The sequence below is a fragment of the Lapillicoccus sp. genome (genome assembly GCF_025353065.1).
In the GTDB taxonomy this organism is placed as follows: domain Bacteria; phylum Actinomycetota; class Actinomycetes; order Actinomycetales; family Dermatophilaceae; genus Lapillicoccus.
On sequence record NZ_JANXRJ010000052.1, the window covers coordinates 1 to 57,671 of the forward strand.

Here is a 57,671-nt window from a genome sequence, read left to right on the forward strand (position 1 = left end):
CCCCCGACGCTGTCATGTGCTCGTCGCGCTGTAGGGCTTCCCGGGCCAGCAGGCCCACTCGTCGAAGTCCTCGACGCGGCCGTCGTCGGCGAAGCGCAGCACCCAGAGGTCGGTGTAGTCCTGCCGGGTCGGGGCGAGGTAGTTGACCAGGACCCGGACCACCGCGGTCTCCGCCTCGAGCGCGACGACTCGCGCCTCCATGCTGAAGGTCTGCCCGTCGTCCTCGAGCCAGAACGCCTTGACCCCGTCGTGGCCGACGTCGACCGGCTCGTAGGGCGAGCGGTGGTATCGCACGCCGGGGGAGAAGAGACGCTCCACGGCATACACGTTGCCCTCACGCCAGGCGCGCTCGTAGTCGGCGACCCAGGCGAGCACCCCGTCGTGGTCCATGGGGTGGCAGCCTAGCCGCGCCGCGGGTGCTGCGAGTCGCGGTGCATGCGGTTGGAGGCGGGTCAGGCCTTGGGCGCCACGGTGACGCCACGCCAGAAGGCGACGCGGTCGCGGATCATCTCGGCCTCGGCCTTCGGCTCGGGGTAGTACCAGACCGCGTCGGGGTTGGTCTGCCCGTCGACCGTCACGGAGTAGTAGGACGCGGTGCCCTTCCACGGGCACACCGAGTGGGTGTCGGTGTCGGCGAGCTCGGCGGTGACCGAGGATCGCGGGAAGTAGTGGTTGTTCTCGACCACCACGGTGTCGTCGGACTCGGCGATGACGTGACCGTTCCAGGTTGCCTGCATCAGAGTGCTCATGCGCTGGACAACGCCGGGGGAGGGCGCCGGTGTTCCCTCCCACTGTTCTCCCAGGGTCGGTTAGTACGGTTGAAACAACATGACGACCACAGCCACACGCCCCGACACCCGACCGGACCACTACAAGTGGATCGCGTTGTCCAACACCACCCTCGGCGTCCTCATCGCGACGATCAACTCCTCGATCCTCCTCATCGCGCTGCCGGACATCTTCCGTGGGCTCGACATCAACCCCCTCCAGCCCGGCAACTCCAGCTACCTGCTCTGGCTGATGATGGGCTACATGGTCGTGACGGCCGTGCTCGTCGTGAGCTTCGGGCGCCTCGGCGACATGTACGGCCGGGTGAAGATGTACAACGCCGGCTTCGCGATCTTCACGATCTTCTCCGTCGCCCTCGCCGCGACCTGGATGTCGGGCACGAACGGCGTCCTCTGGCTCATCGTGATGCGCGTGCTGCAGGGGGTCGGTGGCGCCCTGCTCATGGCCAACTCGAGCGCGATCATCACCGACGCCTTCCCCGTCGAGCAGCGGGGGTTCGCCCTCGGGCTCAACATGGTGGCCGGCATCGCCGGGTCGTTCCTCGGTCTCGTCATCGGCGGCATCCTCGGCCCGATCGACTGGCGCCTGGTCTTCCTCGTCTCCGTCCCGGTCAGCCTCTTCGGCACCGTCTGGGCCTACCTCAAGCTGCGGGACACCGGCATCCGGCACCACGGCACCATCGACTGGTGGGGCAACGTCACCTTCGGGGTCGGCCTCGTGGCGGTGCTCGTGGGCATCACCTACGGCATCCAGCCCTACGGCACGCACATCATGGGGTGGACGAGCCCGTTCGTCCTCGCCTGCCTCATCGGGGGCAGCATCGTCCTCGCCGTCTTCTGCGTGATCGAGACGCGCATCGCGGACCCGATGTTCCGCCTCGACCTCTTCCGCATCCGGGCCTTCACCGCCGGTAATCTCGCCAGCCTCCTGTCGGGACTCGCCCGGGGCGGGCTGATGTTCATCCTCATCATCTGGCTGCAGGGCATCTGGCTCCCGCGCCACGGGTACGCCTTCGAGGCGACCCCGCTGTGGGCCGGGATCTTCATGCTCCCGATGACCGTGGGTTTCCTCGTCGCCGGACCGCTCTCCGGCTACTTCTCCGACCACTTCGGCGCCCGGCCGTTCGCGACCGGCGGAATGATCATCTCGGCCCTCAGCTTCGTCTGGCTGATGCTCCTGCCGGTCAACTTCGACTACTGGCAGTTCGCCCTCGCCCTGCTCGTCAACGGCGTCGGGATGGGTCTGTTCGCCTCACCGAACCGCACGGGCATCATGAACTCCCTGCCGGCCAACCGTCGCGGCGTGGGTGGCGGGATGAGCACCACCTTCCAGAACTCGGCCATGGTGCTCTCCATCGGGATCTTCTTCTCGCTCATGGTCACCGGGCTCGCCGGCTCGCTGCCCCAGGCGATGGCCAGCGGCCTCACCGCCCACGGCGTGTCGGCGGCCCAGGCACAGGTCGTCGCGGGACTGCCCCCGGTCTCGGTGCTGTTCGCGTCGCTCCTCGGCTACAACCCGATCCAGTCGCTGCTGGGGTCCAGCACGCTGTCGCAGCTGTCGCCGACGGACTCGGCATACCTGACTGGCCGGGGGTTCTTCCCGTCGCTGATCTCCGAGCCGTTCCACAACGGACTCGTCGTGGCCTTCGCCTTCGCGATCGTCGCGTGCCTCGTCGCCGCCGTCGCGTCCTGGATGATCGGCAAGAAGTACGTGCACGTCGACGTGGTGTCCGGAGGCGATGCGGCCGGCGAGTCGAGGGACGACCTGGTCCGGCCGGACGCCGTGACCGAGGAGTCGCGCACGGAGGCCGTGGAGGCGGCGGTCCGATGAGTCCCTCGTCGCTGACGGCGCCGACCCGCGAGACCTCGGTCGCCGAGCTCGCCGGGGGGCTGCGCACCGAGGTCAGCCGGCTGGCCTACCACCTGCGCAGGCCGGCCGCGAGCTCCGGGGTGACGCCCACCCGGCTCGCCGCCCTGTCGGCCCTCGCCCGCCATCCCGACGGCTGCCGGGCCGGCGACCTCGCGACCGAGATGGGGGTCTCGCCGGCGAGCATGAGCCGGCTCATCGACATCATGACCGGTGCCGCCTGGGCCGAGCGCCGGCGCGACGACGTGGACGCCCGCGCGACGATCCTCACGATCACCCCGGGGGGCGCCGAGCTCCTCGAGGGCCTGCGGCGCGAGAGCACCAGCTGGCTGTCGGTGCACCTCGACGGGCTCGGTGAGCGGGAGCGGGCCGTGCTCGCCGAGGCGGTACCGATCCTCCGGGCGCTCGCGGACGCGGGTCTCGAGGTCCGCGTACCGGCTCCCGTCGCCTGAGCGGCGGGCCCGCGGCAGACGGTGCGCGCGTCACAGGGCGCGGGCACCCGAGGCCACGAGGAAGGCTGCGCCGGAGAGCAGTCCGGCGACGGTCCGGACGTGGTTCCAGGCCGTCCACCTCGACAGGTAGTCGGCCCAGATGGCTGCGGCCGGCGCGGACGCCGGGTCGAGGGCGGCCAGCCGGTCGTTGCGGGGCACGCTGGCCGCGACCGTCACACCGATCACCCCGATGAGGTATGCCGCGCTGCCGGCGAGCAGCCACGACGCGGCCGGCGTGCCCCACCCGACCACGGCCCGCCAGCCGGTGACCAGGCACAGGGCGCCCGAGCCGAACAGCGTCATCATGAAGATCGTTGACACCGCGGTGACGTTCACCGCCTGCATCGCGACGACGGCCTCCCGCGCCGGGAGTCGGCCGAGGGCCGGCATGACGAAGGACGAGAACGCGAGGAACGCTCCGCCGACGGCGGTGGTCCCGAGGGCGGCAGCGCTGACGAGGACGGCGGTGGTTGAGGTCATGTCCTCATCCCACCCCCGGCCGGCGGGCCTGCCCATGTCTGAGGTCCGTCGGGGCATGTGCGAACGTCTCTCTCCTCCGGACGCTGTGCCGGTATGTGGCGGCATGGACGTGCTGACCGGCCTCCTCGACGGCACCCGGGCCCGCGAGGCCTTCGTGCTGCGGTGCCGCCTCTCGCCCCCCTTTGCAATGCGGATCGAGGACGAGGCGCCGACCCGGCCCACCGTGGTCATCCACCCGGGACAACGGTGCACGTCGCCCGACGGGAGCGATCTCGGCGACCTCGCCTCGTTGGGGATGCGCACCTGGGGGAGTCCCGGCCCGAGCCCGGTGGTCTTCGTGACCGGCGTCTACGAGCGTCGTGCGGAAGTGGGCCACCGGCTGCTCCCGACCCTGCCCCACCTGCTGGTCCTCGCGCCCGGCGCGTGGAACGCGCCCCTGGTCGACTACCTCCAGGCCGAGATCGACCGCGACGTCCTCGGGCAGGCGGCCGTCCTCGACCGGGTGGTCGACCTGCTCGTCGTCGCTGCCCTGCGTGAGTGGCTCGACCGTCCGGGATCCGGCGCCCCGGGGTGGTACCACGCGCAGGCCGACCCCCTCGTCGGGCCGGTGCTGGCCCTGATCCACGACCAGCCCGGCCACCCGTGGTCGCTGGCCGGTCTGGCTGCGGCCGTGGGCTGGTCGCGCTCGACCCTGGCCAGGCGCTTCGCGCAGCTGGTGGGCGAGAGCCGATGACCTATCTCGCGCAGTGGCGTCTGGACCTGGCGGCCGACCTCATCGGCGAGGGGGAGATGACCCTCGACGCCGTCGCGGCCCGGGTGGGCTACGGCAGCGGGTTCGCGCTGAGCGTCGCGTTCAAGCGGGTCAAGGGGATCAGCCCCGCGGAGCACCGGGCCGCCCGGACGGCCGGGGCGTCGACGATCAGCGCGTGACCACCCTCCCTCTCGGCACTGAGAGGATGACGAGGACATGACCCTCACAGCGACGACCTCCACGCTTGCCGGACGACCCGGTGCAGCACCCGACCCCGATGACGTCTTCGCGGCCTTCTCGGAGTGGGTGACGGGACAGGGCCTGTCCCTCTACCCCGCCCAGGAGGAGGCACTGATCGAGGTCGTGTCGGGCTCCAACGTCATCCTCTCGACGCCGACCGGCTCGGGCAAGAGCCTCGTCGCCACGGGCGCCCACTTCGCGGCGCTCGTGGCCGGGATCCGCAGCTACTACACGGCGCCCATCAAAGCACTGGTGTCCGAGAAGTTCTTCGCCCTCTGTGACGTGTTCGGCGCCGACCAGGTCGGCATGCTCACCGGGGACGCCGCGGTGAACCCCGGAGCGCCGATCATCTGCTGCACGGCCGAGGTGCTGGCGAACATCGCGTTGCGTGGTGGCCGGACGGCCGACGTCGGGCAGGTCGTCATGGACGAGTTCCACTTCTACTCCGAGCCCGACCGCGGCTGGGCGTGGCAGGTCCCCATCCTCGAGCTGCCGCAGGCCCAGTTCATCCTGATGTCCGCCACGCTCGGTGACACCAGCCCGTTCGAGGCGGACCTGGTGCGGCGCACGGGCCGTCCCACGGCCATGGTGACGTCGGTCGAGCGACCCGTCCCGCTGACCTACCACTGGGCGATGACACCGTTGCACGAGACGCTGGAGGAGCTCCTCGCGACCGGCCAGGCGCCCGTCTACGTCGTCCACTTCACCCAGGCCGCAGCGCTCGAGCGGGCACAGGCCCTGATGTCGGTCACGGTCGCCAGCCGCGCCGACCGCGACGCGATCGCCGCGTTCATCGGCGGGTTCCGCTTCTCGGCCGGGTTCGGCAAGACGCTCTCGCGACTCGTCCGGCACGGCATCGGGGTCCACCACGCCGGGATGCTGCCGAAGTACCGGCGGCTCGTCGAGCAGCTGGCCCAACGCGGGCACCTCAAGGTCATCTGCGGCACCGACACCCTCGGGGTCGGCATCAACGTCCCGATCCGCACCGTGCTGCTGACCGGCCTGACGAAGTTCGACGGGTCGCGTCAGCGGCTGCTCAAGGCTCGCGAGTTCCATCAGATCGCGGGGCGCGCGGGACGGGCGGGATACGACACGGCCGGCACCGTCGTGGTGCAGGCCCCCGAGCACGTCGTCGAGAACGCGCGCGCGGTGGCCAAAGCCGGCGACGACCCCAAGAAGCAACGAAAGATCCAGCGCAAAAAGGCTCCTGACGGATTCATCAGCTGGAGCGAGGACACGTTCTCCCGGCTCGTCGCGGCCGAGCCCGAGCCGCTCGTCTCGCGGATGCGGGTCACCCACTCGATGGTCCTCAACGTGCTCCAGCGGCACGAGGATCCCTTCGCGGCGATGCGTCAACTGCTGCGCGACAACCACGAGGAGCCTCGCCGACAGGTGCGGCACGTCCGGCAGGCGGTCCAGATCTATCGCTCGTTGCTGGCGGCCGGTGTCGTCGAGCGCCTCGAGGCCCCGGACGAGTACGGCCGGACGACGCGCCTCGTCGAGGACCTCCAGCTCGGCTTCGCGCTCAACCAGCCGTTGTCGGCGTTCGCCCTCGGGGCGGTCGAGACCCTCGACCCGGAGAGCCCGACCTACGCCCTCGACGTCGTCTCGCTCATCGAGGCCACCCTGGAGGATCCCCGTCAGATCCTGATGGCGCAGCAGTTCAAGGCCCGCGGAGAGGCCGTGGCGGAGCTCAAGGCGGACGGGGTGGAGTACGAGGAGAGGATGGAGATCCTCGAGGACGTCACCTGGCCGCGGCCCCTCGAGGAGCTGCTCACCGCACTGTTCCGGACCTATCGGCAGAGCCACCCGTGGGTCGATGAGTCAGCCCTGTCACCGAAGTCGGTCGTCCGTGACCTCTACGAACGGGCCATGACCTTCGGTGACCTCGTGGCCTTCTACGGCCTCACCCGCTCCGAGGGCATCGTGCTGCGCTACCTCTCCGACGCCTACAAGGCGCTCCGCCAGACCGTCCCCGACTCGGCGAAGACGCCCGAGGTGGACGACCTCATCGCCTGGCTGGGCACGGTGGTGAGCCAGACCGACTCCAGTCTTCTCGACGAGTGGGAAGCGCTGACCGACCCCGATCGCCAGGAGGCCTTGGCCGCCGGGGCCGCTGTCCTCCCGCCGGCTCCTCGCCGAATCACCAGTGACGAGAGGGGGTTCCGCATCCTCGTGCGCAACGCGATGTTTCAGCTCGTGCAGCTGCTCGCGCACGGCGACTGGTCGGCGCTGGGGGCGTGGACCGACGTCGACGGGTGGCCCGTGGCCGCCGACTGGGAGGAGGCCGGGGAGTCCTACTTCCTCGAGCACGAGGAGGTCGGCCTCGACTCCGACGCCCGAGGTCCCGCCCTGTTCGTCGTCGAGCAGGTATCGGGTGCGGGCCGGGCCTGGGCCGTCGACCAGGTCATCGACGACCCGGCGGGCGACCACGACTGGCGGATCACGGCGACCGTCGACCTCGACGCCTCGGACGAGGAGTCCGAAGCGGTGTTCACGACAGCCGCGCTGCACCGGCTCTGACGGACCGATTTCTGACGGACGGCAGGTTTCCCGGGCCCGAGCGCTGGACGGCGCTCGGGGGGCCGGGTCCTACCGGTGGCTACTTCTGGGTCTTCGGGCGCATCCGGAGCAAGGCCATTCCGGCCATGACCAGCGTGAACGACGCCACGACATAGAACAGCGCGGAGAAACCGGTCGCAGCAAGGGCTGCGGAGCCCACTGCGCCACCACTCACGGCTTTGATGGAGGAGTACACGTTCAGACCTCTTTCATTGTTGGGACTTGCAGGGTCCTGCGCGCCGGAGCGGTGTGGTGCTTCCACTCCGGGGTCGATCGACTGAGACGTTGCCCCAGCGCGCGCAGGAAGATCATCTGGAGGAACACGTCATAGACCATTTCGGGCACGATCAGCGCCGCGGTGAACCGGGCGCGCGGGCCAGCCTCCCACACGGTGACCACCCGCTCGACGGCGAAGATGACACCGATGAAGCTCCAGAACCAGGACAGGGCGAAGACCCCGACCACGATGGTGTAGGCCATCAGGACGAGATAGAGCAGCAGCATCACGGTCGAGAAGAGCAGCGCACTCTGCTGCATCCAGTAGCGGGCCGTCACCCGCGTGAGCCCGTAGGTGGCGATGTTGTCGACCGCGCCGCGATACCACCGCAGCCGCTGGTCGTGCAGGGCACCGGGCGTCGGCATCAGCTCGGTGTAGACCAGGCACTCCTTCGGCGAGACCAGGCCCCAGCCGATGGTCTTGAGGGCGATGGTGATCTCGTTGTCCTCGGTCAGGGCCGATGTGTCGTAGACGTCGCCGCGCCGCCCGGGCAGCAGGTGGCCGCGCGAGGTGGCCACGTCGCGCAGCGCCCGGACGAGGAAGACCGAGGCGGTGCCGGTGAGCACGTGGACACGGCCCTGCCGGCGGCCGATCTCGCGGGCGTAGCGGGCGTACTCGGCGGCCTGGAGTCGCTGGAGCACGCCGTGCGGCTCGTCGCCGTGGAAGATCCCGCCGACCGCCCCGAGCTGCCGACCGTGGTGGCTGCTCGTCACCGCGAAGTGGCGGAGCACGGCAGCCATGTAGTCGGTGCCCAGGCGGGTGTCGGCGTCCATCACCAGGAGCAGGTCGTCGTCGTCGAGGGCGATGTGCGGCAGCGCCTGGTTGAGTGCGCCTGCTTTGCGGTGGCGGTTGCCGCGCGTCTCGAAGACCTCCGCCCCGGCAGCGCGGGCGATGGCCACCGTCTGGTCCGTGCAGTTGTCGGCGACGACGACGATGCGGTCGAAGGCCACCGCCTGGGCGCGCAGGGACGCCACGGCGGACTCGATGGTCGCTGCCTCGTCATGGGCAGGGACCACGGCAATGACGGCCATGATGTATTCCCCCAAAAAAGTGGATTCCCCCGTACGTGGAAGGGCTGCTGCAGCCCCCGCAACGGGCCCTTCTCGTGAACAGAAGAGTAGTCCACACAGGGTGATTGCCACGGTGATTTTCGACTTTTCCCGAACATTCCCGACGGGCGGGACATGGTGAAAGCCCCTATCACGGCAGTAATTGCGCTAATGCCGTCAAAAGTAGATATGACTCACGGAGGATTAATACGGACGAACAGGATCAATCAGGTCGGTCTGACCGGCCCGCGATGCGGCTGTTCTGTTGATCTCCCCGGAAAGCTCTGAGTGACCGCTGGGAGACGGACCACGAATCGGTCAACGGCTGACCACGGTCGGCCCTTGGGATCCCCCCCTTTTCGTTGGCCCCTTGTCCTGCCCCTCCACAGTCGTCAGGCTCCGGTCCAGCGACAGATCGTCGCGCCTCACCCGGGTCTCAACACGTCACACGAGGCCGAGCCCATCAGGAGACACGTCAGGATGCGCAGAACACTCATCACCATCGCCGTTGCCGCGACCGCGACCTTCGGTCTGGCGGCCGCCGCCGTCCCGTCCGCCGACGCGACCCCCGCGCTCGCATCCTCGGCGCACCACGCCAAGCGCGTCTGCGCGGCGGCGCGCCCCGGTGAGGCCTCCTGCCTCGCCGAGGAGCTCGTGGACACGGCCACCGGAGCCCGGGTGAACCCCCTGGCATCGGCCGGCAGTGCAGCCCGTCCTGCCGCGATCTCCGGCAAGACCCCCTCCGACATCCGGTCGGCCTACGGTCTGACCAGCACCGGCTCGTCGGGCCGCACCGTCGCCATCGTCGACGCCTACGGCTACCCGAACGCCTCCCGGGACCTCGCGGTCTACCGGTCCCAGTTCGGCCTCAGCGCCTGCACCACCGCGAACGGGTGCCTCACCGTGGTGAGCCAGACCGGCTCGTCCAGCCTCCCGGCATACAACCTCGGCTGGTCGCAGGAGCAGGCGCTGGACCTCGACGCGGTCTCGGCGACCTGCCCCGACTGCAAGATCCTGCTGGTGCAGGCCAAGACGCCGTCCTTCGCCAACCTCGGTGCTGCCGTCAAGACCGCGGCCGCCCACGCCGGGGTCGTCGCGATCTCCAACAGCTACGGGGGCGGCGACAGCGCCGACTCCAGCTACGGCAGCTACTACAACCACCCCGGCGTCGCCGTGACCGCGTCGACGGGTGACAACGGCTACCAGGGCGCGTCCTTCCCTGCCTCCTCGCACTACGTCACCGCGGTCGGTGGCACGTCGCTCACGAAGACGACCAGCACCCGGGGCTGGAGCGAATCCGCTTGGAGCGGCTCGGGATCCGGTTGCACGACGCTCAACGTTGCACCTGCGGGCCAGACTTCGGGCGTGACCGGCTGCAGCGGTCGGGCGATCGCCGACGTCTCCGCGGACGCCGACCCCAACACCGGCCTCGCCGTCTACGCACCCACGTCCTCGAGCGCGTCGTCCTGGGCCCAGTACGGCGGCACGAGCCTCTCGTCGCCCATCGTCGCCGGGGTCTACGCCCTCAGCGGCCGGACCACGGGCTACGCCAACACCCTCCCGTATGCCGCGTCCGGCGGCCTCAACGACGTGACCTCCGGCAGCAACGGCTCCTGCGCCAGCTACTGCACCGCCGGGCCGGGATACGACGGCCCGACCGGCCTCGGCACGCCGAACGGCACGAGCGCCTTCTGAGCGGAGCCGGCCCGGGACTCCTCCTCACGTGAGGAGGAGTCCCGGGTGGCCGAGCGGCGGGGTGCGGGCTCCTTTCCTCACCTGCGGAGCTGTGAAGCGCCTGGCTCCCGCATCCGCTGCGGCTCTGCACAACATGCGACAGATGTGTGGGCGACCTTCACCGGAGTGTGATGTATTTGTCCTATGACCTCCGTCGCCGGACTCCTCCTCGCAGCGGGAGCCGGTCGCCGGATGGGAGGCCCCAAATCCCTGGTCCACGACGCTGACGGCACCTCGTGGCTGGCCCGCTCGGTCGCCGTTCTCGAGAACGGTGGCTGCGACGGTGTCACCGTCGTGCTCGGAGCCGAGTCCGACCGGGCCGCAAGGCTGCTCGCGGACCACGGCTTCACCGGCGAGGTCGTGGTGGCAGACGACTGGGACGAAGGCATGGGCGCCTCGCTGCGCGCCGGTCTGCGTCACCTCCGGTCCACGCCGGCCACGGTGACCCTGGTGAACCTCGTCGACCTGCCCGACGTCGGCGCCGACGTCGTGGCGCGGCTGGTGGCCCGCCTCGGGGGTCCTTCCGACGACCACACCGATGACCACGCCGACGACCACGCTGCCAACTCCGCCGGCGACCACGCTTACGGAGGCCTCCCGCCGGCCGCCGTCCTGGAGCGGGCGGCATACGAGGGGGTGCCCGGCCATCCCGTCGTGCTCGGTCGGGACCACTGGGCCGGAGTGATCAGGGAGGCGGCCGGCGACCGCGGGGCGCGTGACTATCTCCTCGAGCGCGAGGTGGTCCTCGTCGAGTGCGGCGACCTCGCCGGCGGCGCCGACGTGGACTCCCGTCCGGCGGGCGCGACACGGGAGACGGTCCCCGCCGACCCCGTCCCGCGGGAGGTCTGACCGTGGGCAATGATCGACCCATGGAACCGTCCATCACCTCGGCAGCCCAGCTCGCGAAACTGCTCAGGGCGACCGGCTATCTCGCCGACGACGCCCTTGCGACAATAGGATTCCTCGCGCTGAGACTCGGCCGGCCGCTCCTGCTGGAGGGCGAACCCGGCACCGGGAAGACCGCTCTCGCCGAGGCACTCGCCGAGGCGCTGGAGGTGCCACTCATCCGGCTGCAGTGCTACGAGGGCATCGACGCCTCGCAGGCGCTCTACGACTGGGACTTCCCCCGACAGATCCTGCACCTGCGCGCTCTCGAGACCACGGCTCGCATCGGCGTCGACGGAGAGGGCGGCAACGGGCCCGACGGACCCGACGTGGAGAAGTCGCTCTTCGACGAGCGGTTCCTGCTCTCCCGCCCGATCCTGCGGGCCCTGCGCGAGAGCCCGGCGGTCCTCCTCGTCGATGAGGTCGACCGCGCGGACGACGAGTTCGAGGCCTTCCTGCTCGAGGTCCTCTCGACCTACCAGGTGACGATCCCCGAGCTCGGCACCATCCGGGCCACCGTGCCGCCGATCGTCATCCTCACCTCCAACCGGACCCGCGAGCTGCACGACGCCCTGAAGCGCCGCTGCCTCTACCACTGGATCGACCACCCGGGCCTGGCGCGCGAGCTCGAGATCGTCCGCAGCCGGGCACCCGAGGTGGGGGAGCGGCTCAGCCGGCAGGTCGTCTCCGCGGTGCAGGCGATGCGTCGTGGCGGCGAGCTGGTCAAGCCTCCGGGCGTGGCCGAGACCCTCGACTGGGCGCGGGCCCTGATGGAGCTCGGCGCGAGCGACCTCGACGTCGAGCACGCCTCCGCCACGCTGGGGGTTGCCGTGAAGTACCGCGAGGACGCCGATCGGGTGCGCGGCAGCCTCGACCAGATCCTCGGGGGCTGACGTGCCCACCGCGCCCGACGCGCTCCTGCTCGGCTTCGCCCACGCCCTGCGCGCCTCCGGCGTCGCCGTCACGGCGGACCGCGAGGCGACCTACCTCGCCGCCGTTACCGAGGTCGGGATGGGCAACGAGCGCGCGACCTACTGGGCGGGACGGGCCACGCTGACGGGTGGGCCCGACGACGTCGACCGCTACGACAAGCTCTTCCATGCGTGGTTCACGGCCCATCAGGAGGAGCTGCGGCTGACCCGGCAGCCGCCCCCACCCACCATGGTCCAGGCCGACCTCACCGACGAGGGTGAAGGCGAGGGCGACGGCCCGGACCAGGAGACCGACGCCGTCCAGGCCATCGCCAGCGGCCTCGAGGTGCTCCGCCAGCGCGACGTCGCCAGCATGTCGGGGACCGAGAAAGCAATACTGGCAACGATGTTCGCGTCCCTGAAGCGGCCAGTGCCGCGTCGGCGAGCCACGCGGCATACGGCATGGCACCGAGGTGCTGTCGACCCCAGGCGCACCCTGCGGCGTCAGCTGGAGCACTTCGGCGAGCCCGTCGAGCTCAGCTGGCGGCACCGCGGCAGCCGCTCGCGCCGCGTGGTCCTGCTCGTCGACGTGTCGGGGTCGATGAGCGCGTACGCCGACGCCCTCCTGCGCCTCGCCCACCACTGGGTGATGGGCGGCGGGTCGGTCGAGGTCTTCACGATGGGCACCCGCCTCACCCACGTCACGCGCGCCCTGCGGCAGCGGGACCCCGAGCGGGCGCTGGTCGCGGCCGGTGACGTCGTGCCCGACTGGTCCGGCGGCACCCGGCTGGGGGAGTCCCTGAAAGCGTTCCTGGACCGGTGGGGCCAGCGGGGCATGGCGCGCGGCGCCGTCGTGGTCGTCTACAGCGACGGCTGGGAGCGCGGCGGGGTCGAGCTGCTCGAGGAGCAGATGCGCCGGCTGAGCTCGCTCGCCCATCGCGTCGTGTGGGTCAACCCGCACCGCGGCAAGGCCGGCTACCTGCCCGTCCAGCAGGGCATCGTCGCCGCCCTGCCCCACTGCAGCGACTTCGTGGCCGGCCACTCGCTCCGCACCTTCGACGACCTGGCCGAGGTGGTGACCCGTGGCTGACGACCTGCCCGAGCTGCTCCGGTGGTGGCACGAGGGCGAGACGGTGGGCGTCGCGACGGTCGTCGCGACCTGGCGCTCGGCTCCTCGGCAGCCCGGTGCGACGATGCTCGTCGGCCCGCAGGGGGAGGCCGTCGGGTCGGTCTCCGGCGGCTGCGTCGAAGGCGCCGTCTACGAGCTCGCCCAGGAGGTCGTCGAGACGGGCACCCCTGCGCTGCAACGCTATGGCGTCAGCGACGAGGATGCGTATGCCGTGGGCCTCACCTGCGGTGGCATCCTCGACGTCTACGTCGAGAAGGTGTCCCGCGACAGCCACCCCGAGCTGGGCGGGGTCGCCGAGGACATCGCCGAGGGTCGACCGGTCGCGGTGGCGACCGTCGTCGCCCACCCCGACCCGGTATGGGTCGGACGCCGCGTCGTCATCCACCCCGACCTGCCTCCGACGTCCTCCTTCGGCAGTGAACGCGCCGACGCCGCGATCGTCGACGACGCTCGCGGGCTGCTGGCCTCGGGACACAGCGAGACCCTCACCTACGGCCCCGACGGTGAACGGCGCGGCGAGGGGATGCGGGTCTTCGTGTCCGTCCACGCCCCCGCCGCGCGGATGCTCGTCTTCGGCGCCATCGACTTCGCGGCGGCCTGCGCCCGGGTGGGCAAGTTCCTCGGCTACCACGTCACGGTGTGCGACGCCCGCCCCATCTTCGCGACGGCGAGCCGGTTCCCCGAGGCCGACGAGGTCGTCGTCGAGTGGCCGCACCGCTATCTCCAGGGCGAGCTCGACGCCGACCGGATCGACGAGCGCACCGTCCTCTGCGTGCTCACGCACGACCCGAAGTTCGACGTCCCGCTGCTCGAGGTGGCCCTGCGGATGCCGGAGGTCGCCTACATCGGGGCGATGGGGTCGCGGCGCACCCACGACGACCGGATGACGCGGCTGCGGGAGATCGGGATGAGCGAGCCCGAGCTGGGACGCCTCTCCAGCCCCATCGGCCTCGACCTCGGTGCGCGCACCCCCGAGGAGACCGCGGTGAGCATCGCGGCGGAGATCATCGCGATGCGCTGGGGCGGTCGCGGTGAGCGGCTGACGGCCGTCGACGGCCCCATCCACCACCCCAATACCGGCTGGGTCAACGGTTCCTCCTCTCCCTTCGGAGAGGATCCCTTGCCCCAGCACGCGCAAGGCACGACGATCTGAACAGTCACACGATCAGCACGCACACGAAAAGATGAGGAGTCAAGGATGACCCGCATTACCGTCCAGGTGGATGACGAGAGCTATACCGACGAGGTAGAGCCCCGAACGCTGCTGGTGCACTACCTGCGAGAACAGCTGGGCAAGACCGGCACGGTCGTCGGCTGCGACACGAGCAACTGCGGAGCCTGCACCGTCCACCTCGACGGCCGCAGCGTCAAGTCCTGCAACGTCCTCGCCGTCCAGGCCGACGGACACGAGGTCACCACGATCGAGGGCCTGGCGAAGAACGGCGAGCTGCACCCGATGCAGGCCGCCTTCCACGAGTGCCACGCCCTGCAGTGTGGCTACTGCACCCCCGGAATGATCATGCAGTCGATCGACCTGCTCAACGAGAACCCCACTCCCACCGAGAAGGAGATCCGCGCCGGCCTCGAGGGCAACCTCTGCCGCTGCACGGGCTACCACAACATCGTCCGAGCGGTGCAGACCGCCTCCGGACAGGAGGTTGCATCATGACGCTCATCGAAGACCGCCCCGACATCGCCGTGAAGGAGATCGGCCGCGAGCGGCTCCGCAAGGAGGACCAGCGGCTGATCACCGGCCGCACCAAGTGGACCGACAACATCACCCTCCCCGGCATGCTCCACATGGCGATGGTCCGCAGCCCGTTCGCGCACGCCAACATCATCAACATCAACGTCGACGCGGCGAAGGCCGCTCCCCACGTCAAGGCCGTGCTGACCGGGGCCGACCTCGGCGACGGCCAGGGCGTCCTCATCAACGCCTGGGCCATCACGACCGACCAGAAGACCCCGGTGCACCTGCCGATGCCGTCCGCCCGCGTCAGCTTCGCCGGCGAGATCGTCGCCGTCGTCGTCGCGCGGACCGCCGCCGCCGCCCGTGACGCCGCCGAGCTCGTCGACGTCGACTACGAGGAGCTGCCCGCCGCCCTCGACCTGCGCGAGAACGCCGAGGACAAGGTGCTCGCGCACCCCGACCTCGGCACCAACAAGTCGGCCTTCTGGAAGTTCGACTCGGCCGAGGCCGGCACCGGCGGAAACGTCGACGAGGCCATCGCCACGGCCCGCGCCGAGGGCATCGTCATCGAGCGCGACTACCGCCAACAGCGGCTCATCCCCGCCTTCATGGAGCCGCGGTCGGTCGTCGTCGACCCGACGGGTGAGCAGATCACCATGTGGTCGGCCACGCAGGTGCCGCACATCGTCCGGTTCGCCCTCGCCGCGACCACCGGGGTCCCGGAGTCCAAGATCCGCGTCATCGCCCCCGACGTGGGTGGCGGCTTCGGCGGCAAGCTCCAGGTGACACCGGAGGAGTGGATCGCGTGGGCGGTCGGCCGCCGGCTGGGCAAGCCGGTCAAATACACCGAGACGCGGTCGGAGTCGCTGATGGCGGCCCACCACGGTCGTGACCAGTGGCAGAAGCTCACCCTGGCCGCGACCAAGGAGGGCAAGGTCACCGGTCTCAAGGTCGAGCTCCTCGCCGACCTCGGGTCCTACGTCGCCGTCGTCGGCGGTGGGGTCCCGGTGCTGGGCGCCTTCATGTTCAACGCGATCTACAAGTTCCCGGCATACCAGTTCACTTGTCAGACGGTCTTCTCCAACAAGGCATGGACCGACGCCTACCGCGGCGCCGGACGGCCCGAGGCGACCTTCGGCATCGAGCGGCTGATGGACGAGCTCGCCAACGAGCTCGGCGTCGACCCGTTCGTCGTCCGCGAGATGAACTGGATCACCCACGAGGAGTTCCCCTTCACCACGGTCGCCGGTCTGGAGTACGACTCCGGCAACTACGAGGCAGCCACCGCCAAGGCGAAGGAGTCCTTCGGCTACGACGCCCTGCGCGCGGAGCAGAAGCAGCGGCGGGACTCCGGTGACCGCGTCCAGCTCGGCATCGGCGTCTCGACGTTCACCGAGATGTGCGGCCTGGCCCCCTCTCGGGTCCTCGGGTCGCTCAACTACGGCGCCGGCGGCTGGGAGCACGCGAGCGTGCGCATGCTGGCCACCGGCAAGGTCGAGGTCGTGACCGGGGCGAGCGCCCACGGCCAGGGCCACGAGACGGCCTTCAGCCAGATCATCGCCGACCGTCTGGGCGTGCCCTTCGAGGACGTCGAGGTCCTTCACGGCGACACCCAGACCGCGCCGAAGGGGCTCGACACCTACGGCTCGCGCTCGCTCGTCGTCGGTGGTGAGGCGCTCGTCAAGGCGGCCGACAAGGTCATCGAGAAGGCGCGGCCCGTCGCGGCCCACCTCCTCGAGGCGTCGGTCGACGACATCGAGTTCTCGGCCGGCCGGTTCAGCGTCAAGGGCACCGACCAGGGCCTGGCCATCCAGGAGATCGCGGGGGCCGTCTTCGTGGCGCACAACCTCCCCGACGGGATGGAGCCGTCGCTCGACTCCGACGCCACCTACGACCCGATCAACTTCAACTACCCGCACGGCACGCACCTGTGCGCCCTCGAGATCGACACCGAGACCGGCCAGATCACGATGCGCAAGTACACCTGCGTCGACGACATCGGCAACGTCATCAACCCGCTGATCGTCTCCGGCCAGATGCACGGCGGGCTCACCCAGGGCATCGCCCAGGCGCTCTTCGAGGAGGCCGTCTACGACGACTCGGGCACGCTCGTGTCGGGGTCCTTCGTCGACTACCTCGTGCCCACCGCCGCCGACATGATCAGCTTCGACATCGGTCACACCACGACCCCGTCGCTGACCAACACGCTCGGCACCAAGGGTGTCGGGGAGGCCGGCACCATCGCCTCCACCCCGGCCGTCGTCAACGCCGTCGTGGACGCCCTGCGCCAGTTCGGCGTCGACGACGTCCAGATGCCGTGCACCCCCGAGCGGGTCTGGAAGGCCATCCAGTCCGGTGGCCAGAAGCAGCAGGTCCCCACTGAAGCCGCGGCCGTGCCGCACTTCGACGAGTCGGAAGGTGGCACCCCGTGATCCCCGTCCAGTTCGACTACCTCGCGCCGGAGTCGGTGGAGGACGCGCTCGCGGCCCTCGCCGAGGCCGGCGACGACGCCAAGATCATGGCCGGGGGCCAGAGCCTGCTGCCCGTCCTGCGGCTGCGGCTCAACAGCCCCGAGAAGGTCATCGACCTCAGCCGGATCCCCGGTCTGCGCGGGATCTCCGAGGAGGGTGACACCATCGTCATCGGGGCGATGACCACCCACTCCGACGTCGTCGAGAGCGAGCTGGTGGGGCAGCACGCGCTGCTGCTCCAGAAGACGGTGGCGGAGGTGGCGGATCCGCAGATCCGGCACCGCGGCACCCTCGGCGGAGCGCTCGTCCACGCCGACCCGGCGGGCGACATCGGGGCGGCAGCACTCGCGCTGGACGCCGAGTTCGTCATCGTCGGTCCGGGCGGTGCGACCCGCACCGTCCCCGCCTCCGAGTTCTTCGTCGACCTCTTCGAGACGGCCGTCCAGGAGGGGGAGCTGCTGACCCAGGTCCGCATCCCCAAGCACACCGGCTGGGGGGCGCGCTACGAGAAGTTCGTGCGGGTCGCCCACCAGTGGGCCATCGTCGCGGTCGCGGCCACCGTCAAGATGGAGGGCGGCACGATCACCGAGGCACGCATCGGGTTGACCAACATGGGCTCGATCCCCCTGCGGGCCACCTCGGTCGAGGCCGCGCTGCTCGGACAGCCCGCCACGGAGGAGGCCGTCAAGGCCGCCTCCGCGACGGCCGCCGACGGCACCAACCCGCCCTCGGACCTCAACGGCGACAGCGACTACCGCAAGCACCTCGCCGGGGTCCTCACCCGTCGCGCGGTCCTCGCTGCTGCCGGGAGCTGACGCCGGTGGACCTGCACCACTCCTTCGTCGTCCCCGCGGACGCCGAGACCGCGTGGGCGACGCTGATGGACCTCGAGGGCGTCGCCGGGTGCTTCCCGGGCGCCGCCGTCACCAGCGTCGAGGACGACTCCTTCACCGGCACGGTGAAGATCAAGCTCGGCCCGATCGCCCTCGTGTATGCCGGGTCCGGCACGTTCGTCGAGCGTGACGACACGGCCCACCGTGCCGTCATCGACGCGAAGGGCAAGGACAAGCGGGGCAACGGCACGGCCGGTGCCTCGGTGACGATCGCCGTCGCCGAGGTCGCGTCGGGCGGGTCGGAGGTCGATGTCACCACCGACCTCAACGTCACCGGCAAGCCGGCGCAGTTCGGTCGTGGGGTCATGCAGGACGTCTCGGACAAGCTTCTCGGGCAGTTCGTCGCGTGTCTCGAGAAGCGGTTCACGGAGGAGGAGGCGCCGGCCCCCGTTGCGGAGCCGGCAGCTGCTGCGCCTGCTGCGTCCGGGGGCTCGGTTGCCTCGACCACCACGATCCCGGACGCTACGGCGCCGGTGGTGGTTCCCGCGGCGGCGCCGCGTCCGGCACCCGTTCGCGCAGCCCCGGAGGCCGAGGCGGACGACGCCCTGGACCTCGGATCGGCTGTCCTGCCGGTGATCCTCAGGTCCTACGCCCCACAGCTCGTCGTGGGTGTCGTCGGGCTGGTCGTCGGGATCGTCATCGGACGGCGCATGCGTCACCGCTGATCCACCCGTCCCGCCGGCCCGCGCCACAGCACGTGGCGCGGGCCCGCGGCATACCCGGGGCTGGTCAGGGCGTGAGGCCCGCGCAGCTCCGGGCGTCGGTGAAGGCCTGCAGGAGGGTCGCCCCAGTCGCGGCGGCCGGAGCGCGCGGCACCCCGTCGTCGCCCACCACGAGCGGGGTCCAGGTCGCGCCGGTCACGACGGACGGGCGGGTATGCCGCGTGGCCGGGTCCGCCGCACCCTGTGCCAAGGCGGCTGCACGGTCGATGCTCACGGTGAGCACCCCACTGCGAGTGTCGATCTCGGAGCGGGTGTTGAGCCAGACGAAGTTGCCGAGCCCGTAGTCGACATAGGTGCGGCCATGTCGGCCGGCGCCCTGGACACGGTGGGCGTGTCCTCCGACGACGACATCGGCACCGGCGTCCTGGAGCGCTGCGGCGGTGCGCTGCTGCGGCCCGTCGGGGCAGGTCGTGTAGTCGGTGCCCCAGTGGAGGAAGACGGCGACGACGTCGTACTTCTGCGTCGCCGCCCGGACCGCAGCGACCAGCCGGTCGTTGCTGACGAGGTTGCCGGCGACGCCCGCTCGCGTGTCCGTGGCCGGAAAGGTGTTGACCGTGTAGTCGTTGACCTGGGTCGAGGCGATAACGGCGATTGACACGCCGCGGACGGTGAAGACGGCCGGGGCGAAGGCCTGTGCGGCGTCGCGGCCGATCCCGATGACGGGGATGGGACTCGCCTGCTGGGCCGCGAGGGTGTCCGTGAGACCGTCGGCCCCGAAGTCGACCGCATGGTTGTTGGCCATGCTCACGCCGTCGATGCCCGCCTTCTGGAGAATGACCAGCGCCTTGGGGCTGGTCCGGAAGTGGTAGATCTTCGGCTGCGGGGTGCCCCGGTCGGTGATCGCCGTCTCGAGGTTCACCATGGCGACGTCGGCGCCACCAAGGACCGGACGCAGGTCAGCGAGGCCGTCGGTGCCGTCGAGCAGGTGGGCCACCCGACCCTCGAAGTTGACGTCGCCGCCGAAGGCGAGGGTGATCGGTCTCGAGTCGGCGGTGGTGCCACTCGTCGTGGGGCTGACCGCCGCGCCGCCCGGGGACGACGGCGACCGGGAGGACGACGGGACCGAGACGGACGAGGCCGGTGGGGCACTGGAGGCGGACGAGCACGCCGCCGCGAGGAGGACCGTCGCGCCGACGACGGCGACCCCCGTGGCGCGCATCATAGGAGTCATTGTGCCGCGCGCGCGGCGAAGGGGCGGCATACGGCAGGCGGTGGGCGCGTGTCGCGGAACTCGGGGCGACCCGACTCGCGTTGGGGGGGGCATGACGACGTCGGAGCCGCCGGACTCTGGGACCCTGGGCAGATGAGCGGAGCTGCGGACATGAAGGTCAATGCCTGGGTGGACGGTCGGCTGGTCAGTGCGTCGGAGCCGTCGCTGACCGTCGTCGACCACGGGGTGACGGTGGGGGACGGCGTCTTCGAGACGACGAAGCTCGTCGACGGCCACCCCTTTGCCCTGACGCGGCACCTGGCCCGGCTCGATCTGTCGGCCGCCGGCCTCGGGCTTCCGCCGGTCGACCACGACCGGATCCGTGACGGGATCAAGGTGGTCCTCGGGGCAGCGGAGCCGATCGCCTTCGGGCGGCTGCGGATCACCCTGACCGGCGGCATCGGACCGCTGGGATCCGACCGCAGCGACGGCGACCTCACCTACATCGTCACCAGCGTGGCGCAGTCCCGGCCGGCAGCCTCGGGCAAGATCACCGTGGTGCCGTGGACGCGCAACGAGCGGGGGGCGACGGCGGGCCTCAAGACGACGTCGTATGCCGAGAACGTCGTCGCCCTCGCGGCGGCCAAGAAGGCCGGGGCCATGGAGGCGGTCTTCGCCAACACCCGGGGTGAGCTGTGCGAGTGCACCGGCTCGAACGTCTTCGTGGTCCTGCCTGAGATGGACGGGGTCGTCCTCACGCCGCCGGGGGACTCCGGCCTGCTTCGCGGAATCACCCGTGGCCTGGTCCTCGAGTGGGGCCGGGAGGCAGGCGTCGAGATCCGTGAGGAGACGCTGCCGCTCGACGTGCTGAGGACCGCCGACGAAGTCTTCCTCACCAGCTCCATCAAGGACATCTTCCCGGTGCATGCGGTCGACGACCGCGAGCTGACCCCCGGGCCGGTCACCGCCCGACTGGCGCAGATCTTCACCGCGCGCGCCGCCGAGGACCTCGACCCGTGACAGCCGCCGAGGACGCCGCCGCCGCCGCGCGCAGACGGGCCGAGCGAACCGACCACAACATCACCCTGGACGCCCAGGACGACGACTGGGCGTGGCGCCGCAGGATCCGCGCCAACCCCGCGACGGCGCGGGTCTACCGGATCACCATCGGCGTCCTCGGTCTCGTCGTGGTCGTCGGCGGGCTGATCATCGTGCCGGCCCCCGGCCCGGGCTGGCTCGTCGTCTTCGCTGGCGTGTCGCTCTGGGCGACGGAGTTCGAGTGGGCGCAGCGCCTTTTGCGTTGGGGCAAGGGCGTGCTCGCGCAGTGGACCCACTGGATGGTCCGCCAGCCGTGGTGGCTGAAGGGCCTCGTCACGCTGGGTACCGCCGCCCTCGCCATCTTCTGGGCCCTGTTCGCGATCACCGGGGTGTGGGGATTCCTGCCCGACGTGGTCGAGAACTGGCTCCGGCTGCTCCCGGGAGTCGATTAACGGTCCGGCCCACGAGGCGGCTATTCTGACGCTTCAGCGACCTGCCCCCGGCTGGCCGTCCGGACGTGTAGCTCAGTTGGTTAGAGCGTTCGCTTCACACGCGAGAGGTCATGGGTTCGAGTCCCTTCACGTCCACCGCTGACTTGACGTGGTGCCGTCGCCTCTGTCATCAAGCAGTACACGGCTGTGGCGGTCATGCGCCTGGCCGACGACGGCTCCCTCGGGCTGGGTGAGCCCATCAGCCGCTTCGTGCCGGGAGCGAGTCGATGTCCCGGAGTTCGCCGCCATCCCCGGAAGGGGGGAGTCTGGTCGACGGTCGACGACCTCGTCCGCTATACGCAGGCCCTCGAGGCGGGAGAGCTCCTCAGCGCGGGATCGCGGCAGCTGATGGTCGGTCGGCAGGCGGAGCTGACGACTCCCTCCGACCGGGACGACCCCGCACCTGCGGACGCCTACGGCTATGCCTACTTCCTCGGGACGGTCTGCCGGCATCGCGCCCGGTTCCGTCCCGGCGACGACCCGGGCTACCAGTCGTTCCTCGGCTACCTGCCCGACATCCGGGCGACCGTCGTCGTCCTCGGCAAGGCGAGGAGAACGACCTCGACGACGTCCTCCGAGAGATCACCGCCAACCTGGCGTAGACGTCCTCGTCAGCGGTGCGACAGGACGCTGCGACAGGCCAGCTGGACCGCGAGGCGTTCGTCGGGATCCTCGAGGTCGACTCCGAGAAGCTGGGCGGCCTTGGCGACCCTGGTCGAGACCGTGTTGCGGTGCACGCCGAGCACCGCTGCCGTGGCGGCGACGGACGACTCGGCGTCCAGGTAGGTCGCGAGGGTCTCGAGCAGTCCGGGCTGGCCCTGCAGCGGGGTGAGTAGCGACGAGGCCGCCGGGGCGAAGGTGTCCGTGCGGGTCCAGGCGAGCAGGAGCTGGCCGAGTCCGAGCCGGTCGACGTGGACGAGGTGGCCGCTGGCCGCGCGCGTGGCGGCGATGCGCGCGGCGTCCCCGGCCTCGCCCAGGCTGCGGGTGAGGCCTTCCGGCCCCGCGCGCAGGCTGCCGACCCCCATAACCGTCGGCAGCTGGGAGCGCAGGAGCCACTGCACGCGGCGCACCGCGGTGGCGTGCGCACGCAGCCGTCCCTGGCTCGGCGCCTGACCGAAGCTGGTCCACGCTGCCCAGCCGGCGCCTTGCTCCACGACCTGGGCGTCGACGCCGGCGTCGGCGAAGGCGCGCAGCACCTCGGGCCGCAGCGAGACCGGGTCCAAGGCGCCGGGGACGTCGATGCGGATGCCGATGTGGTGGCCGCCGAGCTCCCAGCCCTGGGCCAGCATGCGGCCCGGGGACTCAGGGGGGAGACGGCCACCGGCCTGCACGAACTCGGCGAGAAGTGTCATCCGGTGCCTTGCGTCCCGTTCGGCGGTGAGTCGGTCCGACGCCAGCCGGCCGGCCACGCTGGTGGCGAGGACGGTGAGGGCCGCGCGGACGGCGACGACCTCGTCGTTGTCGGCGCGCCGCAGGACCACGTACGCGCCGCGCGGATGATCCGTGGGCACCGCGACCGGCACGAGCCGGGCGTCGTCGGGCACCGGCTCGCGCAGCCAGCTCCCTCCCGCGCGGCCGGTGTCGAGATCGTCGGCCGGACCCGGGACCGAGCCTCGCGGATGGTGTCCGGTCACATGGCGCCCTCCGGCGTCGAGCAGCCACACCTCACGATCCAGGGCCGCGCTCACCCTTCGTACGAGCGGCTCGACCCCGGCGGGGGCGCTGGCACAGGCGTTGGCGGTGGCCGTCACCTACCGCGCCGCGGCCAGCTCGGGCAGGGCGAGGTGGATACGAAGAGCGATGGCGCACCTGAGGGGGTCGGGGGCGACGAGCACGGGCAGGGTGAGCCGCCGAGCCACCTGCGCCGACGCCCGGCCCGGAGCCAGGGCGACGGAGACGAGGACAGCCGCCGCGCCAGCTGCGGCAGCCCGGCGGAGCAGGACGTCCAGACGCCACGGCTCCGCGCCGACCCTTCCGGCGACGGCGAGCAGCAGGCCGCCGCACCGGTCGGGGACGTCGTCCCGCAGGTCGGCGAGGACCTCGACCCCGAGGAGTCGGGTCGTCAGGGCGGAGTCCGGTCCTGCCGAGACCGCGACCCCAGCCCGCTCGGGAAGGGCGAGGGCATCCCGCAGGCTCGTCACTGCTCGGTTCCCACGGCGAGGTCGAGCGCCCGCGCCGACCCGACGGTGGTCTCGGCGGTCGGTGGGAGGAGGACGGGGGGCAGGTCGATGCCGAACGCCCGCGGCGATACGGCCTCAAGCCGGCTCGGGGTCGCGCGCCACCACGCCGGACCGGGCAGGGCCACCACCTGGACGTCGTCGCCGACGCGCAGCCGGTCCACCGAGATCGGCTGGCCGGTTCGCCGGTCCAGGACGACGAGGATCTCGGGGCAGGTCACCACCGGCTCGCCGTCGCGCAGGGCGACAAGATACTCGTTCTCCGCCTCGATGCGCAGCAGCGGACCGGTCCGATCGAGGATGGCGACGCTGGCTCGGGCGAAGGACGAGGTCGGCAGCCGTTCGATCTCGAGAACGCGGCCGGCCGCGAGAGGGATCCCCCCGAGCATCGTTGCGACGAGCGCTGCCTCGGAGGGGTCGGCGACCGATCTGAGTCGACGACCGAGGTCGAGACCCCGGGCCAGGGTGCCCTCGCAGGAGCGCCCCTGCAGCGCGGCCGTCGACATCGGCCCGAAGGCAGCGGCCGCCCAGCCCCCCGCGTGACTGACGTAGGCGCGTACCGTCCTCTCGAGCCCGATCGGGCTCGACCGGTCGATGACGAGCACCTGGCCCCCGGGCTCCGACAGGGCGGCGGAACGCAGCAGCTCCGGGGCCTCGACGACGAGGCTGAGCTGGTCGAAACGAGGGAGTGCCCGGCCCATGAGGTCGGCGTCGACCAGGGGAAGGCTTAGCTCCGCGGCCGCCGCGACCGCGAGGGCGGCGTTGAGTCCCGCCGCCTCGACCGGGATGAGGGCATCGATCTCCAGGCCGGACCAGCGTCGGGCCGCGGCCACCGCCTCGCCGATCTCACCCCCGTGCGGCAGCTTCTCGGTAAACACCGAGGTCGCGCCGATCATCCCCACCGCGACGACCGTCCGCAGCCCACGTGTCGCCGCCTCGGCCAGCGAGACCAGCTCGACCCCGTCCGCCGGCAGCGCGGCCCGCAGCCGCGGCAGATACAGCGACGCCTCACCACCGCCCCCCGACCCGAGCAGGACGGCGCCGAGGACGAAGGGCTCGAGGTCGCGGGGGAGCAGCCGTGGGGTGACGACACCACATCATCCGCCCTGGGGGAGGATCTCCTCCAGCGGGGTGAACGGCGTCTCGAGCCCGAAACAGCGCGGCCCGAAGACCGCCAGCGCCTCGGGGGTGCGCATGAGGTCCGGGGTGGAGATGCCGATGACCCGGACCCGCTGCCCGTAGCGCAGCGTCTCCGACGTGATCGGCTCGCCGCTGTCGGCCTCGAGGACGCAGATCAGGTCCGGGACGACCGCGACCACGCGATCGTCGCGGCGCGCGACGAGGTTCTCGTTCTGCACGGCGATCTCGAGGACCGAGGGGCCGTGGAAGGCCGCGATGCGGATGCGGCCACGGGTGAACCCGTCGACGGTCCGACGCTCCACGTCGACGACCTTGCCCTCGAAGAGCCGTCGCACATGTCGGTAGAGGGTCCCCTCGAGGGCGGCCGCCAGTGCCTCGACCGGGTCGACGCGGCTGTCCCGCGCCTCCCGCAGGGTCCGGCCCAGGGCCAGCGCCAGCGACAGGGTCCCGGGGATGGCGGTCCGCTTCACGTCGGCCCCGCTCATGGGGTACTCCGCGATCAGGGCGGCGCCCCCCATCCGGATGCAGCAGCCCCGGGCCAGCCACTCGACCCGGGCGTTGTCGGAGCCACAGTCGATGAGGACCGACTCGTCGTGGTCGCCGGCGACGACCATCGGCGAGGCCCGGACGCCATACACGCCGAAGGTCTCCATCTGGAGCTCGGGGAAGGCGCGCCCCATACCGTCGCCGTCAATGACCGGCAGGCCGGTGGCGGCGGCGACCGCGAGCGGGATCATCGAGTTGATGCCGCCGCACTCCATCGGGATGGTGGCGTCGGCGCGTCGACCGAGGTGGCGCTCCAGTGCCCGGAGGGCACGCACCGCCTCGTCGCCCTTGGGGATCTTCTCCACCATCACGGTCGGGGCACCCATCATGGCCGTCGAGATGACGAAGTCACCGTCGTCGAGCTCGTCGGGAGAGAGGACGGTGACCGGGCGGTGCTCGGCCATGGCGGCCTCGACCATCAGCCGGCCGGTGTAGGGGTCGCCGCCCCCGCCGGTGCCGAGGAGGGCGGCACCCCGGGCGAGGTCGGGCAGCATCGCCGGCTCCAGTGTCCAGCTCATGCGTTCGTCAGCTCCCGGTCCGGGACGGCGCGCACCGGGTCGGTGTCGTAGCCGAAGTAGCGCGGACCGACGAGCTCGATCCCGGCGGGGGAGTGCCAGCGCTCGTCGCAGGGGGCGGCCACGACGCTGACTCGCTGACCGAAGCGCAGGCCCTCGGTGGTGATCGGTTCTCCCGTCTCGGCGTCGAGGACGATGATGAGGTCGGGCGTGGTCACCTCCACCCTGGAGTCGCCGTCGAGATGGCGCGTGGCGAGCAGGTGCTCGTTCTGGAAGTGCAGCACCAGGCGCTCGTCGGTGTCGGGTCCGGCGGCCAGCGGGACGAGGGTGGCCTCGCGGCGTGCGAAGCCCGTGCTCGTGCGGCGCTCGACGTCGACGACCTTGGCGGCACCGAGCACCACCCGCCCGCACAGGGTCCGGACGACTGCCTCGACCGGTGGTCGTTTCGCGGACCGGGCAGCCTCGATCGCGGCTCCGAGGCGGTGGCACAGCCCGAGCGTGCCGCCGACCGCGTTGGCGCGCATGGTGGCGCCGTCCATCACGACGTTGCTGATGATGGCCGAGCAGCCCATCTCGATCGTCATCACCCGGGAGAGCCGCTCGGACCAGCGGTTGTCGACCGTCTGGAGTATGCCGCAGTTGCCCTTCTCGTCGGCGATGGACATCGGCGTCCCAGGGATGCCCGCGAGCGTCGGCAGAACCATCTGAAGCTCCGGGAAGGCGCGGCCCATGAGGTCGGCGTCGACGAGGGGCAGCCCGAGCTGGGCGGCCGCGATGATCGGGATCATCGAGTTGATGCCGCCCGCCTCCGCGCAGGCGAGGTGGGTGACCGGTCGCCCGAGATAGGTCGAGAGCATTCGGACGGCCCCGACGAACTGATCGCTCGTCGGCAGCTTCTCCACCATGACCGTCGGCGCACCCATCATCGCGACGGGAAAGACGGTCGCGTCGTCGGGCACGTCCTCGAGCGCGACGAGGGAGACCGGTCCGTGGTCGCGCAGGGCCTGCTCGGCCATGAGCCGTCCGACGTAGGGGTCGCCACCACCGCCGGTGCCGAGGATCGCCGCCCCCCGGGCCACGAGGGTGAGGTCGCCGACGTCGAGGGCGCGGTGGCCGTCGGCCGTCATGAGCGGACCGCTTCGGCCAGGGTCGCCCGCTCGATCTGCAGGTCGCCGACCGCCTTGCAGCGGATGAGGGTCGCGTTGCCGGGCAGGTAGGGGATCGGCACCTCGTCGAAGTCGACGATGGTCACCGTCCGTGGGTCCGCCCCGGCGGCGATGGCCCGGTCCACGGCGTCCTGCTTGGCTTCGTCGACGACGGTGTCCCGCTGCCCCGGGGCGATCGCGAAGATCCGGTCGACCTCGCCGCCGACCTGCGCGATGGCCGCCCCGATCGCGTTGGCCACCGAGTGGTGCTGGGGCCGCAGGACGGGCCCGAGGCCAGGGAAGGACTCCGGGAGGAGGATCGACCCACCACCAACCGCGACGACGGGCAGGGGGTCGTCCGACATGCGCATCCGGTCGACGACGTCCGCGACATCGATGGCGATCCGGTCGAGCACCGCCCGCACGAAATGCCGGTCGAGATCGGCGACCAGAGAGCGGTCACCGATGTCGGCGCGCCCCGCCGCGACGGCGATGTCGGTCGCGGTGAGCTCGGTGCCCCCGAAGACGCGGGCCTGGCGGGTGAGGTGGTAGCCGACCGAGTCGGGACCAACGGTCGGGCCCAGGGCACCGTCGCCCGGCCGGATCCGCGACCCGCCGCCGATCCCGACGCTGAGCACGTCGGGCATCCGGAAGTTGGTGCGGACACCGGCGACGCTGACCTCGACGGTGGCCTCGCGGGGGAAGCCGCCCGTCAGGACACCGACGTCGGACGTCGTCCCGCCGACGTCGACGACGGCACAGGTCTCCTCACCCGAGAGGACCGCCGCACCCCGCATCGAGTTGGTCGGCCCGGAGGCGAAGGTGGCCACGGGGTAGCGACGGGCGTACTCGACGTCCATCAGGGTGCCGTCGTTCTGGGAGAGGAACAACGGTGCGCCGATCCCTTCGCCGGCGATGGCGGACGACAGCCCGGAGACGATGCCCTCGGCGAGGTGTCGCAGGGCCGCGTTGATGATCGTCGCGTTCTCCCGCTCGAGCAGGCCGATCCGGCCGATCTCGTGCGACAGCGAGATGGGGATGTCCGGCCCGAGCTCCTCGGCGAGCAGCTCGGCTGCCGCCAGCTCGAACTCGGCGTTGACCGGCGAGAAGACGGACGACACGGCGATCGAGGTCACCCCGCTGGCGGCCATCTGCCCGGCGATGCGGCGGATCTCCTGCGGGTCCAAGGCGCTGATCTGGCGACCGTCGAACTCGTGCCCGCCGTGAGCGAGGTAGCCCTGCCCGCGCATCGCCGTGACGAGCCGCTGCGGCCAGCCGACGAACGGCGGCAGCGCGGAGGTGGCGGGCAGGCCGAGGCGCAGCGCGGCCGTGGGGGCCAGGCGGGACGCCTCGACCAACGCGTTGATGAAGTGCGTCGTGCCGATCATCACCGCGTCGACCCCAGCCGGGTCGCACTGCGCGGCCGCCCTCAGGTCTCGGACAGCGGTCACGATGCCCTGGGTGACGTCCTCGGTCGTCGCGGTCTTGACTGCCGCGACCACCCGGTTGCCGTCGAGGAGGACGGCATCGGTGTTCGTGCCGCCGACGTCGATGCCGATCCTCATCCTTCGACCCCCGTCGTGGCCCGTCGGGCGCTCGCCTCGAGACTGGCAGCCGGCACCGGGGTTGCCGTGGGCGCAGGACGGGACTCGGTATGGCTGGTCCCGACACCCCTGACCAGGCCCATCTTGCCCGCGACGACGTAGAGGACGAACGCCACGACCAGGGAGGTGATGCTCGGCAGTCCCCAGGTGAGCACCTTGCCGATCACCGCGGAGACGACCCAGATGACCAGCGTGGCGGGCACCCACGTCGGTGAGGTCTCCGGCAGCGTCCCGGCCTCCCGGGTGCGGTCGAGCTCGCCGCGCCAGAGCTTCACGACGAAGTACTCCGCGACCATGATGCCGACGATCGGGGGGAAGGCGACGCCGAGGAGGATGAGGAACTCGGTGAACCTCTGCAGGATGCCACCGGCCGCGAGCACGCTGCCGATGACGCCGATGATGAGGGTCAGCAGGCCACGGTTCACCGGCCGGCGGAGGACGACGCCGAGGAAGTTCACCGCGCCGAGGCTGGAGGAGTAGAGATTCCAGTCGTTGATCTTGATCGTGCCCAGGATGATGATGAGGGTCCCGACCCAGCCCACCGACGACGTCACGATGGTGATGATGCTGTCGGAGCGGATGGCGTGCGCCAGCAGCACGCCGGACATCCCGATGAGGTACTCGCCGATGGTGAAGCCCACGACGGTCTGCTTGACCACATCGGCGTCGCTGCGGTTGAACCGGGTCATGTCCGGGGTGATCACCGCGCCGACGATGAAGCCGCCGGCGACGAGCGTGGTGCCGGTGAGCAGGCTCATCTGCGGGCCGGGCGGCGCCGAGGCCACGAGCGCACCGAGGTCATGGCCGAGCAGCTCGCGGATAATCGACCACCCGACCAGGAGGAGGAACGCGGGGACCGTCACGTAGGCGACCCACTTCATCGACCCGAAGCCGCCCATGACGACGAGGGTGACGGCGAGCCCGAAGACGAGCGACCAAGCCCATCCGGGCAGCACTCCGACGAGGGAGACCAGGCCCTCGGCCGACACGCCGGACTGGACACCGAACCAGCCGATCAGGCTGATGCCGATGGCAACACCCAGGACGGAGCTGCCGCCGTAGCCGAAGCCGGTCCACCGCGCGAGCAGCGAGGTCTGGAGCCCCTCCCGGGCCCCGATGATGCCGACGAGGATCGAGACCAGCTCGAGGATGACGGCGCCGAGGGTGAAGGCCCAGAAGGCGTCCCAGAAACCCATCCCGAAGCCGATGGTCGAGCCGAGCAGGAACTGGCTGAGCGCCGAGACCTGCCCGAAGCGCTGGACGGCCACCGACCACCAGGAGTACCGCTCGCTCCGCGGTACCCGGGACAGCGCATAGTCGTCCACTCCCACGTGACCACTCATTGGAGACACCTTTCGGCTTCTGGGCGTGCTTCTCCCTCCCGGACGCGACGAACCTAGGGCGCCCGAGCCGCAGGGCTCAATGGGCAGAGTGTCGGGACGGACCCATCTGAGTGTGCTGACAGCACAGTGGGAGGAAGGAAGAGCTGAGCCACGGTGTCACTGGTGCGATCTCAGGCGAGAGTCTGGGTGCGGACAGGAGCTCGGCCCGCCGGGACGCCGTGCGGACGACCTCGCACGACGGGAACGACTCCCCAGCTCTCCGTTCGCCACAATCGCGCGTACTGTCGGCGCGTGAGCGACGGCGACCGCAACGAGAGGCGCTCGCGAGATGACGGTCGGAGCCGACCAGTCACGGCCTGCCGAGGCGGCCCGCCACCTCTCGCGGTCGGACCACTCGGACTGGCCATCGCGGCACTGGCCATCGCGGCACTGGGCGTCGTGGCACTCACCGGGTGCAGCGCACCGGTCGCGCCGCCACCGGTGGCAGCCCGGCCGGCTTCGACGGCCCTCCCGAACCAGCCGAGTGCCCCGGTCACCACGGGTGCTCAGGTGGACGTCGTCCGCATCGAGAAGTGTTGGACCACAGCCACGCAGAGCCACGGCGGTCAGCTACTCGTCAAGGCCTCGAGCTCGGACCCGGCGGCACACCTGCTCGTCTACCGGTCTGACGGCTCGCTCGTCGGCGAGGCACGGAACGGCGGCGGCGGCCGCTATGGCGGGAGCGTCATGGCGTATCAACGCTCGGACCCGGGCAGGTGCATCGTCAGGAGCAGCGCCGGCGGCACCTCGAGCGCACCCAGTGGTCCCTTCCAGACCGGAAGCTGACCGACTGCTTCGAAGGAGTCGGCGACTCACCTCGGGAAGAGCGAGCCGGGCCACCGCGCGACGGCATCACGAGGCCACCTGCGGGCATCGCGTGACGTGCGGCTGCCCGTCCTGACGGTCATTGCGAGAGCACAGCATTCGACCGCGCCGATGGCAGACCGATCCCGATGGCGTTGACCGCTCGCACCTCGAATCGGTAGCTGCCGGCCGGGAGGACGACGAACTGCTTCCGGACCGACGCCGCGACCGTGACGGTGACCGGCACCCCGACGGGCGTGACGCTGTCGGTGTCCATCAGCAGGGCCGTGACCTGGTAGCCCGTGGTCGGACTTCCCCCGGTGGTCGCCGGCGGCAGCCACGTTGCGAGAGCGGACAGCTCGCCCCCGGGCAGCCCCGGTGCGGCGTTCCCGATGGCCGGTGGACCGGGCGGGGTGCGAGGGGGGACAGCCTTGATGCCGGCCGACGGTTTCGAGCTCGCACCGACTCCGGCAGCCGTGACCGCGCGCACCACGAAGGTGTAGGTCGTCCCGGGTGTCAGGCCGCCGATGGTCGCGCTCGGGACGGCTCCCTGCACGGTGTCCGTGCGCACCAGCACCCCGGACACGCGGACCAGGACGAGGTAGCTCGTGACGGGAGAGAAGCCATCGGGGCCCGGGGCCCAGGTGAGGCTCACCGATCCCGACCTGCCCACCCCGGTGACCGCGGTGGGGGCCGATGCCGGGGTCATCGGCACCACGACTGCCGACGGAGGGCTGACCGTCGTGCCGGTGGCGGAGAGCGCCTGCACCTGGAAGGTGTAGGGCGTGCCGGCGGTCAGCCCCTTGACCGTCTGGGTGGTCGTGGTTGTCGTGATACCGGCAATGGTGCTCACGACCGCCCCCCTGGTGGAGGTGACGACGGTGTATGAGGTGACCGGCGACTGCGTGCCCACCGGGGGCGCCCACGTGAGGCTGGCGGCCCGGACTCCGGGCACGGCCGAGGTGATCGTCGGGAACACCGCCACGGGCAGAGTGGCGACTGTCACCGTCTGGTCGGAGAACGCCAGCTTCTCGATGTTGAACAGGGTGTCGGTGCCGTCGGCGACGAGCTGTCCGGTCACGTTGGGACCCGTCTGGGACACGATGACCCTGTCCCCTGTGGGGATGACGCTGTAGTTGCCGCGTGGCCCGGTGAAGCCGGCCGTGTCGACCGAGGACGCGTCGTTGGTCGGGGAGGTGATCTCCCGGACCGTGACGAGGTCTCCGGGGTCGAGGAGGCCGGCGCCGACGGCCTGCTGGAGCGTCATGCCGTCGGTGCCGGGTCCGAACGTGCCGGACGTCGCGGGGTGCTCGATGAGGTCGGTGGTGCCCGTCTCGGTGGATGGGTCGGCCGGGTTCGTGCGCACGCTGATCCGCACGCTGAGGGCCCCGTCGCCGTCGATGATGTCGTTGCCGCCGCGGCCGGTGATGGTGTCGCTCCCGGCGCCACCGAGGAGGATGTCTCCCTCGCCCCAGATGGGGCCGGAGAGAGGGCAGGAGCCCGCGGCGGACTTGGCCACGACCGCGCCCAGGTCCCCGGTGAGGGGTTGGGGGACGATGGCTGCGAGGCCGGCGATGCGGTTGACCCCCGCCTGGTCGAGGACGTCGCAACCGATGAAACCGGCACCACCGACCGTGCGAGGCACGACGTCGGTGCCGCTGATGACGTCGTTGAACGGTGAGCCCGAGTCGCCTTCGACCTCCTGCCAGCGGTCGCGGTTGGCGGTGATCGGGAGGGGCAGCCCGGCCTGGGCGTTGTTGATGTTCATGTCGTCGTTGGCCGGCCCGGTGTCGAACTGGTGGATGGCCCAGTCGAAGCCGGCCGCTCCGATGTTCTTGTCGATGCTCGAGGTCTGGGCCATGATGTCGTCCCCGCCCTCGCCCTGGTAGTCGTTGTCACCCGTCTGGCCGATGAGGACGTCGTTGCCGGGCGAGGCCTCTCCGGGGTCGTTGAGGAAGGGTGCTCCGTGGTCGCCCTGGAGCAGGTCCACCCCTTGGCCCCCCTCGATCCAGTCGTCGCCCCCGTCGCCGAAGACGGTGTCGGCGCCCTGTCCGGCGATGATGAAGTCGTTGCCCGGGCCGCCGAAGGTCTCGTTGTCGTTGGCGCCGCCGTTGATGAGGTCCTGGCCGTCACCCCCGAAGAGGATGTCGTTGCCGAGACCCCCGTCGAGGTAGTCGTTGCCGGGTCCGCCCTTGAGGGTGTCGTTGCCGGCAAGGTCGGTGATGATGTCGTTGCCGTCCCCCCCGAGCACGACGTCGTTGCCTCCGCCGCCGTCGAGCACGTCGTTGCCGGCGCCTGCCCAGATGGTGTCGCTGTCGTTGCCGCCGTAGACCCGGTCGGCGCCGGAGGTTCCCTGGTAGACCGCCTGCCCGTTCACGCCGGGTGGGTCGACCGGGTTCGTCTGGCGGTACTGGATGGTCCCGTTGGGCTGACGGAGCAGGAGCAGGTTCTCGTTGCAGTCCGTCGTCGAGGTGTCGTCCGCGACCGACGAGCCGAACTGGGCGAACCCGGCCGGCGTCCCGGCGAGGTGGGCGAGGTCGAAGCGGCAGTTCGCCATCGCGAAGGAGTCCGCCTTCAGCGCACGGGTGTTGTCGGTGTTGCGCTGCACGAGCTCGGCGAAGGAGTTCCCCTCGAGCTGACCGCGCAGGTTGAGGCCGGCGGTGCGGGCGATGTAGTAGAAGCGGTCGCCGTCCTGGAGGCTCTCGAGCTGGCTCTGGAAGACATGGTTGAACGTGCTGCCAAGCAGGCCCCCGAACACATTGGTGACCTCGGCGAGTCCTCCCACCCACAGGTCGACGTCGTCGACCCCCGTGGTCGTCACGCCGCCGGCGCCGTTGGACCAGGCGCTGGTGCCCAGCATGAAGTCGGCGGCGTCCGACGGAGACGTGTCGGAGGGTCCGGGGCTGACGATCGCCCGCGCGGCGTCGCGCTTCGCGGCCACCGTCGTGGCGGCGAGGATGGACGGGTGACGGCCGTATGCCGCGACGAAGTTCACGAGGGACTCGGGGTGCTTGAGGTGCTGCCCGAAGTCGCTCCAGCTGGTGTACGGAGTCAGCTGGCCGTCGGAGGTGCGGGCGAACACCTGACGACGCACGTCGTTGAGCCGGGGGAGGCCCACGTCGCGGCCACGGGCGATGTTGAGGGTCGCCAGGTCCAGCGGGAGCCCGAGGAGGTTGTTGCGCAGCGTCTCGGTGACGAACTCGTCGAGCTCGTTGCCGATCTGGTCGGACGAGCCCATGACGATGCTGCCCGCCGCGGCCTCGGGGGTGAGCATGCCGGTCGACCCGCCGCTGAAGTAGGCCGGGGGATCGAGGAAGGCGTTGAGCAGCGGGAGGGAGGTGTCCGTCTTGGTCACCGTGCCGTCGGCGGCGACTGTCTCCACCCGCCGGGCCACCGTGTCGTCGAGCATCGAGTGCCCGAACCGGTAGACGGCAGAGGCGAACTCGGCCGAGATGGCCGGGTTGATGTCCGGTGAGTAGGCGTGGAAGGGCTTGACCAGCGGCTGCATCTTGCGCGCGAACTCCTCGAAGACGGTGTGCTGGTACTCCATCTCCGTGACGTATCGGGCCGCCTGGAAGAGGCGCTCTCCGTAGCCGTAGCCGGAGCCGCTCGAGGTGTCCTGCCAGCCGGCCAGGGCCGCCACCCCGGCCGCCGAGGTGTCGCCGCGCAGGGTGGCATCGATGTCCGCGACGAGGCGGTTGTGCTCGGAGTGGAAGACCTGGTGGACCGCTGAGAGGGCGATGTTCTCGTTGCACCGCCCGTCGCCGCAGATGAAGTGGGCGTTGAGCATCTCGTCGTCGTAGGTGCCGGGCGGCTGGTGGGCGAAGTCGGCCGACGGCGTGCTGTCGGCATCCGGGACCGGCGAAACGGGCGGCGTCGCCGGGTCGTGGTCCGTGTCCTGCGGGCTGGGGTCGGCGTTGTGGGCGATGTCGGTGAGGAAGGGGACGCCGAAGTGCAGGACGTTGGACGGGACCCCGACCGGGTGGGCGGTGTCACCCTCGACCAGCCCGCTCGTCGTGACGTACTGCGGCAGACCGCGGGCTGGGCCGGGGACGAACCTGCCGTAGGGGTCCGACGCGATCATCGGCACTGCCGTGACGTCTGCGTCGACCAGGGCCAAGCCGAGGAGCTGCGCCGCCTGGACCTTGACGGAAGCCCAGGTCGCCAGCCCGGTGCGCCCGTCGGGCGACCCGGCATACGTCTGGTCGGGGCCGAGCCCGCCGAGGAGGCGGCCCGTCGACACGGGGTGGCCCGCGGCATCGCGGGCGTACTCCCGCAGGAAGACCTGATGAGAGGCGTGGGAGGCGTAGGTCTGGCTCTGGTCGACCCATGGCGTGTCGGTGTTGGGGGCGTCGGTCACGTCGTCCGCCGTCCCGAGGATGCCGTCAGGGCCCGGCTGGTTCTGGGCCCGGGTCAGGACCATGAAGCGCTGGCTGACCGGGAGGTCGTCGGCGGTGCCGAGCACGTGGTCCGGACCGGCGATGAGCGGGTCGTCGGACCGCAGCGGCACGAAGACCGTCCCTCCGCCCTTGGCCGTCTGGTCGACACCGTGGTCGAAGAACTGGCCGAAGAAGGTGAACAGGCTGTTGTACGGAGGCGAGAGGCCCACGTCCGTGGTGACGTTGGGGATGAAGAGGGTCTGGTGCGACGGCGTGCAACCGGTGGGGACACCCGCCACGGGCGGGACGGCGTCGAGCTGCGGGTCGGTCGTGCAGGGCACGGCGGTCGCCCCCGGGTTCTGGGAGCGCACGGGGTGGGCGGCCGCGGCGAGGGCAGCCGGGTTGGTGCTCGTCTGGTCGACGATCAGGTTGCTGACCACGCGCGGCTCGGAGTCGACGACGACGTTCCCCACGGACTTCTGGCTGTAGGAGGTCGCCCCCGGGGGGCCGACCGGGAAAGCAGGCGTGACCGGTTCGGCGTCACGGAAGACCGGGGTGGTCAGGCGGGGGAAGCCGAGGTCGGCGGAAGCGAAGCCGGAGTTGCCGGTCTTGAGGTTGTTGCAGGAGCCGTCGACCGTCCGCAGCCCGTACGGCGTCAGCACGTCGGGGACCTGCTCGGCGTCCGGGATGCCGTCGCCCGGCTGGTTCAGCAGGGTCCCGCAGGGGTTGGCCGGCGTCCGGGTCACCGTATGCCGCTCGGCGATCTTGACCTGCCGCAGAATGTAGGCCAGGTCGCCCGTCGTGACCGTGAAACCGTGCCCGACGGGTGCCGTGCTCCCGCGGGCCGGCAGGACCGCGGCCTGCAGGACCAGGCAGATCCCGACCACGGCGGTGGTCACCGCGGCGCGTGGTCGCGAGGGGTGACGCACCTGCCGGGAGGACTGCCGCATGGCCTACCTGCTACTGCCGGATCGTGTTCAAGGCCGACGGTGAGCTGGTGCCTGTGGCGTTGCCCCCGCTGTCGAGAGCCTTGACCGTCAGCGGTCGTTGGGAGCACGGGGTGGCATACGTGCCACCGAGGTTGCAGGCCGGCGGCGGCGCCCCGACCGCCGTGACCGTGAAGGACCCGGGGGCGATGAGCGAGACCGTGAGGTTCGCGGCCCCCAGCGTCGCCGGGTCGAACGTCGTCCCGCTCTCGGTGAGGTAGGGCATCAACCTCATCGACGCGACCGTCGTGTCCGTGGACGTCGCGGTGATGACCAGGCGTTGCTTGGTCGTGCGGTAGACGTTGTTGAGGGTGATGTTGGTCGGGACGAACGGGGCCACGACGACGTTGACCGTGGTCGGCGACGACGTGCCGTTGACGTTGGTCGCCGTGACCGAGAACGTGTAGGTCCCGGCCACCGTCGGCGTGAGCTTGAGGACGGACGTCGCGGACGGGGAGGCCGCCGCAGGGGTCTGGCTCAGCGCCGGGTTCGCCGGCCCGGCCGTCTGCGCCCACGTCCACGTGGGCGTCGGCGACGACGGGCTGGTCGCCGTGAGGGTCACCAGGTTGGTGGCTGTGACGTTCTGGTCGGGGATGGGGTTGACGGCCGGCGGCGGCGCTGCGGTGACGGTGATCGTCGAGCTCGCCGTCGAGACGCCGCACGCGTTGGAAGCGCTGAAGCTGACGTTGTAGGTGGCCGGCGCCAACCCGGTGGCCGAGAACGTCGGTGTCGTCGTCGTCGCGCCTGTGAGGGCGCCATTCAGGTCGGTGCCACCGGCGGTCGTCCCGGCCGTCCACTGCAGCGTGACCGGGGTGGTGACCCCCGCGGCGACGCTGCCCGACAGCTTGATCGAGCTCCCGTTGGCCACGGAGTACGGAGCCCCGTTGAGCGTGGGTGACGTGCAGGTAAGGGGCGAAGGGGTGATACTGCTGGGCCAAGGGTTGAGCACTCCGGCCTGGACGCCGGTGATGCTCTGGTAGCCGCCGTAGGCCAGGAACGGGATGGTGTTGAAGTTGTTCTCGGGAATGGGCGTTCCCGGCACGTTCTCCGGGAAGATGTACTCCCCGATGGGGGCGTGGTACTGCCCGTAGTACAGCCCGTTCGCGGTGGTCCTGGCCCCAGGCGTCCCGGGGACCTGGCTGTTGGCGTTGGGGATGATCGTGCCCGGGTTGAACTGGGACAGGCCGGTGACGACGGCCCGCAGCTCACGGGTCGGGGGAATGAACTGGCCGGCCGTCGGCGGGGTGCACGCCTTGACGGTTGCCACCGACGCCGTGCAGGGGGGCCGGAAGCGCCACCGCCCGCGGACCGCGCCGGTGGGCGGCCCCTGGTCGGGAAGGATCGAGCCCCACTCCCGGTCGGTGGTCTTGCCGGTCGTGGGGTTGATGTCGATCCCGTAGAGGCGGATGAGGCGCGTCTCGTCGGTGGTCATCCCCTCGAACCTGGTCCGGACGGCCGCCTCACCGGCGCCGAAGACGGTGAGGCCACCGGTCCCGATCAGTGACACCTCGATCGAGACGTATGCCGGGTCGATACCAGGCTGGGTGTAGATGCCGAGGCTCGCGGTGATGGTGTGGGCGGACACATAGCTGGCGCCGGCACTGTCCGTCTCGAGACTTCCCGCGAAGGTGATGTAGTCGCCGACCTCGAACGGGGCCTGCTTGCGCGGGTCGGCACAGGTGCCGCGCTGGCAGGTGTTGGCGTCGACGTTGGCCGGGCTGTCCATCCGGAAGAGGGTGTAGAAGGCGCCCACGGCCGGCAGGGCCGGCTGGGGTGTGACCCCCGAGGTGTCGGCGCCGGTGAAGACCGGCCGGTTGGTCAGCGGGCACTGGGCGTCGTCAAGGTTGCCGGCGAGACCGGGGTCGGCCGCGACCCGGGGCAGGCACATGGGGAAGCCGGTCTCGGCCAGGATCGTCGGGTTGTCCTGGTCGACCTGGAAGCGGTCGTCCGGAGATCCGGCCCGGCCGTAGCGCCCGCTGCCCGCGGTGCCGTTCTGGTCCAGCGCAGTGGCGTTCGCCGGGTCGTTGATCCGCACCCGGGTACCCGTGCCCTGCACCCCCGGGCGGCCCCCGACCTCCATCTCGCCGTTGGCGTAGTCAATGAAGTTGACGTAGCCGGTGCCCGCGTTGAGGTCCTGCTGAGAGATGTGGACGAGCCCGGCGAGGTATCGGTCACCGCTGCCGTTGATGACCCGGTTGCCGATGACGTTGACCTCGTAGGTCGTCAGGGGCTTGGGGTTGTCCTCCAGGGCCAGGCCCGTCGCCGTGTTCGTGTAGGGCGCCGGGGCGTGGGTGAAGAGCTCCTGCCAGGTCAGGGCGTTCGCGGGGAGGATGACGACGAGCTCGCGCGGGATGATCACGGTGTGGCCGTCGACCACGAGCGTGCCGCCGGAGTGCGGGTCGGCGGGGGTGTCCAGCGTGGCCTTCTGGACGAAGCCCGTGATGTCGAACTGGGTGCTCGATGCGACGACCGGGATGATCGCGGCCGGTTGGACGGCCCCGCCGAAGCCGGCGGCCCCGGCAGCGCCGAGGGCGCCGGTCGCCCCGCCGGCGGCCAGGGCCGCGCTCACGGCGAGGATGCCGAGAGCCGACCAGGAGCGCCGTCGCGGACGGCGGTCCGACGGCGGGGAGTCCTCCGCGCCGGGACGGGGTGAGGCGGTGAGCCGCCGGCTGTGTCCTCCCAGGTATCGCACCATGGTCGTCGCCTTCTTCTTCTGCGTGGGTCGAGTGGGTTCTACGTCGTCAGGGTTCATGGGTCAGGGCTTGGCGTCGGGAGTGGGGTGCTCGCGCGCGGCGGTCACATCGGGCCGAACCCGAGACCGAGGGTCTGGAGCGCCACCGACGTGAGTGACGCGACGGCGAGCAGGCGGGCGGTGCGGCTGGTTGGCGTCAGGGCAGGCAGGAGGCGCAGCCGGCTTCCGTAGCGGAGGCAGGCGAGGGCCATGAGCAGGGCGCCGAGCTCGAGGAGGCCGGCGACGACGTCTGGCGCACCCACGGGCTCCCGCTCGCCCGGGGCAGGTCCGAACGGCAGGCCGACGATCCGCGACGACGCCCAGACGACGAGGGGGGCTCCCGAGACGAGCACGGTGACCACGAGCTGAGTCGACCGGGTGACTCGGGTGGGCCCCAGCAGCAGCGCCGACGCTGTGGCCACCTCGACGATGGAGAGGACCACGAAGAACACGCCTGCTGCGGGCCACTCGGTGAGGTGCTCCGGCACGACCGCCGTGTGGATGACGGCAGCGCCGACGAGTGCCGCCGCGAGCAGCAGCCGGACGTCGGGCGCGAGACCGGTCCGGTCCCAGGCCTCCGACGCGGAGTGTCGGAGGAGCTGTCGACGGGAGGTTGCCGACCTCGCGCCCGCCAGGTCGAGGCGCCCCCCCCGTACGGCGACGACCCAGAGTGTGACGACGAGGTTCGTCACGAGGATGAGGACCGCGCCGTAGCCCAGGGCCCTGACCTGGAGGGCCAGCGTGGCGTGCTGCATCCGGTCCAGGCAGTCGGTCGTCGAGCACATACCGCTGCTGGGGGTGAGCATCATGGCGTTGCTGCGGGTCTGCAGGACGTAGTCGTAGGCCGCACTGATGGCGACCTGCGTCATCCCCGCCGCCGTGCCGAAGCCCCCGATGAGGAGCCATGTCACGAGGAAGCCGAAGCGGCGCCTCGGTCCGAGCAGGCGGCGTGCCGTGACGACCGCGAGCAGGACCGCGAGGGTGGCGAGAGGGATCGCGAGCAGCGAGTCGCGCCACCAGCTCGCGAACGGCTGCTGGGTCCGCTCCACGGCCCCCACGGCTCCTCGCAGGGTGACGCCCCAGAATCCGCCGACGACGGCGAGGACCACCGAGAGCGGGACGACGGTGCCCCAGGGGACGGGGACCCCGTCGCGCAGCAGGGGGGCGCCGATCCGGGCGGCCGCCCAGCCCGCAACGGCGGCCGACGGGCGGCGGGAGGTCAGGCTCACGGCGTGATCTCCCAGCCGAACATCATCGCGTGGTCCTCGTGGGCGAGGTTGTGGCAGTGGGCGACATACGGTCCGACGAAGTCCCGGAAGCCGCGATACACCATGACCGACTCGCCGGGGTCGAGCGCGACGAGGTCCTCGCGGGAGACGTCGTCGGGGTGGTCCGAGCTGCCCGCGGTGACGTCCTTCTGGTTGCGCATCACGGTGCGGTGCTCCTCCATGTGCAGGTGGAACGGGTGCACCCAACCGCCACCACCGTTACGGATCTCCCAGATGTTGAAGCTGTTCTTGGGCTGTTGCGCTAGTGGGGTGAGGCCGGCGGGGTTCTGCAGGCTCGTCGCCACGGTGACGGGGGTGAACGGCTGGCCGTTGATGAGCCACTCGATCTCGCCCCCGCCGCTACCGCGTTGCACCTCGAACACGAGCCGGTTGTCGAGCATGCTCTGCCAGTTGCTCGGCAGCGGCGGGAGCTCGCGCAGCGGGGTCAGGGGGGACGGCATCACGCTGTTGTCGACGGCGACGTCGCCGATGACGAACTTGAGCACCGGGACCAGGTATGCCGGGTCGGGCGAGAAGCGTGAGGAGTTGCTCCACATCCGGCCGTCGGGCATCTTCATGACGTCGGTGAGGTAGACCACGTCGCCTTTGGTCGTCGGCGTGCCGTCCTGGTACTTGGTGAAGTCGATGATGACCTCACGCCGCTTGGCCGGCCACAGCTCGAAAGAGTCGCGGGTGATCGGGAAGGGCAGCAGGCCGCCGTCCGAGGCGATCTGGGTGAACTGCATGCACTGCTGGGCATCAGGGATGCGGTACTGCCCCTCGAGCTCGGTGTCCCGGTAACCGAGGGACGCGGAGGACTTGGGTCCGCGTGTCGAGCTCATCAGCTTGAACTCGTAGATCCGCGAGATCGACGCGTCGAGGAACCGGAAGCGGTACTTGCGCCGCTTGACCTTCAGCACCGGGTAGGCCGTGCCGTTGACGGTGAAGATGTCCCCGACGAAGCCGTGGTTGGGCATGTGCTTGTAGAAGGTCTTTCCCCACCACTCCGGGTGGGTGGCCGGGTTCTTCGCCAGGGGGAAGTCCCCGTTGACGTCGTGGATGTCGAGGTGGGTCGTCGCCCCGTCGTCGAGCCGGGTGTCGAAGAAGACCAGGGGGACGTCGTAGTTCACGTCGAAGGACCCGTCGGGGTGGTTCTTGCGGACACCGGGCAACCGCAGGCCCTGCCGCTCGTCCCCCATGTCCATGCCGCCCTTGGGGTCGTAGATGGGGTAGATCCCGACCATGCCCTTGTAGACGTTGCTGCCGGTGTGGTCCATGCGGTGGTCGTGGAACCAGAAGAAGCTCTGCTTCTCGCGGTCGTCGCCCCCGGCGGGCCAGTTGAGATAGAGGTTGTCGACCCACATCCCGGGCGCGTAGCCCGTCTTCAGCGGACCGCGGGTCATGGAGTAGTGGGGGTTGCCGTCGCTCTCCGGGGCGGTGTGCCCGTTGTGCAGGTGGGTGAGGAAGGACAGGTCCGGGGAGCCGAAGTCCTGTCGGTCGAGGCCGAGCGGGTTCTGGTCGAGCTGGTTGATGAATCGCACCAGGGCGGCCTTGCCGTACTCCGCGTTGATCCGGGGGCCGGGGAAGGTGCCGTTGAAGCCGTAGATGGTGCTCAACGGGAGCGTGCGCTTCGTGCCCGCGGGATACGTCGCCCCGGACGCGTCGAAGGAGAGTGTCGGCTTGCCGCTCGCGTTGATGGGCAGCACCTGCGAGGTCGTGAAGCTGTGCTGTCCGACCATGACGTTGATCTTGTAGACGATCGGGTCGACGGAACCGACCTGGTTCGGCCAGATCTGATGCGTCTCGTTGCTCAGTGAGTTCTGTTGTCCCAGACCGGGTCCCGGCGGCTGGGACCAGGCGCTGTACTCGGACATCGGTGTCGGAGCCAGCGCCTGGGGCACGGTGAGAGGATCCCGGAACGGGGAGATGATGAGCGGGCTGGTCGGGAAGACCTCCAGGTAGAGCGAGTCGCCGAGGATGGTCGAGGCCGCAGCGAAGGCGCCGTCGGCCGACAGCAGACCACGCTGGGCGAGAAAGGGGATGCCGAATCCCTGGAGCGCGGCCACCGCGAGGCCGAAGCTCCCGGCTGCCCCGAGCCGCAGCATGGTCCGGCGAGGCACCCCCACGCTCAGCTGGGGGGTGTCCGGGGGCACGAGGAGGTCTGACGGGGCGACGCTGGTGAGGTCCAGACGGCGCGGGAGTGCCTGAGTGGCGGAGGTGACGGGCCGGTCCACTGAACTGGGGCCGTCGTGGGAGGTGATCGACATGGGAACTCCGTGATCTCGTACCGGTGAGGGACGGAGCCGGAGTCGTTCGCGACGTGCTGTCGGTGACGGATCGGGCCCTGCTCGCTTCGAAGCGTGTCGCTGCGCCCTTGAGCGAACCTTGAGCCGCCCGGTCCCGGGAGGAGGGCGCCGAACGACCCGCTGAGCAGTCGGCGCCACTCGTCACGGCGATCGGTGAAGTCGTTCGCCCGGACCGGGCCTCGTCCCGGCACCTGCGCGGTGCGCGAGGCGCGGTCGGGGGACGGACATCGGTCAGGGAGCGTGACCGGATTCAGGTGGGGTCGCGGCAGCGGCGGGCAGCGTGACCAACCGGCACGGTATCGAGGTGTCCTCGTCGAGCTGGTAGCTCGCGCACACCCGGTGGTAGCCGTCGGCGATCTGAAGAGGGCGACCCTCGGCAATATCCCCGCGCACCAACAAGATCGGTGACAACGGCGTCTGGAGCGAGACCTTCTTCAGATCCTTCGCCACCTCGGGGTCCGTGGACGGCAACAACGGCAACCGGGACGCCCGCAGGATGTCCTTGGCAGCCTGGTGGGTGGTGGGCGCCTCGGCCAACAGGATGAGGCAGGCCTGCACCTGCGCCGGCTCGGCGATCAGACGGAGGAACGACTCCGCCGACGGGTAGTCGTGCTCTGCCGGGGCCTCGGCCCACGTCACCGTGACCTTCTGCTTCGATGTCTTCGCCACAGCCCTCATCTTCCCACGAGAGCGTCCGGACGAGCTCCCGACTGCTCCGCCTCTCGCGTGCCGCGGTGATGCCCGGAATGGAGGGGATCACTGCGCCAGCACGGCGTTGGAGCGCTGGGACCTCGCGCTGGTACCGACGGAGTTCAGGGCGACGACCTCGAACCGGTAGGTGCCGGCAGGCAGCGTGAACGAGCGGGTCCGGACGGTGGCACCGACACTGGCGAACGTCGGAGCCCCGACCGGGGTCACGCCGTCCGCGGCCATCCGCAGCGCCGTGACCTGGTAGCCCTGGATCGGGCTCCCACCGGTGCTTGCCGGAGCCGACCAGTTGGCGACAGCCGTCCGGGCACCTCCGGCCGGGCCGGCGACCGCCGTCCCGATGACGGGTGCGCCCGGGACGGTGGCCGGCCGGAAGGTGTTCGACGGTGTCGAGGTGGCACCCACGCCCGAGGCGGTGACCGCCCGCACGAGGACGTTGTAGAGGACCCCGTTCGTGAGGCCACCGATCGTGGTCCCCGTGACAGCGCCGCTCACGCTGTCCGTCCGGATGACGGTCGTCCCCGTCCGGACGATCACCTGATAGCCCGTGATGGGCAGGCCGCCGGTGTTGCCCGGCGCCGTCCAGGTGAGGGTGGCGGACGAGTCCCCCGCGACGGCGACCACGCCCGTCGGTGCGCCCGCGGGGGCGGCCGGCGTCACGACGTTGGACGGGGCACTGAGTGGCCCCGCGCCGACGAGGTTGAGGGCGCGCACCTGGAAGGTGTATGCCGTGCCGTTGGTGAGGCCCGTGACGACCCGGCTGGTGAGAGTCGGCGCGAGCCCGGTGATGGTGGTCACGGCGGTGCCACCGCTGCTGACGACGATCTCGTAGGAGGTCACGGCGGGTCCACCGTTCGGAGCGGGTGCCGTCCAGCGGACCGTGGCCGACCCGTTGGCTGCCGTGGCGGTGCCGATGGCCGGTGGGGCCGGGGGCTGGAGCGCGATCGTCTGGTCGGTGAATCGCAGTGCCTCGATGTTGCGGAGGGTGTCGGTCCCGTCGCTCACCTTCTGGCCCACGACGTTGGCGCCGGTCTGGGTGACCGTCACCCGGTCGGAGGAGACGACGACCGAGTAGCCGGACAGCGGACCGGAGAAGACAGCTGTGTCCACCCCCGGAGCGGGACCCGCCGGGGCCACGATCTCCCGAACGGTCACCATGGTGCCGGGGTCGACCAGACCCTTGCCGACGGCCTGCTGGAGCGTCATGCCTGCCGTGCCCGGGCCGAAGCCGCCCTGGCTCGCCGCGTGCTCGAGGAGATCAGTGGTGCCGATCTCCGTCGCCGGGTCTGCGGGGTTGGTGCGCACGCTGATGCGCACCCTGAGGGAGCGGTCGCCGTCGATGACGTCGTCCGCGCCGCGCCCCGTGATGGTGTCGCTCCCCGACCCGCCGAGCAGGATGTCGCCGGCACCCCAGACCGGGCCCTCCAGCGGGCAGAAGCCCGCGGCGGAGCCGGCCACGACCGGAGCCGGGTCACCCGTCAGCGGCTGGGGCAGGATCGAGGCCAGGCCCGCGATGCGGTCGACGCCGCGTTGGTCGAGGACGTCACAGCCGGCGAAGCCGGCACCTCCGACGGCGATGGGCGCGACGTCCGTGCCCTTGATGACGTCATCGAGGGCGGAGCCTGAGTCTCCCTCGACCTCCTGCCAGCGGTCGCGGTTGACGACCACCTGGATCGGGACCCCGACCAGGTTGTTGTTGATGTTGAGGTCGTCGTCGGCGGCCACCGTGTCGTACTGGTGGATGGCCCAGTCGAATCCTGCGGCACCCGCGTTGCGGTCGACCGCGGCGTTCTGGGACATGATGTCGTCCCCGCCCTCGGCGTCGTAGTCGTTCTCTCCCACCTGCCCGACCATCACGTCGTTGCCCGGTGCGGGCTCGCCCGGGTCGTCGAAGAACGGTGCCCCGTGGTCGCCCTGGAGGAGGTCCTGGCCGGTGCCTCCCTGGATCCAGTCGTCGCCCCCGTCGCCGAAGACGGTGTCGGCGCCCTGACCGGCGATGACGAAGTCGTTGCCGGGGCCGGCAAAGGTCTCGTTGTCGTTCGCGCCACCGTTGATGACGTCCTGGCCGTCGCCGCCCATGGTGATGTCGTTGCCGAGTCCGGCGTCGATGCTGTCGTTGCCGGGTCCGCCCTTGAGCACGTCCGCGCCGGACAGGTCGGTGATGATGTCGTTGCCGTCCCCGCCGAGCACCACGTCGTCACCGCCGTTGCCCTCGATGACGTCGTTGCCGGCGCCTCCCCAGAACGTGTCGTTGTCGTTGCCGCCATAGATCCGGTCGGAGGTGCCGGTGCCGTTGTAGACCGCTTGGCCGTTGATGCCCGACGGGTCGACGGAGTTGAACTGCCGGTACTGGATGGTGCCGTTGGGCTGGCGCAGGAGCAGGAGGTTCTCCGCGCAGTCCGTCGTCGGGTCGTCGGTCACCGCTGCTCCGAACTGGGCGTACCCGGCCGCCGTCCCACTGAGGTCGGCCAGCTGGAAGCGGCAGTCGGCCGTGCCGAACGCGTCCGCCTTCAACGAGTTGGTGTTGTCGGTGTTGCGCTGGATGAGCTCGGAGAAGGAGTTGCCCTCCAGCTGGGTGCGGAGGTTGAGTCCGGGCGTCCGGGCGAGGTAGTAGAGCCGGTCACCGTCCTGGAGGTCCTCCAGCTGGGTCTGGAACACGTAGTTGAAGGTGCTCCCGAGCAGGCCCCCGAAGAGGTTCGTGATCTCCGCGACCCCGCCGACCCAGAGGTCCACGTCGTCGACGCCGGTGGTGGTGATCCCGTTGGCGTCGTCCGCCCACGTGGTCCCCGTGCCGTACATGAAGTCGGCGGCATCCGCCGGTGGTGTGTCCGCCGGGTCGGGGTTGACGATGAGCTTGGCGGCCGCCCGCTTGGCGACGAGGGTCGTCGCCGAGGTGATCGACGGGTGGTGTCCGTATGCCGCGACGAAGTTCACCAGCGACTCGGGGTGCTTGAGGTGCTGGCCGACGTCGCTCCAGCTCGTGTAGGGCGTGAGCTGACCGTCCTGAGTGGTCGCGAATATCTGCCGCCGGACCTCATTGAGGCGGGGGACCCCCGTATCCCGTGCGCGGGTCATGTTCAGCGTGGCGAGATCCAGGGGCAGACCCAGCAGGTTGTTGCGCAGGGTCTCCGTCACGAACTCGTCGAGCTCGTTGCCGACCTGGCTGGACGACCCCATGACGATGCTGCCGGCGGCGGCTTCAGGAGTGAGCACCCCGGCAGACCCGCCGTCGAAGAACGCCGGAGGGTTGAGGAAGGCCTTGAGCAGGGGCAGGGAGTTGTCGGTCTTCGTGACCGTGCCGTCCGTCGCCGTCGACTCGTTGGTGCGGGCCACGGTGTCGTCGAGATGGAGTGACCGAAGCGGTAGACCGCGTGGGCGAACTCGGCCCTGATCGCCGGGTTGGTGTCGGGCGTGTAGGCGTGGAACGGCCGGACCAGCGGCTGCATCTTGCGAGCGAACTCCTCGAACACGGTGTGCTGGTACTCCATCTCCGTCACGAAGCGGGCCGCCTGGAAGAGCCGCTCGCCGTAGCCGTAGCCGGATCCCGAGGTGGTGGCGTCCTGCCACTTCGCCAGGGCAGCGATGCCGGACGGCGACGCGTCAGCACGCAGGGTGGCGTCGATGTCGCCGACGAGGCGGTCGTGCTCCGAGTGGAAGACCTGGTGGATGGTCGACAGGGCGATGTTCTCGTTGCAGCGTCCGTCCCCACAGGTGAAGTGGGCGTTGAGCATCTCGTCGTCGTAGGTGCCGGGCGCCTGGCTGGCGAAATCGGCGGACGGGGTGCCGTCCGCGTCGGGACCGGGTGCGACCGGCGGGGTGCCGGGATCGTGGTCCGTGTCCTGGGGGCTGGGATCGGCGTTGTGGGCGATGTCCGTGAGGAACGGGGTGTTGAAGTGCAGGACGTCCGCCGGCACGAGGACGGGGTTGGCCGTGTCGCCCTCGACGAGACCGGTGGCGGTGACGTACTGGGGCAGACCGCGCGCGGGTCCCGGGACGAACTTCCCGTAGGGGTCGGCCGCGATCATCGGGATGTTCGTGACGTCGGCGTCCACGAGGCGCAGACCGAGCAGGCGCGCGGTCTGGTCCTTGACGGAGGCCCAGGTCGACAGGCCGGTGCGACCGTCGGGAGACCCGGCATACGTGAGTCCCGCGTCGAGACCGCCGAGGAGGCGGCCGGTCGAGACGGGGTGTCCGGCGCTGTCGGCGGCATACTCCCGCAGGAAGACCTGATGGGAGGCGTGGGAGGTGTAGGTCTGGCTCTGGTCCACCCACGGGGTGTCGGTGTTGTCGGCGTCGGTGACGTCGTCCTGCGTGCCGAGGACCCCGTCAGGGCCGGGCTGGTTCTGGGCCCGCGTGAGGACCATGAACTGCTGGCTCGCCGGGAGGTCGTCCGCGGTGCCGAGCACGTGGTCGGGGCCGGCGATCAGCGGATCGTCCGCCCTGAGGGGCACGAAGACGGTGGCGCCGCTCTTGACCGTCTGGTCCACGCCGTGGTCGAAGAACTGACCGAAGAAGGTGAACAGGCTGTTGTAGGGCGGGGAGAGGCCGACGTCCGTCGTGACGTTGGGGATGAAGAGCGTCTGGTGCGACGGTGTGCAGTTCACGGGCACGGCGTCCACCGGTGGCACCGCGTCCAGCTGCGGGTCGGTCGTGCAGGGCACCGCCGAGGCCGTGCCGCCGTTCTGCGATCGGACCGGGTGAGCCGCGGCGGCCAGCGCCGCGGGGTTCGTCGAGGTCTGGTCGACGATGAGGTTGCTCACGACCCGAGGCTCCGAGTCGATGACGACGTTGCCCGCGAGCTTCTGCTGGTAGGAGGTGGGGCCGGGAGGACCCACGGGGAAGGCGGGCGTGATGGGCTCCGCGTCGCGCAAGGCCGCGGTAGTGAGGCGCGGGAAGGGCATGTCGGCAGCGGCGAGCCGCTCACTGCCCGCCTTGAGGTTGTTGGAGGTCCCGTCGACGGTCCGCAGCCCGTAGGTCGTGAGGATGTCGGGGATCTGCTCGGCGTCCGGGATGCCGTCACCGGGCCGGCTGACCAGGGTCCCGCAGGTGTTGCTGTCCGTCCGCGTCATCGTGTGACGCTCGGCGATCTTGATCTGCTTGAGGATGAACGCGAGGTCTCCGGTCGTCACCGTGAAGCCGCTCCCCACCGGGGCGACGGCAGCCTGACCTGCCGTCGGGCCGGCGAGCTGGACCACCATGGCGGCAGTGAGGACCATCGCCGAGGTGGCGACCGCCCCTGACCGACGGGGGCGACGAGGGCGACGGCGGAGCTGTCCGAGAGGTCCATCCATGACACACCTGTTTCGATGGGGGTAGTGGTGCCGCCCACCGAATCGCCAGCTCCTTGAGAAATCCTTGAGTGTTGCGTGGGAGAATCCTGAACGTCGACGTCGAGACGGTCCTCATCGGGGCAGGAGGGGCGCCACTCCGGCGCGGATGTGCGCCAGCAGGACGATGGGGTCGACGTCCTTGAGCAGGAAGGCCTCCGCCCCGGCGGCCACGGCGCGACCGCCCGCAGCGAGGTCCCAGGTCAGGACGATGACCCGGGTGTCGGGCAGGGCGCCACGGATCACGCGGGTGGCCTCGATGCCGTCGCCTCCCGGCATGGTGACGTCGATGATCAGGACGTCGGGACGAGCGACGAGCGCCAGCCGCACGGCGGCGTCCCCCCGGTCGGCGGAGCCGCAGTGGACGAGGTCGGGGGCGGAGTCGAGGACGGTCTCCAGACCGCAGCGCACGAGGGGGTGGTCGTCGGCGACCATGACGCGGATCACGCGCGCCTGCCTCTCCCTGGGCGTCCGCGGGGCACGCGGCTCGGTCCGGGCATCGTCCCGAGGTGACCTTGAACGAACCTTGCCCGACGCGCTACCGCCCGGCCGCCAAAGACGGGTCGACGAGGTCGATCGGGAAGCGTGCGGCCAGCCGGGTGCCGCGTGTGGTGTTCTTCTCGAGGACGAGATCGCCCCCGATGTCCCGCAGGGTCTGGCCCAGGAGCGCCAGGCCCAGGTGGCCGGTGCCGGCTGGGCGCACGGCGTCGATGCCGCGGCCGTCGTCGCCGATGGTGACGACGTAGGACGCTCCCTCCCGACCCGCCGAGATGTCCATCCGGGTGGCGCCGGCGTGCTTGAGGACGTTCTGGACCCCCTCCCGGATGATCCGGTAGGCCATCCGGGTCACGGTCAACGACTCGTGTGTGGAGGGCGCGACCTGCACTCCGACCTGGAGACCGCTGCGCTGGGCCCGCTGGGCGAGCTCGATGACCGCGTCGCCGAGCTGCCCCTCGGCCAGCGACCCGGGGTAGAGATCGGTCAACATCGACCGGAGGGCGGCGACGTCACGCAGGACGACCTCACGGGTCTGCCCGAGCAGCTGGCGGGCCGCCTCCGCCTCCGGCGGCAGCGAGGAGGCGAGCGAGGGGAGGGCGAACCCGATCCCCGAGAGGTCCTGGATGACTCCGTCGTGCAGCTGGGCGGCAATCCGGTGTCGCTCGAGCTCGGAAGCCGACAGTGCGTGATGCATCATGGTCTCGCGCTCCGCCAGCCCTCGGTCCACCCGTCGGGCCAGGGAGAGCGCGAGAGGGAGGATCGCCAGCAGGACGAGGACGAGGGACCCGAGGGTCAGGGGCACGAGATCGCGGAGCAGGGCCCACGAGGTGTCGTCGATCCGCTCCATCGACCAGTAGGTCTCGACGACCACCGGCACCCCGTCGTGGTCCGTGGCCCCCACATAGACCTCGAGCAGGTCGGATGCCGAGCCGTCGAGGATGTTCTCGTCGTGGTCCATGTGGCTGACGCCCCCGATGACCCCCTCGGTGACGAAGAGGGCGGGGACACCGGCCTCGAGGGCGAACCGCTTTCCGACCAGGGCCTGCTCGTCGCACCAGAGGACGGTGCCGTCCTGCGCCCAGACCTTGATGTGCGTCACCGAGCCGTCGCGCAGCCGGCTGGCCAGGACGAACGCGAGAGCCGCCGTGGGGACGGGGTCGCCCGAGCGCACCCCGGCGTTGACGAGCGGCCCGGCCACGACGTGGGCGAAGGTCTCCCCCCGGCGGACGGCATCCCTCAGGGCCGCTTTGCCTGCGACGTCCCGCGCGACGTAGACGCTCACGAGACCGACGAGGACGACGGTCAGCAGGCTCCAGACGACGAATGGGATGAGTGCCCGGCGGACCACCGAGGAGGAGCCGGAGCGGGTGCCCACCCGCCCGGCGTCACGACGCCGCACCGACGTCGATCAGCCCGCGCCGGACGGCGACGACCACCGCCTCGAGCTGGGAGTGGACGTCCAGCTTGGTCAGGATGCTCTTGACGTGCCCGCGCGTGGTGTTGAGGGAGATCCCCAGCTCGCGCGCTGTCGAGCCGAGGTTGATGCCGGCCGCAAGCATCCGGAGGACCTGGAGCTCCCGGTCGGTCAGCCCGGGACCCCGGATGACGGGGGCCGCCCCCACCAGCTGTCGGAGCAGGCGCGGCTCGACGCAGAACTCGCCCGGACGCACCGTGCGCAGCGTCCGAAGCATGTCGTCGAGGTCCCCGCTCTTGGGAATGAGGGCTGCCGCCCCCGCCGCCGCGGCACGGGTCAGCAGGGCGGCGTCGACGAAGGCGCTGAGGACGACGACCACCAGGTCGGGGAAACGGTGGGTCAGGGCCGCTGTCGCGGCGATGCCGTCACCGTCGTCGAGCCGGACGTCCATGATGACGACGTCGGGCTGCAGGGACTCGACCAGGGCCATCCCCGACCTGATGTCATAGGCGGAGCCGACGCACGACAGGTCGTCCTCGTGGTCCAGAGCCTGCGCCAACAGCTGGGTGAACACGGTGTGGTCGTCGACGACGAGCACCCGGGTCGACCGGGTGTCCTCGCGCGGAGCGGACGCAGTGATGCTGCTCATGTTCCTCCCCCGAGGGCTCTAAGATCTGCGCCCAGTGTTCTGGACCGGGACGGGCTGGGCAATAGTCGCGTTGGGCCATGAGGAAAGCCCTTTGTCGGTCGATTCGGTTATGCCGGACACCTCGGGCCGCTCATGAGCAGCCGGCTGGCCGCCATCGAGAGCTCGCTGTCGAGGGGCGGCGTGCGATGCCCGGGCAGCCCGTCGAGCGACTGGCGGAGCAGGTGGAGAAGAAGTCGCAGCTCGGACCGGTGGTCGTCGTCGAGGGCACCCGTCGACTCGGAGAGGACGGTGAGGTAGATCGCTGTCGTCTCGGCCGCAGGCTCCTGACCCAGCTCCTCGACGAGGCGCGAACGCAACCGGGCGTAGCTGCGCAGCACGTCGCTGTGGCGCCCCGTGAACCACTGTGCCCGCATGAGGTGCTGCCAGGCGTCCTCCCGATGAGCGCCGTGCTCGATCGCCGCCAGCGCGAGCGCCACGGCCCTCTCGGGGCGACCGATCGCCGTGGCGCTCTGGGCTCCTCGCGTCAGCAGATCGGCCAGCAGCGCATCGGACTCGGCCCGCGCGTCGAGGGCCCAGCCGGCATACGCCTCATCGGGAAGAAGTCCCCCGACGGACAGTGCCGCCGCGCGCTCGCAGAGCCGCACGGTCCGTGCCGAGGTCGCTCCGGTCCCCTCACCCCCCAGCCGCCGCAGCTCCCCGAGGTCGATCTCGCACCGGTCGATGTCGATGGCGTAGCCGTTCGCCGCCGTCGCGAGCACGGACGAGCGGCCGGCGCCCAGCGGCAGGCGATGGCGCAGGACGGAGACGTAGCTCTCCAGCCCCGCGATGTAGGCAGGGGGCGGCCGGTCCTCCCAGAGCAGTTCGGCGAGGCGCTCCTTGCTGACGACGTGGCCAGCGTTGATCGCCAGGATCTGCAACAGGTTCCGTGGTTTTCGCCCCAGCTGCGAAACAGTCACCGTAGCCCCGCCCACCACGAGCCGGGTCTCTCCGAACAGCAGGATGCGCACCGTCATCAACCACGCTCTCTCCGAGATGGACACCCATCAGGAAGATGATGACGATGCGGGCCGCGGCGTCACCAGCCTCATCCGGAGGGGGGCGCCACCCCCCACCTGGGTGGTGCCCGCCCGGGTCGCCCTCTCTCCGACGTGACCTTTGGCCCTTCCGTGGTGCGCGGGCGATGGCGAGGCTGGACTGAGCATACGAACGCGTATGCGTGGCCGGCACACCCGCACGGCCTCACCCTCACGCCGTCGTTCCGCGGCGGCCAGAACGCATCGGAGACCACGTTATGAGCGTCAAGATCGGCATCAACGGCTTCGGCCGAATCGGCCGGGACTACCTGCGCTATGTGCTCGGCGCCACCGAGACCGACCTCGAGGTCGTCGCGATCAACGACGTCACGGACTCCGCGACGATGGCTCGGCTGCTGCGATACGACAGCACCTTCGGGCCTCTGCACCGGCACGTCGAGGACCTCGGCGACGCGATCGCCGTCGATGGCCACAAGATCGCCGTGAGTGCCGAGCGTGATCCGGCGCAGCTGGCGTGGCGCCAGCACGGGGTGCAGCTCGTCATCGAGTCCAGCGGCAAGTTCCGGACCCGCGAGGCTGCTGCGGCCCACCTCGAAGCCGGCGCCACAAAGGTGCTGCTGTCCTCACCGGGCAAGGGCCTCGACGCCACGATCGTCATGGGCGTCAACGACGAGACCTACTCGCCGTCGCAGCACCACGTCATCTCCAACGCGTCGTGCACGACGAACTGCGTCGCGCCCATGGTCAAGGTGCTGAACGACACCTTCGGCATCGAGCAGGGCTTCATGACCACGGTGCACGCCTACACCGGCGACCAGAACCTGCTCGACGGGCCGCACAAGGACCCGCGCCGCGCCCGGGCGGCAGCGGTCAACATCATCCCCACCACGACCGGTGCGGCCCGCGCCGTCGGTGAGGTGCTCCCGGCGATGAAGGGCCGGCTGGACGGTGTCTCGCTGCGCGTACCCGTCGTCGACGGGTCGTTGGTGGACCTCGCCGTCCTCCTCGGGCGCGAGGCCACGGTGGCGGAGGTCAACGCTGCCTTCGAGGCCGCCGGTGCCACCGGTCCGCTCGCCGGTCGGCTGCGCCACACCACCGAACCGATCGTCTCGTCCGACGTCATCGGCGACTCGGCGTCCTGCGTGTTCGACTCCGAGCTGACCCAGGCGTCCGGACGGCTGGTCAAGGTCTTCGGCTGGTACGACAACGAGTGGGGCTACACCGCCCGGCTCGTCGACCTCTCCCGACTAGTGGCGCAGAAGCTCTGAGGCGTATGCCGCAGCGTCCGGCAGGTCGGTGGCCAGGGCTATCGACCTGCCGGTGGTGCGCGGTGGTTCCCCCCGAAGAAGGTGGGAGGGTGGTCCTCGATGACGACACCGAAGACGACACCGAAGACGACACCGGAACCACGCCCGAGCCCGCCCCGGCTGACCGAGGTGGAGATGACGACACGGATGGACGCGCTGCTGGCGGTGATGACGCCGGCCGAGAAGGCCGGGCAGCTCACGCAGTACTTCTACTTCGGTGCCCTCCGCGACACCCCGCCGCCCGACGGTGCCGGACCGGGCGATCTCGACAATGGCCAGCAGGCCGACATGGTCGAGGCGGTGCTGGCCCGGGGCGGGGCCGGCTCGTTGCTCTTCGTCACCGACCCTGCCGAGACCAACCGGCTGCAGCGGCTCACGATCGACGGCAACCGGCACGGCATACCAGCGCTGTTCGGTTTCGACGTCATCCACGGCCTGCGCACCATCCTCCCGGTCCCCATCGCCATGGCGGCCTCCTGGGACCCGGAGACGATCGAGCGTGGGCAGGCCGTCGCGGCGCGGGAGGCGCGCGCCGTCGGCATCCACTGGACCTTCGCGCCGATGGTCGACATCGCCCGCGACCCGCGGTGGGGGCGGATCGTCGAGGGCGCGGGTGAGGACCCCTACCTCGGGGCGGTGGTCGCCGCTGCGCAGGTGCGCGGCTTCCAGGGAGCGGCGATCGGCACACCCGAGCGGGTGATCGCCGGTCCGAAGCACTTCGCCGGCTACGGCGCCGCATCGGGTGGGCGGGACTACGACGAGTCACACATCTCGGACGACGAGCTCTGGAACGTCTACCTCCCGCCGTTCAAGGCGGCCGTCGACGCGGGCGCGGGCAACGTCATGACGGCCTACATGGACCTCAACGGCATTCCCGCGACCGGCAACCGGTGGCTCTTCACCGAGGTGCTGCGCGACCTGTGGGACTTCCAGGGGTTCGTCGTCAGCGACGCCCAGGCCGTGCACAACCTCGTCACCCACGGCTTTGCCGCTGATCTCACGGACGCCGGCGCCCGTGCGCTCGATGCGGGTGTGGACATGGAGATGGCCATCGCCGACGCGGCATACGCGCACCTGCCCGAGGCCGTGCAGAGTGGGGCGGTCAGTGAGGGGACGCTCGACAGCCGGGTCCGGCGCGTGCTGGAGGCGAAGCTCCGGCTCGGTCTCTTCGACGACGCGTTCATCGACGAGGAGCAGGCCGCGGTCGTGCTCACCGACCCGGCACACCGGGAGGTCGCCCGGGTCGCCGCCGAGCGGTCGGCCGTGCTGCTGCGCAACGAGGGCGACCTGCTCCCGCTCGACCTCGGATCGGTGGGCTCGATCGCCGTGCTCGGGCCGCTCGCCGACTCCCGGCGCGACACGCTGGGCCCCTGGGTGTTCGACTTCGACCTCGCCGAGACCGTGACGGTGCTCGAGGGCATCCGGTCCAGGGTCGGTGACGCGGCGACCGTCTCCCACGCGCCCGGCGTCCGGCCCGCGCAGCGCGTGTTCCCCTCGATGTTCGACATGTGGGGCGGGAACTCGCCCGAGGACCCGGAGGGGTTCGACGACGACGTCGAGCTCGACCGTGCGGTCGAGCTCGCGCGCAGCTCGCGGGTCGCGGTGGTGGTCGTGGGGGAGTGGCAGAACATGATCGGCGAGGGGGCCTCGCGTTCCTCGCTCGAGCTCCCGGGGCGACAGCTCGAGCTCGTCCAGCGGGTGGCCGAGATCGGCACTCCCGTCGTGCTGCTCGTGATGAACGGCCGACCGCTCGACCTCCGCTGGCCCGACCGGCACGTGCCGGCGATCCTCGACATCTGGTATCCGGGCTCCCAGGGCGGAGCAGCGGTGGCCCACCTCCTGTTCGGTGACGTCTCGCCTGCGGGACGGCTGCCGTTCTCCTGGCCGCGGACCGTCGGCCAGATCCCGATCAACTACTCGCACACTCGATCTCACGACCCCGACCGGCAGAACCGGCGCTACTGGGACGAGGAGAGCACCCCGCTCTACCCGTTCGGGCACGGGCTCTCCTACTCCTCCTTCACGTATGCCGCCCCGGCCGTCGACACCGACACGATCGCCCCGGACCGGACCGTGACCGTCTCCGCGACCGTCACCAACACCGGTCGGCGGACCGCCGACGAGGTGGTCCAGCTCTACGTCCACCAGCGGCACGGCACGGCGTCGCGACCCGTCCGCGAGCTCAAGGGCTTCCAGCGGATCACGTTGGCGGCCGGGGAGTCCCGGTCGGTGGCGTTCACCCTGGGGGCGGCGCAGCTGCGCTACTGGAACGCTGCTGTGCGCGACTGGGTGCTCGACCCGTCCACGTTCGACGTCGGGATCGGCGCCGACTCGACGACCGCACTGACCGCGAGCTTCACCGTCACTCGCGTCCTCAGTGGGAGTCCCACCGACTGACCTCGACACCGCCTCCGCTCCACCGGTTTCCGGGCCGAGGGAGTGGGTACTGCCCCTGCATGGGCGACTACGAGGAATCCACCACGGTGGCGGTCAGCGCGAACGAGCTCTTCGGCTACCTGCAGGACGTGAAGAACCTGCCCCACTACCTCCCCCGGCTGACGTCGGTCACGCCATCGGGGGACGGCACCTACACGGTCACGGCGCACATCCAGCCGGAGGGCGGCGAGGCTCGCGACGTCGAGGGTGAGGCGTGGATGTCGGTCAAGACCGAGGGCCGCACTCTCGCCTGGGGTTCGGCCGGACCCCACAACTACGAGGGTGAGCTGGACGTCGAACCCGGGGACGCCGAGGGCACGTCGCGCCTCACGGTGCGGTTGCACACCGAGCGAGCCGAAGGGCCGTCGATCGAGAGTGGGCTCAAGGAGACCATCGCCGGGCTGAAGGACGCCGCCGAGTCCGCGTCCGAAGGGTGATCCCGCCTGCAGTGGCCTCCACGCCCTTCGGTGTGTTCGACGCCTGCACCGGCGGGACGGCTCCGGAGGGACATCCCCACGTCCTCGTCGTCGAGGTTCTTCGCCCTCGGTTCGACGGCCACCGGCACCCTGACGGTCTCGAACGGGAGCTGTCCGCATGACCGACGAGAGCACCATCCCGAGCGACCTGCACCGTCGCGTGACCTGGCTGATCGCGTCTGGCGCGGCTGACCTCCCTCTTCCGGGAGCCGGGCGGACCGCGGCCCGCTGGGCCGCGCTGACGGCCCGGACCAGGGACGACGTCGTCGTCGGCCGGCTCGTCGAGGCCCACGCCGACGCCGACGCGATCCTCGCGCAGCTGGCTGGTCGCCGGGTCGCCGAGGACGAGTGGTGGGGTGTCTGGGCCGCCGAACCGCCCACCCCGCAGCTGAGGGCCACCCGGGCTGGTGATGCGTGGACCCTCACCGGAGGCAAGGTGTGGTGCTCGGGCGCGGGCCTGTGCAGTCACGCCCTGGTCACGGCCCGCGTCGGGCAGCACGACAGCGGTCTCTTCGCCGTCGACCTCGGTCACGAGGGAGCATCGGCGGACACGACCGTGTGGAAGGGCACCGGAATGGCGCGCAGCAGGACGGGGACGGTCACCTTCGACCGGGTCCCGGCCGAGCGGATCGGCAGCCGCTCCGACTATCTCGACCGGGCAGGGTTCTGGCACGGGGCGATCGGCGTTGCGGCGTGCTGGTTGGGAGGCGCCGAGCGGGTGGCAGACACCCTGCGTTCGGCGGCCGCAGCCCGGCCGCTGGACCCCCACGCCCTGGCCCATCTCGGTGCCGTCGACGCCGCGCTCGCCGGCGCGCGATGGACGATGGACGGGGCGGCTGCCGAGACGGACCGACAGCCGGACGACCGGGGCGCCGCCCACCTGCGCGCCCTGCGGGTCCGCGCGGTCGTCGAGGCAGCCGCGGCCCTGACGATCGACCGGGTCGGACGAGCCCTCGGTCCGGCACCCCTCTGCCAGGACGAGATCCACGCCGGCACCGTCGACGACCTGCTGGTCTACCTGCGGCAGAGCCACGCCGAACGCGACCTCGCGTCCCTGGGGGGCGTCCTCGCCGCAGGAGGACACGATGGGTGACCCGAGCCACGCGGACCGGCTGACGAGGTCGACGAGACGGGTCGCGGCACACCCGTCCTCCCCGGGGGAGCGGTGGCCGCGCACGAGCGCGCTGCGCTGTGCCGACGGGCCACGCGTCCTCGGAAGC

General features: G+C 70.8%; 44 protein-coding genes, 1 tRNA gene and 2 pseudogenes. 23 read left to right on the top strand and 24 right to left on the bottom strand.

All coding sequences use genetic code 11. The annotated features are described in order from the left end of the window. Window positions 1-12: 12 nt before the first annotated feature. Both Q0R63_RS04555 and Q0R63_RS04560 read right to left on the bottom strand, forming a co-directional pair. Window positions 13-390, bottom strand: a complete 378-nt coding sequence (locus Q0R63_RS04555; RefSeq protein WP_295694661.1) for a nuclear transport factor 2 family protein — start codon at window positions 388-390, stop codon at window positions 13-15. A gap of 62 nt (window positions 391-452) precedes the next feature. Then, window positions 453-749: a DUF427 domain-containing protein gene (locus Q0R63_RS04560; RefSeq protein WP_295694663.1), complete on the bottom strand. Its 297-nt coding sequence runs from the start codon at window positions 747-749 to the stop codon at window positions 453-455. Between the two features lie 79 nt (window positions 750-828). Between Q0R63_RS04560 and Q0R63_RS04565 the strand changes: the two genes are divergently transcribed. Together Q0R63_RS04565 and Q0R63_RS04570 are read left to right on the top strand one after the other, a co-directional pair. Then, a complete protein-coding gene (locus Q0R63_RS04565) occupies window positions 829-2,619 on the top strand; it encodes an MFS transporter (protein ID WP_295694665.1) in 1,791 nt (596 codons plus the stop codon). After that, window positions 2,616-3,107, top strand: a complete 492-nt coding sequence (locus tag Q0R63_RS04570; RefSeq protein ID WP_295694667.1) for a MarR family transcriptional regulator — start codon at window positions 2,616-2,618, stop codon at window positions 3,105-3,107. The genes Q0R63_RS04565 and Q0R63_RS04570 overlap by 4 nt, the downstream gene beginning before the upstream one ends. Window positions 3,108-3,137: 30 nt before the next feature. Here the strand turns inward: Q0R63_RS04570 and Q0R63_RS04575 are convergent, their stop codons facing one another. After that, window positions 3,138-3,626: an anthrone oxygenase family protein gene (locus Q0R63_RS04575; RefSeq protein ID WP_295694669.1), complete on the bottom strand. Its 489-nt coding sequence runs from the start codon at window positions 3,624-3,626 to the stop codon at window positions 3,138-3,140. 103 nt (window positions 3,627-3,729) lie between these two features. On the opposite strand from Q0R63_RS04575, the gene Q0R63_RS04580 reads away from it, so the two are divergent. The 3 genes from Q0R63_RS04580 to Q0R63_RS04590 are packed head-to-tail and all read left to right on the top strand — an operon-like array spanning window position 3,730 to window position 7,140. Continuing rightward, complete coding sequence (locus Q0R63_RS04580; RefSeq protein WP_295694672.1) at window positions 3,730-4,359, top strand: AraC family transcriptional regulator; 630 nt, start codon at window positions 3,730-3,732, stop codon at window positions 4,357-4,359. Beyond that, window positions 4,356-4,556 carry a helix-turn-helix domain-containing protein gene (locus Q0R63_RS04585; protein ID WP_295694675.1) on the top strand — a complete coding sequence of 67 codons (201 nt, stop codon included), beginning with the start codon at window positions 4,356-4,358 and terminating at the stop codon, window positions 4,554-4,556. Before Q0R63_RS04580 ends, Q0R63_RS04585 begins: the two co-directional genes overlap by 4 nt. Before the next feature lie 37 nt (window positions 4,557-4,593). Further along, entirely contained in the window at window positions 4,594-7,140 is a 2,547-nt protein-coding gene (locus tag Q0R63_RS04590) for a DEAD/DEAH box helicase (protein WP_295694679.1), read from the top strand. 79 nt (window positions 7,141-7,219) lie between these two features. Here Q0R63_RS04590 and Q0R63_RS04595 read toward each other — a convergent pair whose 3' ends face one another. Both Q0R63_RS04595 and Q0R63_RS04600 read right to left on the bottom strand, forming a co-directional pair. After that, window positions 7,220-7,375, bottom strand: coding sequence for a hypothetical protein (locus Q0R63_RS04595; RefSeq protein ID WP_295694682.1), 156 nt, complete (start codon window positions 7,373-7,375; stop codon window positions 7,220-7,222). Window positions 7,376-7,377: 2 nt separating this feature from the next. Then, entirely contained in the window at window positions 7,378-8,487 is a 1,110-nt protein-coding gene (locus Q0R63_RS04600) for a glycosyltransferase family 2 protein (protein WP_295694685.1), read from the bottom strand. A 498-nt stretch (window positions 8,488-8,985) separates the two neighbouring features. Between Q0R63_RS04600 and Q0R63_RS04605 the strand changes: the two genes are divergently transcribed. The 9 genes from Q0R63_RS04605 to Q0R63_RS04645 all read left to right on the top strand — a co-directional run bounded on the left by Q0R63_RS04605 (window position 8,986) and on the right by Q0R63_RS04645 (window position 18,883). Then, window positions 8,986-10,200 (top strand): hypothetical protein, encoded by a 1,215-nt coding sequence (locus tag Q0R63_RS04605; protein ID WP_295694688.1) that lies wholly within the window; start codon window positions 8,986-8,988, stop codon window positions 10,198-10,200. A 183-nt stretch (window positions 10,201-10,383) separates the two neighbouring features. After that, entirely contained in the window at window positions 10,384-11,088 is a 705-nt protein-coding gene (locus Q0R63_RS04610; RefSeq protein ID WP_295694692.1) for an NTP transferase domain-containing protein, read from the top strand. 20 nt (window positions 11,089-11,108) lie between these two features. Beyond that, a complete protein-coding gene (locus Q0R63_RS04615) occupies window positions 11,109-12,017 on the top strand; it encodes a MoxR family ATPase (protein ID WP_295694694.1) in 909 nt (302 codons plus the stop codon). A gap of 1 nt (window position 12,018) precedes the next feature. Next, on the top strand, window positions 12,019-13,125 hold the full coding sequence (locus Q0R63_RS04620; RefSeq protein WP_295694697.1) for a VWA domain-containing protein: 1,107 nt from the start codon (window positions 12,019-12,021) through the stop codon (window positions 13,123-13,125). Then, complete coding sequence (locus Q0R63_RS04625) at window positions 13,118-14,317, top strand: XdhC/CoxI family protein (RefSeq protein ID WP_295694699.1); 1,200 nt, start codon at window positions 13,118-13,120, stop codon at window positions 14,315-14,317. The genes Q0R63_RS04620 and Q0R63_RS04625 overlap by 8 nt, the downstream gene beginning before the upstream one ends. A 45-nt stretch (window positions 14,318-14,362) precedes the next feature. Then, window positions 14,363-14,833, top strand: a complete 471-nt coding sequence (locus Q0R63_RS04630) for a (2Fe-2S)-binding protein (protein ID WP_295694702.1) — start codon at window positions 14,363-14,365, stop codon at window positions 14,831-14,833. Next, the gene (locus Q0R63_RS04635) at window positions 14,830-17,286 is read left to right on the top strand and encodes a xanthine dehydrogenase family protein molybdopterin-binding subunit (protein ID WP_295694705.1); all 2,457 of its coding nucleotides are present in this window, start codon (window positions 14,830-14,832) and stop codon (window positions 17,284-17,286) included. Before Q0R63_RS04630 ends, Q0R63_RS04635 begins: the two co-directional genes overlap by 4 nt. Continuing rightward, window positions 17,283-18,140, top strand: coding sequence for a xanthine dehydrogenase family protein subunit M (locus tag Q0R63_RS04640; protein WP_295694708.1), 858 nt, complete (start codon window positions 17,283-17,285; stop codon window positions 18,138-18,140). The genes Q0R63_RS04635 and Q0R63_RS04640 overlap by 4 nt, the downstream gene beginning before the upstream one ends. A 5-nt stretch (window positions 18,141-18,145) precedes the next feature. Then, on the top strand, window positions 18,146-18,883 hold the full coding sequence (locus Q0R63_RS04645) for an SRPBCC family protein (RefSeq protein ID WP_295694711.1): 738 nt from the start codon (window positions 18,146-18,148) through the stop codon (window positions 18,881-18,883). A gap of 64 nt (window positions 18,884-18,947) precedes the next feature. Here Q0R63_RS04645 and Q0R63_RS04650 read toward each other — a convergent pair whose 3' ends face one another. Beyond that, window positions 18,948-20,102 (bottom strand): CapA family protein, encoded by a 1,155-nt coding sequence (locus Q0R63_RS04650; RefSeq protein ID WP_295694714.1) that lies wholly within the window; start codon window positions 20,100-20,102, stop codon window positions 18,948-18,950. Window positions 20,103-20,243: 141 nt separating this feature from the next. Here Q0R63_RS04650 and Q0R63_RS04655 point away from each other — a divergent pair, with 141 nt between their 5' ends. The 4 genes and pseudogenes from Q0R63_RS04655 to Q0R63_RS24485 all read left to right on the top strand — a co-directional run. Beyond that, entirely contained in the window at window positions 20,244-21,110 is an 867-nt protein-coding gene (locus Q0R63_RS04655) for an aminotransferase class IV (RefSeq protein ID WP_295694718.1), read from the top strand. Then, a complete protein-coding gene (locus tag Q0R63_RS04660) occupies window positions 21,107-21,580 on the top strand; it encodes a TIGR02611 family protein (protein WP_295694721.1) in 474 nt (157 codons plus the stop codon). Before Q0R63_RS04655 ends, Q0R63_RS04660 begins: the two co-directional genes overlap by 4 nt. Before the next feature lie 61 nt (window positions 21,581-21,641). Next, window positions 21,642-21,715, top strand: a tRNA-Val gene (locus Q0R63_RS04665). A 60-nt stretch (window positions 21,716-21,775) separates the two neighbouring features. Next, window positions 21,776-22,153, top strand: a pseudogene (locus Q0R63_RS24485) (serine hydrolase); the annotation flags it as partial. 77 nt (window positions 22,154-22,230) lie between these two features. On the opposite strand, the gene Q0R63_RS04670 reads toward Q0R63_RS24485, so the two are convergent. From Q0R63_RS04670 to Q0R63_RS04700, 7 genes are read right to left on the bottom strand one after another with little or no spacing between them, the layout of a single operon-like run. After that, window positions 22,231-23,370, bottom strand: coding sequence for a PucR family transcriptional regulator (locus tag Q0R63_RS04670; protein WP_295694723.1), 1,140 nt, complete (start codon window positions 23,368-23,370; stop codon window positions 22,231-22,233). Continuing rightward, entirely contained in the window at window positions 23,371-23,760 is a 390-nt protein-coding gene (locus tag Q0R63_RS04675; RefSeq protein WP_295694726.1) for a hypothetical protein, read from the bottom strand. Beyond that, window positions 23,757-24,872 (bottom strand): DUF917 domain-containing protein, encoded by a 1,116-nt coding sequence (locus Q0R63_RS04680; protein WP_295694910.1) that lies wholly within the window; start codon window positions 24,870-24,872, stop codon window positions 23,757-23,759. Before Q0R63_RS04680 ends, Q0R63_RS04675 begins: the two co-directional genes overlap by 4 nt. 21 nt (window positions 24,873-24,893) lie before the next feature. Next, complete coding sequence (locus Q0R63_RS04685) at window positions 24,894-26,000, bottom strand: DUF917 domain-containing protein (protein WP_295694729.1); 1,107 nt, start codon at window positions 25,998-26,000, stop codon at window positions 24,894-24,896. Then, the gene (locus Q0R63_RS04690) at window positions 25,997-27,124 is read right to left on the bottom strand and encodes a DUF917 domain-containing protein (RefSeq protein ID WP_295694732.1); all 1,128 of its coding nucleotides are present in this window, start codon (window positions 27,122-27,124) and stop codon (window positions 25,997-25,999) included. Before Q0R63_RS04690 ends, Q0R63_RS04685 begins: the two co-directional genes overlap by 4 nt. Continuing rightward, entirely contained in the window at window positions 27,121-28,707 is a 1,587-nt protein-coding gene (locus Q0R63_RS04695) for a hydantoinase/oxoprolinase family protein (RefSeq protein ID WP_295694735.1), read from the bottom strand. Before Q0R63_RS04695 ends, Q0R63_RS04690 begins: the two co-directional genes overlap by 4 nt. Next, on the bottom strand, window positions 28,704-30,089 hold the full coding sequence (locus tag Q0R63_RS04700; RefSeq protein ID WP_295694738.1) for a cytosine permease: 1,386 nt from the start codon (window positions 30,087-30,089) through the stop codon (window positions 28,704-28,706). The genes Q0R63_RS04695 and Q0R63_RS04700 overlap by 4 nt, the downstream gene beginning before the upstream one ends. Window positions 30,090-30,380: 291 nt before the next feature. Between Q0R63_RS04700 and Q0R63_RS04705 the strand changes: the two genes are divergently transcribed. Beyond that, window positions 30,381-30,914 (top strand): hypothetical protein, encoded by a 534-nt coding sequence (locus Q0R63_RS04705; RefSeq protein WP_295694741.1) that lies wholly within the window; start codon window positions 30,381-30,383, stop codon window positions 30,912-30,914. Window positions 30,915-31,032: 118 nt separating this feature from the next. Here Q0R63_RS04705 and Q0R63_RS04710 read toward each other — a convergent pair whose 3' ends face one another. From Q0R63_RS04710 to Q0R63_RS04760, 11 genes and pseudogenes are all read right to left on the bottom strand, one after another. Then, window positions 31,033-36,261, bottom strand: coding sequence for a peroxidase family protein (locus Q0R63_RS04710; RefSeq protein WP_295694744.1), 5,229 nt, complete (start codon window positions 36,259-36,261; stop codon window positions 31,033-31,035). A 10-nt stretch (window positions 36,262-36,271) separates the two neighbouring features. Further along, window positions 36,272-39,049 (bottom strand): hypothetical protein, encoded by a 2,778-nt coding sequence (locus tag Q0R63_RS04715; protein ID WP_295694747.1) that lies wholly within the window; start codon window positions 39,047-39,049, stop codon window positions 36,272-36,274. Between the two features lie 44 nt (window positions 39,050-39,093). After that, window positions 39,094-40,257: a hypothetical protein gene (locus Q0R63_RS04720; protein WP_295694750.1), complete on the bottom strand. Its 1,164-nt coding sequence runs from the start codon at window positions 40,255-40,257 to the stop codon at window positions 39,094-39,096. Next, window positions 40,254-42,563 (bottom strand): multicopper oxidase domain-containing protein, encoded by a 2,310-nt coding sequence (locus Q0R63_RS04725; protein WP_295694753.1) that lies wholly within the window; start codon window positions 42,561-42,563, stop codon window positions 40,254-40,256. The genes Q0R63_RS04720 and Q0R63_RS04725 overlap by 4 nt, the downstream gene beginning before the upstream one ends. Before the next feature lie 270 nt (window positions 42,564-42,833). Beyond that, window positions 42,834-43,271 (bottom strand): hypothetical protein, encoded by a 438-nt coding sequence (locus tag Q0R63_RS04730; RefSeq protein WP_295694755.1) that lies wholly within the window; start codon window positions 43,269-43,271, stop codon window positions 42,834-42,836. Between the two features lie 87 nt (window positions 43,272-43,358). Further along, a complete protein-coding gene (locus Q0R63_RS04735) occupies window positions 43,359-46,643 on the bottom strand; it encodes a fibronectin type III domain-containing protein (RefSeq protein ID WP_295694758.1) in 3,285 nt (1,094 codons plus the stop codon). A gap of 68 nt (window positions 46,644-46,711) precedes the next feature. After that, a pseudogene (locus Q0R63_RS24490) lies at window positions 46,712-48,601 on the bottom strand (peroxidase family protein); the annotation flags it as partial. Between the two features lie 111 nt (window positions 48,602-48,712). Continuing rightward, window positions 48,713-49,084 carry a response regulator transcription factor gene (locus Q0R63_RS04745; protein WP_295694761.1) on the bottom strand — a complete coding sequence of 124 codons (372 nt, stop codon included), beginning with the start codon at window positions 49,082-49,084 and terminating at the stop codon, window positions 48,713-48,715. A 91-nt stretch (window positions 49,085-49,175) separates the two neighbouring features. Next, the gene (locus tag Q0R63_RS04750) at window positions 49,176-50,510 is read right to left on the bottom strand and encodes a histidine kinase (RefSeq protein ID WP_295694763.1); all 1,335 of its coding nucleotides are present in this window, start codon (window positions 50,508-50,510) and stop codon (window positions 49,176-49,178) included. A 10-nt stretch (window positions 50,511-50,520) separates the two neighbouring features. Next, complete coding sequence (locus Q0R63_RS04755; RefSeq protein WP_295694765.1) at window positions 50,521-51,198, bottom strand: response regulator transcription factor; 678 nt, start codon at window positions 51,196-51,198, stop codon at window positions 50,521-50,523. A gap of 107 nt (window positions 51,199-51,305) precedes the next feature. Next, entirely contained in the window at window positions 51,306-52,211 is a 906-nt protein-coding gene (locus tag Q0R63_RS04760) for a BTAD domain-containing putative transcriptional regulator (RefSeq protein WP_295694767.1), read from the bottom strand. 278 nt (window positions 52,212-52,489) lie between these two features. On the opposite strand from Q0R63_RS04760, the gene gap reads away from it, so the two are divergent. The 4 genes from gap (at window position 52,490) to Q0R63_RS04780 (ending at window position 57,544) form a co-directional block, all read left to right on the top strand. Further along, complete coding sequence (gene gap, locus Q0R63_RS04765; RefSeq protein ID WP_295694770.1) at window positions 52,490-53,500, top strand: type I glyceraldehyde-3-phosphate dehydrogenase; 1,011 nt, start codon at window positions 52,490-52,492, stop codon at window positions 53,498-53,500. Between the two features lie 99 nt (window positions 53,501-53,599). Continuing rightward, window positions 53,600-55,936: a glycoside hydrolase family 3 N-terminal domain-containing protein gene (locus Q0R63_RS04770; RefSeq protein ID WP_295694774.1), complete on the top strand. Its 2,337-nt coding sequence runs from the start codon at window positions 53,600-53,602 to the stop codon at window positions 55,934-55,936. Between the two features lie 59 nt (window positions 55,937-55,995). Next, window positions 55,996-56,412: an SRPBCC family protein gene (locus Q0R63_RS04775; protein ID WP_295694778.1), complete on the top strand. Its 417-nt coding sequence runs from the start codon at window positions 55,996-55,998 to the stop codon at window positions 56,410-56,412. Between the two features lie 157 nt (window positions 56,413-56,569). After that, window positions 56,570-57,544: an acyl-CoA dehydrogenase family protein gene (locus tag Q0R63_RS04780; protein ID WP_295694780.1), complete on the top strand. Its 975-nt coding sequence runs from the start codon at window positions 56,570-56,572 to the stop codon at window positions 57,542-57,544. Window positions 57,545-57,671: the final 127 nt, after the last annotated feature.

Excerpts from the sequence above, each read along its gene's own strand:
- Q0R63_RS04555 (WP_295694661.1), bottom strand. The coding sequence starts at position 390 with ATGGACCACGACGGGGTGCTCGCCTGGGTCGCCGACTACGAGCGCGCC.
- Q0R63_RS04560 (WP_295694663.1), bottom strand. The coding sequence starts at position 749 with ATGAGCACTCTGATGCAGGCAACCTGGAACGGTCACGTCATCGCCGAG.
- Q0R63_RS04565 (WP_295694665.1), top strand. The coding sequence starts at position 829 with ATGACGACCACAGCCACACGCCCCGACACCCGACCGGACCACTACAAG.
- Q0R63_RS04570 (WP_295694667.1), top strand. The coding sequence starts at position 2,616 with ATGAGTCCCTCGTCGCTGACGGCGCCGACCCGCGAGACCTCGGTCGCC.
- Q0R63_RS04575 (WP_295694669.1), bottom strand. The coding sequence starts at position 3,626 with ATGACCTCAACCACCGCCGTCCTCGTCAGCGCTGCCGCCCTCGGGACC.
- Q0R63_RS04580 (WP_295694672.1), top strand. The coding sequence starts at position 3,730 with ATGGACGTGCTGACCGGCCTCCTCGACGGCACCCGGGCCCGCGAGGCC.
- Q0R63_RS04585 (WP_295694675.1), top strand. The coding sequence starts at position 4,356 with ATGACCTATCTCGCGCAGTGGCGTCTGGACCTGGCGGCCGACCTCATC.
- Q0R63_RS04590 (WP_295694679.1), top strand. The coding sequence starts at position 4,594 with ATGACCCTCACAGCGACGACCTCCACGCTTGCCGGACGACCCGGTGCA.
- Q0R63_RS04600 (WP_295694685.1), bottom strand. The coding sequence starts at position 8,487 with ATGGCCGTCATTGCCGTGGTCCCTGCCCATGACGAGGCAGCGACCATC.
- Q0R63_RS04605 (WP_295694688.1), top strand. The coding sequence starts at position 8,986 with ATGCGCAGAACACTCATCACCATCGCCGTTGCCGCGACCGCGACCTTC.
- Q0R63_RS04610 (WP_295694692.1), top strand. The coding sequence starts at position 10,384 with ATGACCTCCGTCGCCGGACTCCTCCTCGCAGCGGGAGCCGGTCGCCGG.
- Q0R63_RS04615 (WP_295694694.1), top strand. The coding sequence starts at position 11,109 with ATGGAACCGTCCATCACCTCGGCAGCCCAGCTCGCGAAACTGCTCAGG.
- Q0R63_RS04630 (WP_295694702.1), top strand. The coding sequence starts at position 14,363 with ATGACCCGCATTACCGTCCAGGTGGATGACGAGAGCTATACCGACGAG.
- Q0R63_RS04635 (WP_295694705.1), top strand. The coding sequence starts at position 14,830 with ATGACGCTCATCGAAGACCGCCCCGACATCGCCGTGAAGGAGATCGGC.
- Q0R63_RS04650 (WP_295694714.1), bottom strand. The coding sequence starts at position 20,102 with ATGATGCGCGCCACGGGGGTCGCCGTCGTCGGCGCGACGGTCCTCCTC.
- Q0R63_RS04655 (WP_295694718.1), top strand. The coding sequence starts at position 20,244 with ATGAGCGGAGCTGCGGACATGAAGGTCAATGCCTGGGTGGACGGTCGG.
- Q0R63_RS04685 (WP_295694729.1), bottom strand. The coding sequence starts at position 26,000 with ATGAGCTGGACACTGGAGCCGGCGATGCTGCCCGACCTCGCCCGGGGT.
- Q0R63_RS04690 (WP_295694732.1), bottom strand. The coding sequence starts at position 27,124 with ATGACGGCCGACGGCCACCGCGCCCTCGACGTCGGCGACCTCACCCTC.
- Q0R63_RS04695 (WP_295694735.1), bottom strand. The coding sequence starts at position 28,707 with ATGAGGATCGGCATCGACGTCGGCGGCACGAACACCGATGCCGTCCTC.
- Q0R63_RS04700 (WP_295694738.1), bottom strand. The coding sequence starts at position 30,089 with ATGAGTGGTCACGTGGGAGTGGACGACTATGCGCTGTCCCGGGTACCG.
- Q0R63_RS04710 (WP_295694744.1), bottom strand. The coding sequence starts at position 36,261 with ATGCGGCAGTCCTCCCGGCAGGTGCGTCACCCCTCGCGACCACGCGCC.
- Q0R63_RS04715 (WP_295694747.1), bottom strand. The coding sequence starts at position 39,049 with ATGAACCCTGACGACGTAGAACCCACTCGACCCACGCAGAAGAAGAAG.
- Q0R63_RS04725 (WP_295694753.1), bottom strand. The coding sequence starts at position 42,563 with ATGTCGATCACCTCCCACGACGGCCCCAGTTCAGTGGACCGGCCCGTC.
- Q0R63_RS04755 (WP_295694765.1), bottom strand. The coding sequence starts at position 51,198 with ATGAGCAGCATCACTGCGTCCGCTCCGCGCGAGGACACCCGGTCGACC.
- Q0R63_RS04760 (WP_295694767.1), bottom strand. The coding sequence starts at position 52,211 with ATGACGGTGCGCATCCTGCTGTTCGGAGAGACCCGGCTCGTGGTGGGC.
- gap (WP_295694770.1), top strand. The coding sequence starts at position 52,490 with ATGAGCGTCAAGATCGGCATCAACGGCTTCGGCCGAATCGGCCGGGAC.
- Q0R63_RS04770 (WP_295694774.1), top strand. The coding sequence starts at position 53,600 with ATGACGACACCGAAGACGACACCGAAGACGACACCGGAACCACGCCCG.
- Q0R63_RS04775 (WP_295694778.1), top strand. The coding sequence starts at position 55,996 with ATGGGCGACTACGAGGAATCCACCACGGTGGCGGTCAGCGCGAACGAG.
- Q0R63_RS04780 (WP_295694780.1), top strand. The coding sequence starts at position 56,570 with ATGACCGACGAGAGCACCATCCCGAGCGACCTGCACCGTCGCGTGACC.